The sequence below is a fragment of the Micromonospora sp. NPDC049101 genome (assembly GCF_040648675.1).
Classification (GTDB): Bacteria; Actinomycetota; Actinomycetes; order Mycobacteriales; family Micromonosporaceae; genus Micromonospora.
This window is the reverse complement of sequence record NZ_JBEZED010000006.1, coordinates 165,090-208,393: the sequence shown is the minus strand read 5'-3', so window position 1 is coordinate 208,393 and position 43,304 is coordinate 165,090. Positions and strand designations below refer to the sequence as shown.

The 43,304-nt window shown below is 72.1% G+C and carries 42 protein-coding genes and 1 tRNA gene (1 of these 43 only partly in view); 28 read left to right on the top strand and 15 right to left on the bottom strand.

All coding sequences use genetic code 11. From position 1 onward, the window contains the following. Positions 1–329 precede the first annotated feature (329 nt). The gene (locus AB0B57_RS10780; RefSeq protein WP_357067636.1) at positions 330–1,583 is read left to right on the top strand and encodes a phosphatidylserine decarboxylase; all 1,254 of its coding nucleotides are present in this window, start codon (positions 330–332) and stop codon (positions 1,581–1,583) included. Positions 1,584–1,639: 56 nt separating this feature from the next. Here the strand turns inward: AB0B57_RS10780 and AB0B57_RS10775 are convergent, their stop codons facing one another. The 3 genes from AB0B57_RS10775 to AB0B57_RS10765 all read right to left on the bottom strand — a co-directional run bounded on the left by AB0B57_RS10775 (position 1,640) and on the right by AB0B57_RS10765 (position 5,398). Further along, on the bottom strand, positions 1,640–2,578 hold the full coding sequence (locus tag AB0B57_RS10775; RefSeq protein ID WP_357067634.1) for a CDP-alcohol phosphatidyltransferase family protein: 939 nt from the start codon (positions 2,576–2,578) through the stop codon (positions 1,640–1,642). Positions 2,579–2,925: 347 nt separating this feature from the next. After that, positions 2,926–3,909, bottom strand: coding sequence for an NUDIX domain-containing protein (locus AB0B57_RS10770; protein WP_357067632.1), 984 nt, complete (start codon positions 3,907–3,909; stop codon positions 2,926–2,928). 538 nt (positions 3,910–4,447) lie between these two features. Further along, positions 4,448–5,398 (bottom strand): NUDIX domain-containing protein, encoded by a 951-nt coding sequence (locus AB0B57_RS10765; protein WP_355032446.1) that lies wholly within the window; start codon positions 5,396–5,398, stop codon positions 4,448–4,450. Between the two features lie 143 nt (positions 5,399–5,541). Here AB0B57_RS10765 and AB0B57_RS10760 point away from each other — a divergent pair, with 143 nt between their 5' ends. Further along, positions 5,542–5,949: a PspC domain-containing protein gene (locus AB0B57_RS10760; RefSeq protein WP_357067629.1), complete on the top strand. Its 408-nt coding sequence runs from the start codon at positions 5,542–5,544 to the stop codon at positions 5,947–5,949. A gap of 7 nt (positions 5,950–5,956) precedes the next feature. Here AB0B57_RS10760 and guaA read toward each other — a convergent pair whose 3' ends face one another. The 3 genes from guaA to AB0B57_RS10745 all read right to left on the bottom strand — a co-directional run bounded on the left by guaA (position 5,957) and on the right by AB0B57_RS10745 (position 10,050). Further along, positions 5,957–7,513 (bottom strand): glutamine-hydrolyzing GMP synthase, encoded by a 1,557-nt coding sequence (gene guaA, locus AB0B57_RS10755; RefSeq protein ID WP_357067627.1) that lies wholly within the window; start codon positions 7,511–7,513, stop codon positions 5,957–5,959. A gap of 168 nt (positions 7,514–7,681) precedes the next feature. After that, positions 7,682–8,215 (bottom strand): hypothetical protein, encoded by a 534-nt coding sequence (locus AB0B57_RS10750; protein WP_357067625.1) that lies wholly within the window; start codon positions 8,213–8,215, stop codon positions 7,682–7,684. A 137-nt stretch (positions 8,216–8,352) separates the two neighbouring features. Continuing rightward, a complete protein-coding gene (locus AB0B57_RS10745) occupies positions 8,353–10,050 on the bottom strand; it encodes a GMC family oxidoreductase (RefSeq protein WP_357067623.1) in 1,698 nt (565 codons plus the stop codon). Positions 10,051–10,196: 146 nt separating this feature from the next. On the opposite strand from AB0B57_RS10745, the gene AB0B57_RS10740 reads away from it, so the two are divergent. Beyond that, the gene (locus tag AB0B57_RS10740) at positions 10,197–11,312 is read left to right on the top strand and encodes an LCP family protein (protein WP_357067621.1); all 1,116 of its coding nucleotides are present in this window, start codon (positions 10,197–10,199) and stop codon (positions 11,310–11,312) included. Between the two features lie 6 nt (positions 11,313–11,318). Here the strand turns inward: AB0B57_RS10740 and AB0B57_RS10735 are convergent, their stop codons facing one another. The 4 genes from AB0B57_RS10735 to guaB all read right to left on the bottom strand — a co-directional run bounded on the left by AB0B57_RS10735 (position 11,319) and on the right by guaB (position 17,148). Beyond that, positions 11,319–12,773, bottom strand: a complete 1,455-nt coding sequence (locus AB0B57_RS10735; protein WP_357067619.1) for a M1 family metallopeptidase — start codon at positions 12,771–12,773, stop codon at positions 11,319–11,321. 98 nt (positions 12,774–12,871) lie between these two features. Further along, positions 12,872–14,287 carry a M1 family metallopeptidase gene (locus tag AB0B57_RS10730; protein ID WP_357067617.1) on the bottom strand — a complete coding sequence of 472 codons (1,416 nt, stop codon included), beginning with the start codon at positions 14,285–14,287 and terminating at the stop codon, positions 12,872–12,874. Between the two features lie 149 nt (positions 14,288–14,436). Next, the gene (locus AB0B57_RS10725; RefSeq protein WP_357067615.1) at positions 14,437–15,555 is read right to left on the bottom strand and encodes a GuaB3 family IMP dehydrogenase-related protein; all 1,119 of its coding nucleotides are present in this window, start codon (positions 15,553–15,555) and stop codon (positions 14,437–14,439) included. A 30-nt stretch (positions 15,556–15,585) separates the two neighbouring features. Next, positions 15,586–17,148 carry an IMP dehydrogenase gene (gene guaB / locus AB0B57_RS10720; RefSeq protein WP_357067613.1) on the bottom strand — a complete coding sequence of 521 codons (1,563 nt, stop codon included), beginning with the start codon at positions 17,146–17,148 and terminating at the stop codon, positions 15,586–15,588. Positions 17,149–17,334: 186 nt separating this feature from the next. Here guaB and AB0B57_RS10715 point away from each other — a divergent pair, with 186 nt between their 5' ends. Beyond that, positions 17,335–17,754, top strand: coding sequence for a DUF5319 domain-containing protein (locus tag AB0B57_RS10715; RefSeq protein WP_357067611.1), 420 nt, complete (start codon positions 17,335–17,337; stop codon positions 17,752–17,754). 12 nt (positions 17,755–17,766) lie between these two features. Here AB0B57_RS10715 and AB0B57_RS10710 read toward each other — a convergent pair whose 3' ends face one another. Next, complete coding sequence (locus AB0B57_RS10710; protein ID WP_357067608.1) at positions 17,767–18,585, bottom strand: response regulator transcription factor; 819 nt, start codon at positions 18,583–18,585, stop codon at positions 17,767–17,769. A gap of 253 nt (positions 18,586–18,838) precedes the next feature. Here AB0B57_RS10710 and AB0B57_RS10705 point away from each other — a divergent pair, with 253 nt between their 5' ends. The 12 genes from AB0B57_RS10705 to AB0B57_RS10650 all read left to right on the top strand — a co-directional run bounded on the left by AB0B57_RS10705 (position 18,839) and on the right by AB0B57_RS10650 (position 32,298). Continuing rightward, a complete protein-coding gene (locus AB0B57_RS10705) occupies positions 18,839–19,222 on the top strand; it encodes a WhiB family transcriptional regulator (protein ID WP_357067606.1) in 384 nt (127 codons plus the stop codon). A gap of 785 nt (positions 19,223–20,007) precedes the next feature. Next, positions 20,008–20,568: a hypothetical protein gene (locus AB0B57_RS10700; protein ID WP_357067604.1), complete on the top strand. Its 561-nt coding sequence runs from the start codon at positions 20,008–20,010 to the stop codon at positions 20,566–20,568. A gap of 500 nt (positions 20,569–21,068) precedes the next feature. Next, positions 21,069–24,341 carry a formate dehydrogenase gene (gene fdh / locus AB0B57_RS10695; protein WP_357067602.1) on the top strand — a complete coding sequence of 1,091 codons (3,273 nt, stop codon included), beginning with the start codon at positions 21,069–21,071 and terminating at the stop codon, positions 24,339–24,341. Then, positions 24,331–25,293, top strand: a complete 963-nt coding sequence (locus tag AB0B57_RS10690; protein ID WP_357067600.1) for a 4Fe-4S dicluster domain-containing protein — start codon at positions 24,331–24,333, stop codon at positions 25,291–25,293. The genes fdh and AB0B57_RS10690 overlap by 11 nt, the downstream gene beginning before the upstream one ends. Then, positions 25,290–26,435 (top strand): NrfD/PsrC family molybdoenzyme membrane anchor subunit, encoded by a 1,146-nt coding sequence (gene nrfD / locus AB0B57_RS10685; RefSeq protein WP_357067598.1) that lies wholly within the window; start codon positions 25,290–25,292, stop codon positions 26,433–26,435. The genes AB0B57_RS10690 and nrfD overlap by 4 nt, the downstream gene beginning before the upstream one ends. Positions 26,436–26,448: 13 nt before the next feature. Continuing rightward, positions 26,449–26,544 (top strand) — tRNA-Sec (locus AB0B57_RS10680). A gap of 22 nt (positions 26,545–26,566) precedes the next feature. Next, positions 26,567–27,871 carry an L-seryl-tRNA(Sec) selenium transferase gene (gene selA, locus AB0B57_RS10675; RefSeq protein WP_357067596.1) on the top strand — a complete coding sequence of 435 codons (1,305 nt, stop codon included), beginning with the start codon at positions 26,567–26,569 and terminating at the stop codon, positions 27,869–27,871. Between the two features lie 2 nt (positions 27,872–27,873). Beyond that, positions 27,874–29,631, top strand: a complete 1,758-nt coding sequence (gene selB / locus AB0B57_RS10670) for a selenocysteine-specific translation elongation factor (protein WP_357067594.1) — start codon at positions 27,874–27,876, stop codon at positions 29,629–29,631. Between the two features lie 52 nt (positions 29,632–29,683). Further along, a complete protein-coding gene (locus tag AB0B57_RS10665; protein WP_357067592.1) occupies positions 29,684–30,424 on the top strand; it encodes a hypothetical protein in 741 nt (246 codons plus the stop codon). A 58-nt stretch (positions 30,425–30,482) separates the two neighbouring features. After that, positions 30,483–30,680, top strand: a complete 198-nt coding sequence (locus tag AB0B57_RS10660; RefSeq protein WP_030327722.1) for a hypothetical protein — start codon at positions 30,483–30,485, stop codon at positions 30,678–30,680. A gap of 80 nt (positions 30,681–30,760) precedes the next feature. Continuing rightward, complete coding sequence (locus tag AB0B57_RS10655) at positions 30,761–32,038, top strand: hemolysin family protein (protein ID WP_357067590.1); 1,278 nt, start codon at positions 30,761–30,763, stop codon at positions 32,036–32,038. A 74-nt stretch (positions 32,039–32,112) separates the two neighbouring features. After that, complete coding sequence (locus AB0B57_RS10650) at positions 32,113–32,298, top strand: hypothetical protein (protein WP_357067901.1); 186 nt, start codon at positions 32,113–32,115, stop codon at positions 32,296–32,298. Between the two features lie 6 nt (positions 32,299–32,304). On the opposite strand, the gene AB0B57_RS10645 is transcribed toward AB0B57_RS10650, so the two are convergent. Beyond that, on the bottom strand, positions 32,305–32,955 hold the full coding sequence (locus tag AB0B57_RS10645) for a hypothetical protein (protein WP_357067588.1): 651 nt from the start codon (positions 32,953–32,955) through the stop codon (positions 32,305–32,307). Positions 32,956–33,087: 132 nt separating this feature from the next. Between AB0B57_RS10645 and AB0B57_RS10640 the strand changes: the two genes are divergently transcribed. Then, on the top strand, positions 33,088–33,291 hold the full coding sequence (locus AB0B57_RS10640; RefSeq protein ID WP_357067586.1) for a hypothetical protein: 204 nt from the start codon (positions 33,088–33,090) through the stop codon (positions 33,289–33,291). Here AB0B57_RS10640 and AB0B57_RS10635 read toward each other — a convergent pair whose 3' ends face one another. From AB0B57_RS10635 to AB0B57_RS10625, 3 genes are all read right to left on the bottom strand, one after another. Continuing rightward, the gene (locus AB0B57_RS10635; RefSeq protein ID WP_357067584.1) at positions 33,292–33,768 is read right to left on the bottom strand and encodes a hypothetical protein; all 477 of its coding nucleotides are present in this window, start codon (positions 33,766–33,768) and stop codon (positions 33,292–33,294) included. After that, on the bottom strand, positions 33,765–33,977 hold the full coding sequence (locus AB0B57_RS10630; RefSeq protein ID WP_088989541.1) for a phosphatidylethanolamine-binding protein: 213 nt from the start codon (positions 33,975–33,977) through the stop codon (positions 33,765–33,767). Before AB0B57_RS10630 ends, AB0B57_RS10635 begins: the two co-directional genes overlap by 4 nt. A gap of 96 nt (positions 33,978–34,073) precedes the next feature. Then, positions 34,074–34,955, bottom strand: a complete 882-nt coding sequence (locus tag AB0B57_RS10625) for a universal stress protein (protein ID WP_357067581.1) — start codon at positions 34,953–34,955, stop codon at positions 34,074–34,076. Between the two features lie 116 nt (positions 34,956–35,071). Between AB0B57_RS10625 and AB0B57_RS10620 the strand changes: the two genes are divergently transcribed. From AB0B57_RS10620 to AB0B57_RS10570, 11 genes are all read left to right on the top strand, one after another. Next, complete coding sequence (locus AB0B57_RS10620) at positions 35,072–35,818, top strand: SAM-dependent methyltransferase (RefSeq protein ID WP_357067579.1); 747 nt, start codon at positions 35,072–35,074, stop codon at positions 35,816–35,818. 71 nt (positions 35,819–35,889) lie between these two features. Next, positions 35,890–37,068: a PP2C family protein-serine/threonine phosphatase gene (locus AB0B57_RS10615; protein ID WP_357067577.1), complete on the top strand. Its 1,179-nt coding sequence runs from the start codon at positions 35,890–35,892 to the stop codon at positions 37,066–37,068. Positions 37,069–37,124: 56 nt separating this feature from the next. Beyond that, positions 37,125–37,589, top strand: coding sequence for a MarR family transcriptional regulator (locus tag AB0B57_RS10610; RefSeq protein ID WP_357067575.1), 465 nt, complete (start codon positions 37,125–37,127; stop codon positions 37,587–37,589). 327 nt (positions 37,590–37,916) lie between these two features. Then, a complete protein-coding gene (locus tag AB0B57_RS10605; RefSeq protein WP_357067573.1) occupies positions 37,917–38,546 on the top strand; it encodes a CDP-alcohol phosphatidyltransferase family protein in 630 nt (209 codons plus the stop codon). After that, entirely contained in the window at positions 38,543–39,487 is a 945-nt protein-coding gene (locus tag AB0B57_RS10600) for a DUF881 domain-containing protein (protein WP_357067571.1), read from the top strand. Before AB0B57_RS10605 ends, AB0B57_RS10600 begins: the two co-directional genes overlap by 4 nt. Continuing rightward, positions 39,484–39,816: a small basic family protein gene (locus AB0B57_RS10595; RefSeq protein WP_030327710.1), complete on the top strand. Its 333-nt coding sequence runs from the start codon at positions 39,484–39,486 to the stop codon at positions 39,814–39,816. The genes AB0B57_RS10600 and AB0B57_RS10595 overlap by 4 nt, the downstream gene beginning before the upstream one ends. Positions 39,817–39,827: 11 nt before the next feature. Beyond that, entirely contained in the window at positions 39,828–40,847 is a 1,020-nt protein-coding gene (locus tag AB0B57_RS10590; protein WP_357067569.1) for a DUF881 domain-containing protein, read from the top strand. Positions 40,848–40,906: 59 nt separating this feature from the next. Next, on the top strand, positions 40,907–41,287 hold the full coding sequence (gene gcvH, locus AB0B57_RS10585) for a glycine cleavage system protein GcvH (protein WP_357067567.1): 381 nt from the start codon (positions 40,907–40,909) through the stop codon (positions 41,285–41,287). Positions 41,288–41,502: 215 nt separating this feature from the next. After that, the gene (locus AB0B57_RS10580) at positions 41,503–41,955 is read left to right on the top strand and encodes an FHA domain-containing protein (protein WP_007071101.1); all 453 of its coding nucleotides are present in this window, start codon (positions 41,503–41,505) and stop codon (positions 41,953–41,955) included. Positions 41,956–42,005: 50 nt separating this feature from the next. Next, positions 42,006–42,707: a MerR family transcriptional regulator gene (locus tag AB0B57_RS10575; RefSeq protein ID WP_357067565.1), complete on the top strand. Its 702-nt coding sequence runs from the start codon at positions 42,006–42,008 to the stop codon at positions 42,705–42,707. Positions 42,708–42,893: 186 nt separating this feature from the next. Continuing rightward, positions 42,894–43,304, top strand: partial view of a bifunctional nuclease family protein gene (locus AB0B57_RS10570; RefSeq protein ID WP_357067563.1) — the 5' portion only. It continues 54 nt past the right edge of the window; the window shows 411 of its 465 coding nt (coding positions 1–411); it begins with the start codon at positions 42,894–42,896; its stop codon lies off the right edge, out of view.

Below are 43,304 nucleotides of genomic sequence, written 5' to 3'. Positions count from 1 at the left end.
TGTCGGCGACCAGCCGACAGCCAGCGCGGTCGGCGACCAGCCGACAGCCAGCGCGGTCGGCGACCAGCCGACAGCCAGCGCGGTCGGCGACCAGCCGACAGCCAGCGCGGTCGGCGACCAGCCGGGTGACGAGCGGGAGGGTCGACGCGGAGAGGTCTGACCCTCGGGCGCCGGCCGGCCTCGGCTACTCCAGCACCGCGGCGGTGCCGCTGCCGCGGACGGGCGCATATGCTGGCCGGTGGAGATCTCGCCTCCGCCGGCCGGCCCGTCCCCGCCATGGCGGTCCCGCCGCGATTCCCGTCTCTACCCCCGTCAGGAGCCCGCCCGACATGACCCAGTCCCCCGCCGTGCGCACGACCGGCCGGTCCGGTCCGGTCCGCATCGGCGAGCGAGCCGCCCGTACCCTCGTCGCCGAACTGGCCCGGATCAACGACCCCAAGGCCGCCCTGCTGGTCGGGGTGGGCCCGGAGTCCGCGGTGCTGGCCGCGGCGATCGAGGCGCTGCTCCCCGGTGACCGGCTCACCGTGGTGCCCGCCGAGTCGCTCGGCGCTGCCGCGCTCCGCGAGCACGTCAACGCCCAGGGCCGCTGGGTCGCCGACCGGGTGGGCGTCGTCGACTCCCTGGCCGAGGCCGAAGCCGCCGAGGTCGTCATCGCCGGCGAGGTCTTCGGCGGCACCGCCGAGGAGACCCGCAGCGGCATCGAGGGCCTGGCCAAATACCTGTCCGACGGTGCGGTGCTGAGCGTGGCGACCACCGCCACGCCCGGCCGGACCAGCGGCGCCGCCACGGAGCTGGCCCGGCAGGACGCCCTCTACGGTGTCGGCGCCGACCTGGTGCTGCGCAACTCACCACCGGTCCGGGTCTACCGACTGCGATTCACCCCGGCCAGTCCCGCCACGGCCGACAGGTTGGCCCCCGCGTACCGGCCGTCGAGTGTGCCGCTGACCCGCGGCATGCACATCGACTCCAACGGCGTGGCCGCTGCCGGCATCACGCTGGGCCTCGCCGCGCTGGCCCGGGTGGCGCGTCCGTCGTCCAAGCTCTGGCTGCTGCCGGCGCTGGCCGCCGGGCCGGTCGCCGCGTTCTTCCGGGACCCGGAACGCGACGTACCGGAAGACCCGACCGCCGTGGTCGCCAGCGCGGACGGCAAGGTCCTGTCGGTGCAGCGGCTGCACGACGAGCGTTTCGGTGACGGCGAGTGGCTGCGGGTCGCCGTTTTCCTGTCCGTGCTGGACGTGCACGTCAACCGCTCCCCGGTCGCGGGCAAGGTGGTGGACTACTTCGTCGCCGATGGCGGCTTCGTCAACGCCATGAAACCGGACGCCGAGCACAACGTCGCGGCGTACACGGTGCTGGACACCGCCCGCGGGACGGTGGTGGTCGCGCAGCGCACCGGGCTGATCGCCCGCCGGATCGTGCAGCGCGCGCCGATCGGCGCACTGCTGGCCAAGGGCGAGCGCTTCGGGCTGATCCGTTTCGGCTCGCGGACCGACGTCTACCTCCCGGCCGACGCTGCGGACCCGCTGGTCGGGCCGGGCGACAAGGTGGTGGGCGGGTCCACGGTGATCGCCCGCTGGCGCTGACCCACAACCGAAGAACGGGGCGCCGCTGTCCGCGGCGCCCCGTTCGCTATGCCGAATCAGGCGGTACGACGCTGTCGCAGCCAGAGCACCGGCCCGCTGACCAGGTAACCCACCACGATCAGCGCGAACGTGAGCCGGATGTCGATAAGCGCGCCGATCACCGGGGCCAGCCACAGCCACGGCGGCAGCTTCACCAGGCGGGCGAGCTTGGCGTACGGGAAGCTGGAAACCATTGCGAAGGCGAGCAGCGCGACCCCGGCGACCAGCACGGCACCGGGCACCGGCAGGCCGATCGCCACCGTCACGGCGAGCACCGCAGCCGCCATCGTGGTGGGTACGCCGCAGAAGAAACGGCCGTCCTTCGGCGAGACGTTGAAGCGGGCCAGTCGAATCGCGGCACACGCCGCGACCAGGGCGCACGCCACCGCCGCCGCGGCCGTGGAGACGGAGCCGGCGAGCGAGGCGTAGACCACCACCGGTGCGGCAAGGCCGAACGAGCACATGTCGGCAAGGGAGTCCATCTGCGCGCCGAACGGGCTGGCCACGCCCAGTCGACGGGCCAGCGCGCCGTCCAGACCATCGAAGCCGACGCAGGCGATCAGGCAGAGCGCGGCGAGACGAACCTCGCCCTGCATGGCCAGGAAGATGGCCAGCATGCCCAGCATCAGACTGGCCAGCGTGCAGGCGTTGACCAGACCGAACTTCACCCGGCGGGCGATGGTGCGCTCGCCGGGAAGCAGCGGGATCGACCGCGACGAAGCCTCGTCTACGGGCGTCATGGGCGGCATCGCCGGGCTGACCGGCATGATCGCCTCGATCTCGGCTCGACCGACACCCAGAGCCGGACGGCTCAGCCGGTCCAGGCCGTAGCGGCGACGCTGCCGGTCGGCGTACCGATGCTCGGTCGGGGTCATGTTGGTCGCGTGCAGGTCGCCGTCACGGCGACCGACGCGGACCAACAGCACCTGGCGGGCGAATGTGCTGCTGCGGCGCAACGGGCCCGCCCAGCGACGCCCTGCGGGGCGCGGACTGTCAGTAGTACGACGCCGGCGCCATGGGGCTCTCGGCACGTTTCCTCCATCACCGGATCGGCTGGCCGCCGCGGGGCGGGTGTCCGGCTGTCTCGTGCCGGACCGTGCGTGGCCCGGCAGCCGTTTTGCGCGGAGTACACCATCGCATAGGGGGACATGGCTTGGCGATAGCTGCCGGCGGTGCTTACAACTGGTCTAAACCGCGCGAACCGCTCGCTTATTCCCATCCCGGGCTTCATCGCCCGTTTCCTCCATCATTCCCGCCTTTGACTGTACCGGAGGGTCACCAACTCGGCTCATCGAGCGGAGTGCTATCGGCCACCCTGTCCGATTGCCGAGGCAGCGATATCGCTCAACGGCAGGTCGAGAGCCTGCTCCCGGGTGAACCATCCGGCCCGAGCCGTCGAACCTCCGGCAGACTCGGTGACCACCGCATCAGTGGGTACGTCCACCAGCACCCGATAGATCACCCGTACGCCATGCCAGTCCAGAGGACGACCCTCCGGGCCCAGCGCGGCAGGATTGTGCAGGTTGTCCACCCCGAGGATCTCCCCCACCCGGCCCCGCTGACCACCCTCCTCGACCAACTCCCGCAGCAGACCGGTGGCCGGCTGCTCGCCATGATCGGTCCCACCGCCGGGCAGGTGCCACAGGCCAGCCCCGGGATAACCGGCCGCGATCTCGGTCAGCAGGATCCGCCCGGCCGGATCGGTGACCAGCCCGTACGCCCCGAACCGCAGCCTGCGGTCGGGATGCGCCGGCGGAAACAACCCAGCCGACCGACGCACCCGGGGCGGCAGCGGGGTGACCGGCAGGCCGAGCACCCCGGCGGTGAACGGCGTCAGCGGCACTCGGGCCGCCTCCTCCAGAGTGCGCCAGCGCACCTCCTCGACCACGCCACCCCCGGCACCGTCGCGCGGTGCACCGTCGCCCGGAACGCCGCCGTGCGGTGCGCGGTCGCCCGGTGCGCCGTCACGCCGAACGGCGTCGTGCGGTGCGCCGTCGTGCGCGGCAAGCTCGAACAGCAGCCGGTCGGTGTGCAGCGCGACGGCCTCCTCCGGGTAGGTGACCACGTCAGCGACCACCGCCCGGAGCCGGCCGACCGCCACGGTCAACCCGGCCTGCTCGGCGAACTCACGGGCCACGGCATGCTCCGGGTGCTCGGCGTGCGCCACAGCACCACCGGGCAGCCGCCACATCCCCGGGAACTCACCCTCGACCCCGTCCCGAACCAGCAGGACCCGGCCCGAATCCCACAAAATGCCATAAACGCCAACCCGCCGCAGAAGGTCCATCCCCACCAACTCCGCTCCCCCACCCCGCCCGCCCAGCCGCCCAGCCGCCCAGCCGCCCGTCGATCATGAGGTTATTGCCGTTCAGCTCGGCGTGTCCTGACAATAACTTCATGATCGACGCTGGGAGCGCGGAGATCCGCGCAACGGACGTCCGGTTTGGCCGATAGGGCTGCTCTGTGCTCAGGCTGCCGTGGCGCGGGAGACTGGTCTCGCGGTGATCGACTCGGGTTCATGAATGTCGGGGGCATCCTGGCGCGCTGGGACACCCCGAATTCAGCAAAAACGGAGTCGATCATCCGGCCCGTACCGGCTGTTTGGGACTTCTCGGCGATTCGCGCCCCCCGGAGGTCCGGAGAGCCGCCGGACCACCCGACCCCGATGCCCATCACCCGACGCCCCGACGCCCGGCACCCTGACACCCCGACCCCCGGCACCCGGCCCGATGCGCTGCCCGCAGCGAGCACCAGCGCCGAGACTTCCCGCCAGCACGCACCGCCACCGACCACCGGCCGTGCGACCCGCTCCGCGGCGGAACGGGTCAGGTGAGCTGCGCGGCCTGGACCGCTTCGGCGGTTACCTCGGTGAGGTGGTGGGTGGGGAGAGCGCCGAGCTCCTCGCGGGCGAACCAGCGGGCTTCGCAGGTGGAGCCGCCGACGTCGGCCACGGTCAGCGGGTTGGGCTGGTCGACCACGACCCGGTAGAAGGCACGCACCCCGTGCCAGTCGATCGGGTAGCCCTCGGGGCCGAGCGACGCGGCGTCCCGGTGGCTGGCCACGCCGAGCAGCTCGACCAGGCGGCCGGTCTGCCCGGTCTCCTCGACCAACTCGCGGATGAGCGCCGCGCCGGGCTGCTCGCCGTAGTCGGTGCCGCCGCCGGGAAGGTGCCAGCAGCCGGCGCCCGGGTAGCCGTCGGAAACCCTGGTGAGCAGCACTCGGCCGGCCGGGTCGGTGCACACCGCGTACGCGGCGAAGCGCTGCGCCCGGTGCAGCCCGTCGGGGCCGGGCACCGCGTAGAAGGAGGGGAATTCGGGTGCCTCGTCGGGGACCACGTCGGCGGAGGACGCGGGCAGCCCGAGGGCACGTGCGGTGAACGAGCGCAGCGGCAGCTCGCGCGCCTCGTCGAGGGTGTACCAGCGGGCCAGGTCGGTGGGGCGCTCGCCGACCCGGTCGGCGAGCGTGCCGCCGCGGACCGCCACCCGGTAGATCAGCCGGTCAGTGTGGATGGTGATGCCGCGCTCCGGCAGCGCCCGCATGTCGGCGAGGACGTCGGCCAGGCCCGAGACGGCGACCGAGAGGCCGGTCTCGGCGGCGGTTTCGCGGACCACCGTGTGGTTGGGGTCCTCGCCGTGGTCGACCGCCCCGCCGGGCAGGGACCACGTGCCGGGGGTGCCGGAGCGCTCGGAGGCGCGAACCAGCAGGACTCGGCCTGTCGAATCAGCACAGACTGCGTATGCCGCGATCCTGCGGAGCGGCTCCAGCAAGGTGGTCACGAAAGCAAATTCTCCCCGGGCCGGGTTACCGGGACGGAAAAGAGTCGGATTCCTGACTGTCTGGTCCCGATCAGGGATTGGTCAGGGTAAGGATCCGGGCGGTCACCGAGGGCGGGGCGGGCACCGGCGCGGACCGTGGAGTCATGACATCCGCCACCGCTCCCCGCGCCCCGTACAAGCAGCTCCGTCGACCCACCACCGACCGCATGGTGGCCGGGGTCGCGAGCGGCGTCGGCCGCTACTTCGCCGTCGACCCCACTCTGGTCCGGGTGGCCTTCGCGGTCACCGGCCTGCTCACCGGCGGGCTCGCGCTGCTCGCGTACCCGATCATGTGGTTCCTGATGCCCGAGGAGCCCACCGGCGCGCCGGCCTGGCCGCACTCGGCGGGCGCCGCGCCGCAGGCGGGTCCGCCGCCGACCGCCGGGCCCGCGCCGGGCGGGCCGATGCCGGGGTACGCCCCGACGCCGCCCTACCCGCCGACGACCCCGTTCCCCGCGCCGCCGAGCCCGCCGCACAACCCGCACGACAGCAGCCCACCGCCGGCCGCGTGAGCGGCGGTCACTCCCACTCGATGGTGCCCGGTGGCTTGCTCGTCACGTCCAGCACCACCCGGTTGACCTCGGCCACCTCGTTGGTGATCCGGGTGGAGATCCGGGCCACCACCTCATAGGGCAGTCGTGACCAGTCGGCGGTCATGGCGTCCTCGCTGGAGACGGGGCGCAGCACCACGGGGTGCCCGTAGCTGCGCCCGTCTCCCTGCACGCCGACGCTGCGTACGTCGGCGAGCAGCACCACCGGGAACTGCCAGACGCCCCGGTCCAGGCCGGCGGCGGTCAGCTCCTCGCGGGCGATCAGGTCGGCCTCGCGCAGCAGGTCGAGGCGCTGCTGGTCGACTGCGCCGATGATCCGGATGGCCAGGCCGGGGCCCGGGAACGGGTGCCGCCAGACCATCGCCTCGGGCAGGCCCAACTCCAGGCCGAGCGCGCGGACCTCGTCCTTGAACAGGGTGCGCAGCGGCTCGACGAGCGCGAACTTCAGATCTTCCGGCAGGCCGCCGACGTTGTGGTGGCTCTTGATGTTGGCGGTGCCGGTGCCGCCGCCGGACTCGACGACGTCGGGGTAGAGCGTGCCCTGGACCAGGAACTCCACGTCGCCATGCGAGGCGATCTCGCGGGCCGCGGCCTCGAAGACCCGGATGAACTCCCGACCGATGATCTTGCGCTTCTGCTCCGGGTCGGTCACCCCGGCCAGCGCGCCGAGGAACCGGTCGGCCGCGTCGACCACCTTCAGCTTGATGCCGGTGGCGGCGACGTAGTCCTTCTCCACCTGCTCGGCCTCGCCGGCTCGCAGCAGGCCGTGGTCGACGAAGACGCAGGTGAGCTGGTCGCCGACGGCCTTGTGCACGAGCGCGGCGGCGACCGCGGAGTCCACCCCGCCGGACAGGCCGCAGATGACCTCCTTGTCGCCGACCTGGGCGCGGATTCGGGCCACCTGCTCGTCGATGATGTTCTCGGGCGTCCAGGTCGGCTCGATGCCGGCGATGTCGTACAGGAAGCGGGTCAGCATCTCCTGGCCGTGCGAGGTGTGGCCGACCTCCGGGTGGAACTGCACACCGGCGCGACGCCCGGCCAGGTCCTCGAAGGCGGCCACCGGAGCGCCCGCCGACTCGGCGGTCACCGTGAAGCCCTCCGGGGCCGCGGTGACGGCGTCGCCGTGGCTCATCCAGACCGGCAGGTCCGCCGGCAGGTCGCGCAGCAGCACACCGGGGTCGAGCAGGCGGGGGCGCAGCGGCGTGCCACCGTACTCCCGGTTGCCGGTCCGCGCGACCGTGCCGCCGAGCGCCTGGGCCATCGCCTGGAAGCCGTAGCAGATGCCGAAGACTGGCACGTCGGCGGTGAACACGCCCGCGTCGATCTGCGGCGCGTCCGGCGCGTAGACGCTGGACGGGCCACCGGAGAGGATGATCGCGGCGGGGTTCTTCGCCAGCATCTCGGCGATCGGCATCGAGTGCGGCACGATCTCGGAGTAGACCTTCGCCTCGCGGACCCGGCGCGCGATGAGCTGGGCGTACTGGGCTCCGAAGTCCACCACGAGGACGGGGCGAGGCAGGCTCATGTGCGCAAAGCCTACCGACAGTCACGCCCACGTCGGGCACGGGCCGGCCCCTCCGGCGCGCCGCGGCGGCGGCTGCGGGCACGGCGGCCGGCCGGGAGGCCCCTTGACATCGACGTACGGCGATGACAGGTGGGGCGGGAGGACAGGTGTGACCGAGGCGGCGATCCCCTAGGGCGCGTTGTGTCCGGTTTGAGCCGGCTGCCAGTGTGGCGGGCGGCCGTCTGCTCCGCCCAACCACGTCGACAGCGGCCCCTGACGCTGGCCGACCGATCGGCGCATGGCATTGACCAGGGCCAGTTGCGCCCGGGCCGGTGCCACCATCGCCTGCTCGAACTGGTCCCGCGACAGTGGTGCGGTAGTCGTGTCCACCGACGTGGTCACGTCCAGGAGTCGCTGCACCGCCTGGCCGAACGTGTCGATCTCGGCGGTGACCGCGCTCGGGGCGACGAGGCTGGCCGACATCAGTGCGGCGCTCCACGCCCCCCAGTCGTAGTCCCAGGCCGTGCGTCCCAGGTGCGCGCGCCGCAGGATCATCGAGAACGTGGCGTACTCCCGCAGCAGGTCCTGGTAGGCGACGAGTTGCCGGTCCCGGAGCCAGTGTTGGTCCGTCGCACGCCGGGTGAGCATCCCGCCGACGAGGACCCCGACGGTCGCCGAGAGCGCGCCGCCAACTGTCGTGACAGCGATATCCAGCAACGCCATGCAGCCTCCCCGTGACCGTCGGGCACGAGCATCGATGATCACGGCCCTCGTCGTCAACGCAGGACGGGTCGCAGCGCGACCCGAGCCGCACTGTCGCAGCGCGACCCGAGCCGCACTGTCGCAGCGCGACCCGAGCCTCAGGGTCGGAGCGCCCCCGGGGCGTCCGTCGGCACCGCCGGGTGGTGCGGGGGTACGGGCGCCAGCCGGCGGTACGGGGAGCCGAGGGGCGGTCGGGGGTCCTCGTCGCCACGGTTGGGCCAGAAGGACATCGCCCGTTCCGCCTGGGCGGTGATCGTCAACGAGGGGTTCACGCCGAGGTTGGCCGAGACCGCCGCGCCGTCGACCACGTGCAGCCCCGGGTGCCCGTAGACCCGGTGCCAGGGGTCGATCACCCCGTCGGCCGGGGTCGCCCCGATCACCGCCCCGCCCAGGATGTGTGCGGTCATCGGGATGTCGAACGGCTCGGTGAGCGGGCCGCCGGGAGTGCCGCCGATCTCGTCGGCGAGCAGTCGGGCGGCGGTGTTGCCGGCCGGGATCCAGGTCGGGCTCGGCGTTCCGTGCCCCGGGGCGGTGACCAGCCTGCGGCCGAGCGCGCCGCGCCGCCACCGGGTGGTCAGCGAGTTGTCCACCGACTGCATCACCAGGGCGATCACGGTCCGTTCCGACCAGCCGCGCACGGACAGCATCCGGGCGATGAGCAGCGGTTGCCGCACCATGCTGCCCAGCCAGCGCCGCACCCGGTGCGGACCGCCGTCGACGAGCAGCGACTGGAGCAGCCCCATCGCGTTGGAGCCCCGCCCGTAGCGGACCGGCTCGACGTGGGTCTGCGGGTCGGGGTGGAACGAGCTGGTGATGGCCACCCCCTCGGTGTAGTCGAGGCGCTCGGACCGGGCCCGGTGGCGGGACACCGAGGCGGCCAGGATCGCCTCCGAGTTGGTCCGGGTCAGCTCGCCGAGGCGCGGCGAGAGCCCGGTCAGCACGTCGTCGGCCCGCATCCGGTGCAGCAGCCGCTGGGTGCCGAGCGCACCGGCGGCGAAGACCACCTGATCGGCGTGGATCACCTGCCGCCGCCTGCGCAGCCAGGCGCCGGTGCGCTCGGTGCGCACCTCGTACCCGCCGTCGACGGCCGGCCGGACGGCGGTCACCGTGGTCAGCGGGTGCACCGTGACCCCGAGCCGTTCCGCCAGCCAGAGGTAGTTCTTGACAAGCGTGTTCTTCGCCCCGTGCCGGCAGCCGGTCATGCACGAGCCGCAGTGCAGGCAGCCGGTGCGGTCCGGGCCGGCACCACCGAAGTACGGGTCGGCGACCCGCTGGCCGGGACGGCCGATGTGGACACCGACAGGCGTGGCGTGGAAGGTGTGCCCCACCCCCATCCGCTCGGCCACCGCGCGCATGGCGCGGTCCGCGGCGGTGTCCAGCGGGTACGTGGTGACGCCGAGCATCCGTTTCGCCTGGTCGAAGTGCCGGGCCAGCTCGGCACGCCAGTCGGTGATGTCCCGCCACTGCGGGTCGGTGTAGAAGGCCGGCAGTGGCTCGTAGAGGGTGTTCGCGTAGACCAGCGAACCGCCACCCACCCCCGCGCCGGACAGCACCAGCACCCCACCGCCGGACCGTCGGTCGGCCGGGCGGAGCAGGGTGAGCCGCTGAATGCCGTAGCAGCCCAGCCTCGGCGCCCAGAGGAAACGGCGGGCCCGCCACGACGTCTGCGGGAACTCGTCGTCGGCGAAGCGTCGGCCGGCTTCCAGCACGGCGACGGAGTAGCCCTTCTCGGCCAGTCGGAGCGCGGTGACACTGCCGCCGAAGCCGGACCCGATGACGACCACGTCGTACCGCATGGAGGCATCATTACCCGCCAGTAGCGGTCGCGCCAGCGGCAGTTTTGCGCGATCATGCACCGGCCAACCCGACCCGACACCTCCTGGGCCGCAACCCGGAGTACCTGTCGGAGCGTTGTTCCCCCGACGGGTGGAAGGAATCCAAGATGATCCTCGGGTCGATGGCACCGCGCCGGCGGTGGTTGCTGCTGGGCCTGGCGGCTCTCGCCGCCGTCGCGTTGATCGCGGGCGGCGCGGTGGTGATCACCCGACTGACCGGCGACAGCAAACCCGACGCTCCGGTGGCCGGCTCGCCGACCCCGTCGCCACTCGGCACGCCCACCCCCAGTCCGAGCGGCCCACCGCCGGGCGCGGGCATCACCGGCCCGCTCAACCTGCTGCTGGTCGGGGTGGACACCCGGGTCAGCGTGCCCGGTTGGGAGCCGCACGGGGACGCCGTGCTGGTGCTGCACGTACCCAAGGGTCTGGGTCAGGCGTACCTCTTCTCGCTCCCCCGCGACCTGCTGGTGGACATCCCGGCGTTTCCGAAGGCTGGCTACAAGGGCGGCAAGACCAAGCTCACGCACGCCATGAGCTTCGGCAGCCGGGTGCCGGGCAAACCCAAACAACCAAGCACCGCCCAGGGGTACGAGCTGCTGCGCAGCACGGTCAGCGGCTACACCGGGCTGCGCATCGACGCGGGCGCGGTGCTCACGTTCAACGGGTTCGACCGGCTGGTCAACGCACTGGGCGGGGTGGACATCTACGTGGACCAGCGGGTCGCCTCACTGCACCGCCGACCGGACGGCAAGTACCGGGAGAGCGCACCCGGCGGATACAAGGGGCCGCAGCAGGTCTACGAGAAGGGCAACCAGCACCTCAACGGCTGGCAGGCGCTCGACTACGCGCGGCAGCGCTACATCACCGGCGGCGACTACGCCCGGCAGCGCCACCAGCAGCAGCTGATCCGGGCACTGACCCGCAAGATCCTGGACGAGGGCCTGGCCCGGCAACCGGAGCGGGTCGACCAGGTGGTCGCCGCGCTCGGCGACACCCTCGTGTACGCGGGTGGGCCTCGGATCGTCGACTTCGCGTACGCCCTGGGTGGGGTGCCGCAGGACCGCTTCACGCTCGTCGGCCTGCCCGGTTCCGGTGTCGGCAAGGGCAGCGCCTACCGCGGTGAACAGCTCACCAGCGAGGGCCGCACCTTCCTCACCGAACTCCGCGCCGGACGCGCCGACGCCTACCTGGCGGCCCACCCCGCCCTGGTCGTCAAGAACTGACCCCGGTCAGAGCCGCCTGGGCAGGGCGGGCCGCTGAGTGCCGTAGAGCCAGGCGTCGAAGAGCGCGTCGAGCTGCTTGCCGGCGACGCGCTCGGCGAGGGCCACGAACTCGGCGGTGGTGGCGGTGCCGTTGTGCTTCTCCGCCGCCCAGGCCCTGACGATCTGGAAGAACGCCTTGTCACCGACGGACATTCGCAGGGCGTGCAGTGTCATGCCGCCGCGCTGGTAGACCGACTCGCTGAACAGCTCCTTCGCCCCCGGCTTGCCCGGCGGCGTCTTCCACAGCTTCGCGGACGCCCCGGCGTACCGGCTGTCGAACGCCGCCTTGGCTGTCGACTTCCTGGTGTGCTCGGCCCAGAGCCACTCCGCGTACGTCGCGAAGCCCTCGTTCAGCCAGATGTCCTCCCACCTGCCCAGGGAGACGCTGTCCCCGAACCACTGGTGCGCCAGCTCGTGGGCGACCACCTCGGTGTTCACGCCCTGCCGGAAGAAACCCGCGGAGTAGACCGGGCGGCTCTGCGTCTCCAGGGCGTAGGAGATCCGGTTGTCGGAGACCACCACACCGCCGTACGCGTCGAACGGGTACGGCCCGAACACCGTCTCCAGGTAGTCGGCGACCTCCGTGGTCTCGGCGATCGACGAATCCGCGGAACCGTTGGCCGCGATCGCGACAGCACTGTAGACCGGCTTGCCCCGGTGCGTGGCCGTGGTGATCCGGAACTGGCCGATCACCAGCGTGCTCAGATAGCTGGCCATCGGCGACTTCTCCGACCACTTCCAGGTGGTCCAACCGTCCTTGCTGGCCTTACCGCCGGGTACGCCGTTGCTGACCGCGGTGAGACCGTCGGGGACGGTGACCTCGAAGTCGTACGTCGCCTTGTCGGACGGGTGGTCGTTGACCGGGTACCAGGTGCTCGCCGACTCGGGCTGCCCCAGGGCGATGGCACCGTCGGGGGTGTGCAGGAACCCACCCTCGCCGAGGGTCTCGTTCCGCAGCGGCTTCGGCACGCCCTCGTAGGTGATCTCGGCGACGAACCCGTTGCCGTTGACCAGGCCGGAGGCCGGCTTGATCACCAGCTCGTTGCGCTCCCGGCGGTGGGTTGCCGGTGCGCCGTCCACGGTGACCGCGGTGACGGTCAGGCCGGCCAGGTCGAGGTTGAACGTCGACAGGTCGGCAGTCGCGGTGGCCTGCACGGTGGTCGTACCGGTGAGATGGTCCTTCGCGGGGTCGTAGCGCACCTTGACCGCGTACCGTGCGACGTCGTAGCCGCCGTTGCCGTAGCTCGGGAAGTAGGCGTCGCCGGCCCCGGGCGCGCCAGCGGTGAACGTCCGCGACGGCGTGGGGGACGCGCTCGGCGACGGCGCCGCCTCGGTGCCCGTCGAGTCACATCCGGACAGGACGAGTGCCCCGGTCACCAGCAGAGCCGCGCCCACCCGCAGTCTGCGCCGCGTCACCCGCATCCCACACCCTCCCCGTGCCGGCCTACGCCGCTCGCCGCGAGCGGGGCTGTCCCCGCCGTCCCCGGGCGGCAGCATATCGACAGGCCATCACGGCTCCGTCACGGCAGTGTGGGCGCCGACCCGCCCACCAACCAGGCGTCGAAGAGCGGTCGGAGCTGCCGACCCGCCACCCGCTCGGCCAGTGCGACCAGGTCCGCGGTGGTCGCGTTGGCCGCCGCCCGCTCGGTGGTCCAGGTACGCAGGATGCGGAAGAACGTGTCGTCACCGACGGTCCGTCGCAACGCGTGCACGGCGAGCGCGCCGCGCTTGTAGACGGCCGCGCCGAACATCCGTTCCCGCCCCGGCTCGACCGACGGCTGCGACCAGTCGGTGGCCGCGTACTGAAGCTCGAAGGTGCGCTGGGCGGTGCGACCGCCGTCGTGTTCCTCCCACAGCCACTCGGCGTAGCTGGCGAAGCCCTCGTTCAGCCAGATGTCGCTCCACCTGCCCACCGACACGCTGTCACCGAACCACTGGTGCGCCAACTCGTGCGCGACGACGCCCAGGTTGGGGCGGTCGTCGGTAAAGAACGCGGGCCCGTAGACCGGGCGGGACTGGGTTTCCAGCGCGTACCCGATCCGGTCGTCGGCGACGGCGATCCCGCCGTACGAGTCGAACGGGTACGGGCCGAAGCGGCTGGCCAGGAAGTCGGCGATCGCACCGGTGCGGGCCAGGGAGCTGGCCGCGCCGCCGGCCGGGGGCAGGCTCGCCGCCACCGCCGTGACCATCGGCCGGCCGGCGTGCGTGGCCGTCTCCACCCGGTAGTCACCGATCACCAGCGTGCTCAGGTAACTGGCCATCGGGGTGCGTTCCGACCAGCGCCAGGTGGTCCAACCGTCGGCGCTGCTCTTCGGCCCGGGCACTCCGTTGCCCAGCGCGGCCAGCCCGTCCGGGACGGCCACCGCCAGGTCGTAGCTGGCCTTGTCGGACGGGTGGTCGTTGACCGGGAACCAGGTGGCGGCCGAGTCGGGTTGGCCGAGCGCGATCGCGCCGTCGGCGGTGTGCAGGAAGCCGCCACTGCCCAACGGCCCGTCGACGACGGCGGTGGGCACGCCCGCGTACTCGACGGTCACGGTGAACTGCTGGCCGTGTGGGAGCCCGTCGCGCGGGGTCACCACCAGCTCGCCGTCGTCGCGGCGGTAATCGGCCCGCGCGTCGCCCACCCGGACGGCGCTGACGGCCAGGCCGGCCAGGTCCAGATTGAACCGGGACAGGTTCTGGGTGGCCGTGGCGGTGATGACGGCCCGGCCGGTCAGCCGGTCGGTCGACGGGTCGTAGCGGACGTCCAGGCCGTAGTGCGAGACGTCGTAGCCACCGTTGCCGCGACCCGGCACGTACGGGTCACCGGCGTCGACCGCGCCCGGTCGGAAACCGTCGGGCTGTGCACCCGTACAACCGGCCAACGTCAGCCCGAGGACGCAGGCCAGCACGGCGGCGAGCCGGGTGCCGGCGGGTGTCCGTCCGGTCCGGACCATGCAGACTCCTCCCGCGCGGGGTCCCGGTCAGGACGAGCGTAGCCAGCGGCACCGGCCCCACGAGTTGCCTTTGTCGGATTCCCGGGGCAACGCACCGAAGGCCGGCCCCGCACCGCGCGGGGCCGGCCTTCCGGCGTCTGACGGATCGGTCAGCGGTCGAGGACCAGGCCGACCTTCTGGAACTCCTTCAGGTCGCGGTAGCCGCACTTGGCCATCGCCCGACGCAGCCCACCGAACAGGTTGAGCTGACCGTCGGCCTCGTCCGCCGGGCCGAAGAGCAACTCCTCCATCGACCCGAGCGGCTCACCGGCCACCTCGAACGCGCCCCGGGGCAGCGACGGGTGGCTCGCCGCCGAGTGCCACCAGGCACCACCGGCGGGCGCCTCGTCGCACAGCGACAGCGGCTCACCGAGCATCACCGCGTCCGCACCGCAGCCGAGCGCCTTGGCGATGTCACCCGACGTCTGGATGTCACCGTCGGCGATCAGGTGCACGTACCGGCCGCCGGTCTCGTCGAGGTAGTCCCGGCGGGCCGCCGCGGCGTCGGCGATCGCGGTGGCCATCGGCACCCGGATGCCCAGCACCGACTCGGTGGTCGACCACTCGTCGCCACCGATGCCCACGATCACGCCGGCCGCGCCGGTACGCATCAGGTGCAGCGCCGTCTTGTAGTCCGTGCAGCCGCCGACGATCACCGGCAGGTCGAGGTCGGCGATGAACTCCTTGAGGTTCAGCGGCTCGTCGGTGGTCGACACGTGCTCGGCCGACACGATGGTGCCCTGGATGACCAGGATGTCCACCCCGGCGTCCAGGATCACCGGGGCCAGCGCCAGCGTGTGTTGCGGGGAGACCCGCACCGCCACCGTGCTGCCACCGGCGCGCAGCTCGCGCACCCGCTCGGCGATCAGGTCCGGACGGATCGGCTCCGCGTACACCTCCTGGAGCCGCTTGGTGGCGCGAGCCTCCTCGTCGAGGCCGGCCAGCTCGTCCAGCACCTTCGTCGGGTTCTCGTAGCGGGTCCAGAGGCCCTCGACGTTGAGCACGCCGAGACCGCCGAGCTGACCGAGCCGCACCGCCGAGGCCGGGCTCATGGTGGCGTCGGAGGGGTGGCCGACGCACGGAATGCCGAACGGGTACGCGTCGAGCTGCCAGGAGGTCGACACGTCGTCGACGTCGCGGGTGCGGCGGCTCGGCACGATGGCGATGTCGTCCAGGTGGTAGCCGCGCTGCGCGGTCTTGCCCAGCCCGATCTCGACCACGTCACGCATGGGGGACTCCAGGTGGTTGGGGGTGTTGGGTCAGCGGGTGTGGTAGTTGGGCGCCTCGACGGTCATCTGGATGTCGTGCGGGTGGCTCTCCTTCAGCCCGGCCGCGGTGATCCGGATGAGCTGGCCCCGGCGGTGCAGATCGGGGATGTTCTCCGCACCGGCGTACCCCATGGCCAGCCGCAGCCCGCCGACCAGCTGGTGGGCGACCCGGGACAGCGGCCCCCGGTAGGGCACCTGGCCCTCCACGCCCTCCGGGACCAGCTTGTCGTCGCTGAGCACGTCCTGCTGGAAGTAGCGGTCCTTGCTGTACGACTTGGCCTGGCCCCGGGACTGCATCGCGCCGAGCGACCCCATCCCGCGGTAGGTCTTGAACTGCTTGCCGTTGACGAAGATCAGCTCGCCGGGGCTCTCCTCACAGCCGGCCAGCAGGCTGCCGAGCATTACCGTGTCGGCGCCGGCCACCAGGGCCTTGGCGATGTCGCCGGAATACTGGATGCCGCCGTCGCCGATCACCGGCACGCCGGCCGGGCGGGCGGCCCGAGCCGCCTCCATGATCGCGGTCACCTGCGGCACGCCGACCCCGGCGACGATCCGGGTGGTGCAGATCGCGCCCGGCCCCACACCCACCTTGACGCCGTCGGCGCCGGCGTCGACGAGTGCCTTCGCGCCGGCGTACGTGGCCACGTTGCCGCCCATGATGTCGACCGCGACGTCGGCCTTGAGCCGGCGGACCATGTCCAGCACGGCCCGCTGGTGACCGTGCGCGGTGTCCACGATCAGCACGTCCACGCCCGCGTCGACGAGGGCGCGGGCCCGCTTGTACGCGTCCTCACCCACGCCGATGGCGGCGGCGACCCGGAGGCGGCCGGCGTCGTCCTTGCTGGCGTCCGGGTACTGCTCGCTCTTGGTGAAGTCCTTCACGGTGATCAGGCCGCGCAGCCGGCCCGAGTCGTCCACGATCGGCAGCTTCTCGACCTTGTGCTGGCGCAGCAGCGCCAGGGCGTCGTCCTTGCTCACACCGACCCGGGCGGTGATCAGCGGGGTGTGGGTCATGATCTCGCGGACCGGCGTGTCCGGCTCGGAGACGAACCGCATGTCCCGGTTGGTGACGATGCCGACCAGTTGGCCGTCGCCGTCCACCACCGGCACGCCGGAGATGCGGTAACGCCCACACAGCTCGTCGACCTCGCGCAGCGTGTCGTTCGGGCTGGCGGTCACCGGGTTGGTGATCATGCCGGACTCGGAGCGCTTGACCAGGTCGACCTGGAGCGCCTGGTCCTCCAGCGAGAGGTTGCGGTGCAACACGCCGATGCCGCCCTGGCGGGCCATGGCGATCGCCATCCGCGCCTCGGTCACCGTGTCCATCGCGCTGGACAGCAGCGGAATGGACAACTCGACGTTGCGGGTGAGCTTCGTCCGGGTGTTGACCCGGCTGGGAACCACGTCCGACTCGCCCGGCTGCAACAGCACGTCGTCGAAGGTGAGCCCGAGCGGAACCACGCGGGCAGAGCCGGCCGGCAGCTCGGGCAGGTGGCCGCCCAGGTCGGCGTGCTCCACGCCGGCCGGAAGATCGTTGCTGGGCGAATTTTCCACGATTGCTCCCCTGAGCTGCTCGGATGGGCTTCAGCGAGGTGGCGCGGGCGGGCACCGGAGCGCACCACGGTGCCGGCACGTCGCCTCATCGTACCCAGTGAGCTGGGCGACTCGTCCGTGGCGGGCCGGGCCGGCGCAAGGCCCGGGGGGCGGACGTCCCCGCCGCCTTGGGTCTACGGTGAGGGGGTGCACGACGAGCCCATCGACCCGTTCAACGGCGACCCGGCCGATCCGACCGCGGGTCTGGATGACCCGGGCGACGACGCGACGCCGGATCCGCTGACCGACGTCGAGCGGCAGGATGTGCTGGAAGACCTCGCTGACCTGGAGATCTACCAGGCTCTGCTGGCCCCGATCGGGGTCCGCGGGCTGGTGATCGAATGTGAGGACTGCCGGGAGCCGCACTACTTCGACTGGGACCTGCTCCGCGGCAACCTGCGACACCTGCTCAACTCGGGTCGCCCCCGGGTGCACGAGCCCGCGTACGACCCCGACCCGGATCACTACGTGACCTGGGACTACGCCCGGGGTTACGCGGACGGGGTGCACGACACCCTGAGCGAAGGCACCGAGGACGAGCCGGGCACCCCGACCGCCGCCGAGTGACGGCGGCGCGCCTCAGGCGACCAGGCCGGCCCGGAAGCCCGCGGCCACCGCGTGCGCCCGGTCGCGAGCGCCAAGCTTGCGGAACAACCTGCGGGCGTGTGTCTTGACGGTGTCCTCCGACACGAACAACTCCCGGCCGATCTCCGCGTTGCTCTTGCCCTCGGCCATGCCGAGCAGCACCTGAAGCTCTCGCTCGGTGAGCCCGATCGACGCCCGGGTGGGCCGGGTGTTCGGGCCGGGCCGGGCCGGGTCGGCCTGCTCGGCCGCCGATTCGCCGGTCGCGGCCTCGGCCTCGTCGTCACCCCGCTGCACCGGCACCGACGGCACACCCGCCTGCCCCTCGCCGGGCGGGCCCGTCCAGCCGGGCTCGGCCGAGCCACGCGGCGACGGCCCGGAGCGACCCGAACCACCCACCGCCGCGGCGTCCCGGGCCGGATCGGTGATCCGCTGCCGCGAGGCCCGCCCGGGGGCCGTGAGCAGCAGCAGCGCCTTCGCCACCGCGCTGGTCAGGTCATGGTCGACATTCTGGATGAGACCGCGCGCCCCAGCGCTGATGGTGGCCGCCGCCGCCTCGGACTCCTCGGTGCCGAGCAGCAGCACCGCGGCCTGCGGCGCACGGGCCAGCACCCGACGGACGAAGCCGGCGCTGTCCGGCCGGGTGAGGGCCGTGTCAGCCAGCACAACGTCGGCCGGTCGCTCGGCGAGCCGCAGCATCACCTCGGGATCGGAGACGGCGGTACGAACGATCGCGGACAACCCCAGTCGCGCGGCAGCAGAAGTAAGGTGCTGGGCCGCGAGTGGTGTCCGAACGCACACAAGAACGGTACGCACTGTGGTCTCCTCTCCGCCAACGAGCAGACCATGACGGGGTCGGCTGGGGAGGAGGTTCCCGGCAATCCTTCGAACTTTTCCGACAGTTGGGGCAAAAGCCGCAATTTCTAGGACGTTTTCGATCACAGAAGTGTGAGGCGACGACGGCCCGGGTACCGGGGGGTCCAGGCCGGGAACGGTGCGCCTGCGCGGCCCGCCGCCCGGATGCCGGCCACATGGATTCTCGCGGAGCCGCGCGGGAGGAGGGGTGCTGATGTCGAACGTACGTAGACTGCCCGGACCCATCGTCGATCTCTGGGACTGGCAGCGACTCGGTGCCTGCCGAGGCCGGGACAGCGCCCAGTTCTTCCACCCCGACGGCGAGCGAGGCTCTTCCCGACTGCGTCGGGAGTCCTCCGCCAAGTCGGTCTGCCGCGCCTGCCCGGTCCGGGCCGAGTGCGCCGCGCACGCCCTGTCCGTCCGCGAGCCGTACGGCGTATGGGGCGGCTTCAGCGAGTCGGAGCGGCTTCGGCTGCTCGCCGTCGGCTGGGAAGATCTGGCCGACCGCCGGCACGCCCGGGTCGACGTCGCACGCCTGGAAGCCCGACTGGGCCGCCCACACAAGTCGACAGTCCCGGCCCAACGCAACGTCGCCTGACCCCACACGTCCCCGAACCGCGCCTCCGCCCCGGAGGCGCGGTTTCGTGTCGCATGGTCAAATCCCACACGCCACCGCCGACACGGTCGCGATCGACCCCCGACACGGCCGTGATCGACCCCCGACACGGCTTGTCCGCGCGCCGACACAGTCGACAGGCCCGCCGACACCGTCGCGACCGACCGTGTGCACCTTATCGATTCGGGTTCCTTGAAATCGGGGCATCCCGCCCACCTGGACACCCCGATTTCCAGAACCCGAGAGGATCAAGCCGAGTGCGCGGCCCGACAGGCGAGCGGCGATGAGAGATTTGGGTCTTTTGTCGAACCCTGGGGTGTTCGGACTCCACGCAGAGCTTAGGCTCTGCACGGTATGCACGATTTGTCCAGTGACCGGTCGCACCCGTGGGCCGGAATCGTGGCCGGGCCGGGGTCGTTACACACCCTGACGATCGCAGCACCACCCGCCGCCCGCCCGGCCCGCAGGGGTCAGGATGCGGTTCCCGCAGGTCGGAATGCCCCCGGCCCGCCGGTCGTTACAGTCCCCACGAACGACCGTAGGCACCGCCCCGACCAGGGTGCCGCGCGACGGGCCAACCCGGAATGACCCCGGCCCCCCGGTCGTTACACCTGGACCCCGGCGCCACGAGCCCCCCGCTCGCAGGTCGCCGACCCCGAAGACTTTCCCCCCTTGTATGTGCAGCGCCGGACGAGGTGCTCACACCCGCTCACCGTTCCCCTCGATCGGTGCGGCCGGGTGTTCTACCCCCGAAGGAGCTAACCCCCATGAACACGATCATGCGTAAGAGTGTGCTGTCCGTTGCTGGTCTCGCGTTCGCCGGTGGTGTGTTCGCCGGTCCGATCGCCGCGCACGCCAACCCCGTCGACGCCAAGCCCGTCGCCGCCGCTGTGCAGAGCACCGCGCCGAAGCCGCAGGGTGAGCAGTCCCGGATCACCCTCAACGATGAGCAGACCGCGAACGTCAAGGCGATCATCGCCGCGACGAAGAAGGCGGGCCTGCCCGAGCGGGCCGCGGTCATCTCGATCGCGACGAGCCTGCAGGAGTCGAAGTTGGAGAACCTGGGCCACCTGGGCGATATGAACGACCACGACTCGCTGGGCCTGTTCCAGCAGCGCCCGAGCTCGGGTTGGGGTACCCCGGAGCAGATCACCGACCCGGCCTACTCCACGACGGCGTTCCTGAAGGGCCTCAAGCAGGTCGACGGCTGGCAGGACATGCCCCTGACCGAGGCCGCGCAGACCGTGCAGGTCTCCGCCTACCCGGATGCGTACGCCCAGTGGGAGCAGCAGGCCACCGACCTGGTCGGCCAGTACTGGAACAGCTGACCCACCGCACGGCACTACCGCAGGACATCGACCGTTGGCCGGCACCCCGTGACTCGGGTGCCGGCCAACGGTGTTTCCGTTGGCCGGTGTCGCTAGTCCGTCGGGGTGCGCGAGGCGTTGTCCGGTGTTCCGGGGAGGTGGCTGGTCCGGCCTGGTGGACGGTTGTTCGGAGATCTTGGACAGTTTCCGTTCAGGCGACACGGAAACTGTCCAAGATCTGGTGCGCGGCCCCGTGATGGGGAACAACGTGGGTGCCGGGCCGGTTGTGGAGGTGTCGGTGTGACTCAGTGTCCCCGGGCCTCACCTAATATCGCCTTCGCGGAACACCGTTCGGCTGGAGCCGCGTCGTGCCACTCGCCGAGAGGCGACCTGCACACCGACACCAGCGCCGCCCCCGGCCCACACAGCCGGGGGCGGCGCTGTCTGCTGTCCCGGTTCGCGAAGACGTCTCGGTTGACCTATCTTCAGGGGGTCGCTCGCGTGGGAGGGGGTGTCGGGGCATGGGTCTGCGGACCTTTATCGAGGGTTGGCCGGTCTACCGGCAGCTCACCGGCACGGACCCACTGGGTCGGGGCGCGGCGGCGCAGTCCACCCGGTCGGCACAGCTCACCGCCCGCACCGAAGACGCCGACAGCGTCGCCCGTTCGGTCTGTCCGTACTGCGCCGTCGGTTGCGGGCAGCGGGTGTTCGTGAAGGACGGCCAGGTCAGCCAGATCGAGGGCGATCCGGACAGCCCGATCTCGCGGGGTCGGCTCTGCCCGAAGGGCTCGGCGAGCAAGAGTCTGGTGACCAGTCCGTTGCGGCAGACCACGGTCCGTTACCGGCGTCCGTATTCGACGCAGTGGGAGGATCTGGAGCTCGACACCGCGCTCGACATGATCGCCGACCGGATGCTCGCGGCTCGTGAGCAGACCTGGGAGGACGTCGACACGCAGGGTCGACCGCTCAACCGGACGCTGGGTTTCTCCAGTCTGGGTGGGGCGACGCTGGACAACGAGGAGAACTACCTCATCAAGAAGTTGTTCACCGCGATGGGGGCGCTCCAGATCGAGAACCAGGCCCGTATTTGACACTCCGCCACCGTCCCCGGTCTGGGGGCCAGCTTCGGTCGTGGCGGTGCGACGGATTTCCAGCAGGACATCGCCAACGCTGACGTGATCGTCATCCAGGGTTCCAACATGGCTGAGGCGCACCCGGTGGGCTTCCAGTGGGTGATGGAGGCCAAGCGCAAGGGCGCGAAGGTCTTCCACGTCGACCCGCGGTTCACCCGCACCAGCGCGGTTGCCGACTCGTACCTGCCGATCCGGGCGGGCACCGACATCGCGCTGCTCGGCGGCGTGGTGCGCTACATCCTGGACAACGAGTTGGACTTCCGGGAGTACGTGCTGTCGTACACGAACGCGGCGACGATCGTCAGCGAGGAGTTCGTCGACACCGAGGACGGGGACGGGTTCTTCTCCGGGTTCGATCCGGAGACTGGCAGCTACGTGCAGGACAGCTGGCAGTACGCGGGGCACGAGGGTTCGTCCGGCAGTGGGCACACCGCTCAGGAGCGCGACAGCGCCGCGGGGCTGGCGCACGAGTCGCACGGCGCGCAGGTGGGCGGGCAGACCGAGCGGGACGAGACGTTGCGGCACCCGCGCTGCGTCTACCAGATCCTCAAGCGACACTTCTCCCGCTACACCCCGGAGATGGTGGAGCAGGTCTGCGGGATCCCGCGGGAGCAGTTCCTGGAGTTGGCGCAGGCGTGGACCCGCAACTCCGGCCGGGACCGCACCGGCATGCTGATCTATTCGGTGGGGTGGACGCAGCACAGCGTGGGTGTGCAGTACATCCGCACCGGCGCGATCATCCAACTGCTGCTGGGCAACATGGGCCGTCCCGGCGGTGGGGTGATGGCTCTGCGCGGGCACGCCAGCATCCAGGGCTCCACCGACATTCCGACGTTGTTCAACCTGCTGCCGGGCTACCTGCCGATGCCGCACCACGCCGAGCACCCGAGCTTCGACGAGTGGGTGGACAGCATCCGGCATCCCGGGCAGAAGGGCTTCTGGGGCAACGCCCGGTCGTTCGCGGCCAGTCTGCTCAAGGCGTACTGGGGTGACGCGGCGACACCGGAGAACGACTTCTGCTACGGCTACCTGCCCCGGCTGACCGGTGACCACGGCACGTACCAGCAGGTGCTCAACATGATCGACGGGAAGATCAAGGGGTACTTCCTGCTGGGTCAGAACCCGGCGGTCGGCTCGGCGCACGGCCGCGCGCAGCGGCTCGGCATGGCCAACCTGGACTGGCTGGTGGTCCGCGACCTGTTCATGATCGAGAGTGCCACGTTCTGGCAGAACGGCCCCGAGGTGGCCACCGGCGAGATCGTGCCCGAGGAGTGCCGCACCGAGGTGTTCTTCCTGCCGGCCGCCTCGCACGTGGAGAAGGAGGGCACGTTCACCCAGACGCAGCGGCTGTTGCAGTGGCGGGAGAAGGCCGTCGAGCCGCCCGGCGACGCCCGCTCAGAGTTGTGGTTCTTCTACCACCTGGGCCGCAGACTGCGGGAGAAGCTGGCCGCCTCGACGCTGCCGCGCGACCGGGCACTGCTCGACCTCACCTGGGACTACCCCACGCACGGTCCGCACGAGGAGCCGAGCGCCGAGTCGGTGCTGCGCGAGATCAACGGGTACGACGTGGCGACCGGCCGCCCGCTGTCCAGCTTCGCCGAGGCCCGCGCGGACGGTTCCACCGCGATCGGCTGCTGGATCTACAGCGGGGTGTACGCCGACGGTGTCAACCAGGCGGCCCGGCGCAAGTCCCGACACGAGCAGGACTGGGTGGCCGCCGAGTGGGGTTGGGCGTGGCCGGCGAACCGGCGGATCCTCTACAACCGTGCCTCCGCCGACCCGGACGGCAACCCGTGGAGTGAGCGCAAGCGCTACGTGTGGTGGGACGCGGAGAAGTCCGAGTGGACCGGCTACGACGTGCCGGACTTCGAGAAGACCAAACCGCCGTCGTACCGGCCGCCACCCGGTGCGTCCGGGACGGAGGGCATCGCCGGTGACGACCCGTTCGTCATGCAGGGCGACGGCAAGGGCTGGCTGTACGCGCCCAGCGGCGTGCTGGACGGGCCGTTGCCGACGCACTACGAGCCGGTGGAGTCGCCGGTGCGCAACCCGCTCTACCGGCAGCAGGCCAACCCGACCCGCAAGATGTACGCGCACCCGGTGAACTCGGTGAACCCGAGCCCGCCGCAGGAGCACAGTCAGGTGTTCCCGTACGTGTTCACGGTCAGCCGGCTCACCGAGCACCACACCGCCGGCGCGATGAGCCGGACCGTGTCGCCGCTTGCCGAGTTGCAGCCGGAGATGTTCGTCGAGGTGTCTCCGGCCCTGGCCGGCGAGGTGGGGCTGACGCATCTGGGCTGGGCGCACCTGGTCAGCGGCCGGGCGGTGATCGAGGCGAGGGTGCTGGTGACCGACCGGCTCACGCCGCTGCGGGTGGACGGTCGGATCATCCACCAGGTGTGGTTGCCGTACCACTTCGGTTTCGAGGGTCTGGTGACCGGCGACTCGGCCAACGACCTGTTCGGCATCAGCCTGGACCCGAACGTGCTGATCCAGGAGAGCAAGGTCGGCACCTGCGACGTGCGACCGGGTCGGCGGCCCACCGGGCCGGCGCTGCTCGACCTGGTGGCCGACTACCAGCGGCGTGCCGGGATCACCCCGGGTCAGCACGCCCCGGCCGTCACCACCGACAACGAGGGGAAGGAACGCGGTGCTTCCTGACCCGCACAGCCTGTACGGCCCGCTGGACCCGGCGCCCGAGGCCGGTTACGAGAACGCGCCACCCCGGATGGGGTTCTTCACCGACACCAGCGTGTGCATCGGCTGCAAGGCCTGCGAGGTCGCCTGCAAGGAGTGGAACCTCGTCCCGGAGAACGGGCTCGACCTGCTCGGCATGTCCTACGACAACACCGGCGCGTTGACCGCCAACTCGTGGCGGCACGTCGCGTTCATCGAGCAGCCCCGCCCGGCCGGGCAGCGCGCGGCGGACGTCCTGGGCGCCGCGGTCGACGCCGGCCCGGACCGGCCGGTCGAGGCGGGCCCGCAGTTCTTGGGGATGCCGGGTGCGCAGCCGCCGGGTCGGGGCACGGGCGTCGAGGAGCGCACCGACTTCCGGTGGTTGATGATGTCGGACGTCTGCAAGCACTGCACGCATGCGGCGTGTCTGGATGTGTGTCCGACGGGTTCGTTGTTCCGTACCGAGTTCGGCACGGTGGTGGTGCAGGAGGACATCTGCAACGGGTGCGGTTACTGCATTTCGGCGTGTCCGTACGGGGTGATCGACCAGCGTAAGGATGACGGTCGGGCGTGGAAGTGCACGTTGTGCTATGACCGGTTGGGTGCGGGGATGACGCCGGCGTGTGCGCAGGCGTGTCCGACCGAGTCGATCCAGTACGGGCCCCTCGACGAGCTGCGGGAGCGGGCCGCCGCCCGGGTCGAGACGCTGCACAATCGGGGGGTCCCCGAGGCCCGGTTGTACGGGCATGATCCGCATGATGGCGTGGGCGGTGACGGGGCGTTCTTCCTGCTGTTGGACGAGCCCGAGGTGTACGGGCTGCCACCCGACCCGGTGGTGACGACCCGCGACCTGCCGGCCATGTGGAAACGCGCCGGCCTCGCCGCGCTCGCCATGGCGGCGGCGACCGTCGCCGCGTTCGTCGGAGGCTCCTCATGACCCCACCGCGCCCCGTGGGCGACCGGTTCCGTCGCTTCCGGGAGCGGCTCGCCGCCGAGGGCAGCGACCAACCACAGGCGAGCGACGAACGCCCCAGCGTCGGCAGCAGCGCCGGGCCCCCGACCGGCCGGCGGGGCGGGCGGCGCAAAGGCGGTGGCGAGGAACTGCGGGTGCCGGAGGCCGAGTTCACGTCGTACTACGGTCGGCCCATCCTCAAGGCGCCGGTCTGGAAGTGGGACATCGCGGCGTACCTGTTCACCGGTGGGTTGGCCGCCGGCTCGTCGCTGCTCGCCGCGGGTGGGCAGCTCACCGGGCGGCCGGCGTTGCGACGTGCCGGTCGGGTCACCGCGCTGGCCGCCGTCAGCGCCAGCGCCGTCTTCCTGATCAGAGACCTGGGCCGGCCGGCGCGGTTCCACCACATGCTGCGGGTGGCCAAGCCAACGTCACCGATGTCGATGGGCACCTGGATCCTCACCGCGTACGGGCCGGCGGCGGGTCTCGCCGCGATCGCCGAGGCGGCCGGTGCGCTGCCCGGCCACGGTCCGCTCGGGCTGGCCGCTCGGGTGTTGCCGCCGATCGGGCACGCCGCCGGGCTGCTCGCCGCCGGCACCGCGCCCGCGCTGGCCACGTACACCGGGGTGTTGCTGGCCGACACGGCGGTGCCGTCGTGGCATGAGGCGTACCCCGAGTTGCCTGTCATCTTCGCGGGCAGCGCCCTGGCCAGCGGCGCGGGCGTGGGTCTGCTCGCCGCGCCGCCGGCGCAGGCGGGGCCGGCCCGGCGGATGGCGGTGGCCGGCGCGGCCCTGGAGTTGTATGGCGCGCATCGGGTGGAGACCCGCCTCGGCCTGCTCAGCGAGCCCTACCGGTTGGGTCGGCCCGGTCGGCTGCTGCGCGCCGGTCGGCTGCTCACCGCCACCGGGGTCGCCGGCGCGTTGCTGGGCCGGCGCAGTCGGTTGGTCGGGGCGCTCTCCGGGACCGCGCTGCTGGCCGCGTCGGTGCTGACCCGGTTCGGGATCTTCTCCGGCGGTGTCGCCTCCGCCCGGGACCCGCGGTACACGGTGGTGCCGCAGCGTGCGCGGGTCGACGCCCGGCGGGCCGGCATGGATCTTCCAGCTGGTCGGGCGGACCCGCCGGCGGTGTGATCGAATGTCCGGTGGAGGCGTTCAGGAGGCTGGTGCCCCTCCCGGTCTTCAAAACCGGAGTGGTCCGGGACCCGGGCCAGGCGGGTTCGATTCCCGTCCGTCTCCGCCAAACCGCTGCAGGAGATGACGCGATGGGCGACGGGCCGGTGGACCCGCGACGTCGGGTGCCGCGCACCGACACGCTGCTCGCCGACCCGCTGTTGGCCGCGGCCACCGCGACGTTGGGCCGCGACCAGGTCAAGGCGGTGGTCGCGCGCGCGCAGGACCGGGCCCGTCGCGGCGAGATCAACCCCGACGAGGTACGCGACGCGGCGGTCGCCGCGTTGCCCGCGCCCGGCCCCCGCGTGGTGCTCAACGCCACGGGCGTCGTGCTGCACACCAACCTGGGTCGGGCGCCACTGTCGCCGGCCGCCCTCGCCGCGGTGGTGGCCGCCGCCGGGCACACCGACGTCGAGTTGGACCTGAACACCGGCCGGCGGGCCCGCCGGGGCCGCGACGCGCTCGACGCCCTGGCCGCCGCCGTGCCCGACGCAGGCGCGGTGCACGTGGTCAACAACGGCGCCGCCGCGCTGGTGCTGGCCGCCACCGCACTGGCCGCCGGCCGGGAGATCGTGGTCAGCCGGGGTGAGCTGGTCGAGATCGGCGACGGCTTCCGCCTGCCCGACCTGCTGGAGAGCACCGGGGCGCGGCTGCGGGAGGTGGGCACCACCAACCGCACCACGCTCGCGGACTACGCCGCCGCGCTCGGCCCGCAGACCGGCTTCGTGCTCAAGGTGCACCCGTCGAACTTTCGGATCACCGGCTTCACCTCGGCCACCGGTGTGCGTGACCTGGCCACCCTCGGCGTGCCAGTGGTCGCCGACATCGGCTCCGGTTTGCTCACCGCGGATCCGCTGCTGCCCGACGAACCGGACGCGACGAGCACGCTGCGCGCCGGCGCCACGCTTGTCACCGCCAGCGGCGACAAGCTGCTCGGCGGCCCGCAGGCGGGGCTGCTGCTCGGCGACCTCGCGCTGGTCGACCGACTGCGCCGCCACCCGCTGGCCCGGGCGTTGCGAGTGGACAAGCTCACCCTGGCCGCGCTGGCCGCCACCCTGCACCAACCGGACACCCCCACCCGGGCGGCCCTGCACGCCGACCCGGGTGCGCTGCGTCGACGGGTGGAGCGGCTGCGCGACCGGCTCGGCGCGGACGGCCGCAAGGCGGAGGTGGTGCCGGCCGTCGCGGTGGTCGGCGGGGGCGGGGCCCCCGGTGTCGAGTTGGACTCGTGGGCGCTGAGCCTGCCCGAGCGGTACGCGGGGCCGCTGCGCACCGGAGACCAGCCGGTCCTCGGCCGGGTGGTGCGCGGCCGGCTCCTGCTCGACCTGCGCTGTGTGCCGGCCGACGCCGACGAGGCGGTCCGCGCGGCGGTGCTGCGCGTACCCGGGGACGACTGAGCGTGTTCGTCGTCGCGACCGCTGGGCACGTCGACCACGGCAAGTCGACACTGGTCCGGGCGTTGACCGGGATGGAACCCGACAGGTGGGCCGAGGAACGCCGCCGGGGCATGACCATCGACCTGGGCTTCGCCTGGACGACGCTGCCGTCCGGCGGCACCGTCGCCTTCGTCGACGTACCCGGGCACGAACGGTTCGTGCCGAACATGCTCGCCGGGGTCGGCCCGGTGCCGGCGGCGCTGATCGTGGTCGCCGCCGACGAGGGCTGGATGCCGCAGTCGGCCGAGCACCTGGCCGCGCTCGACGCGCTCGGTGTCGCGTACGGCCTGCTGGTGGTGACCCGGGCGGACCTGGCCGATCCGGGGCCGGCGACGGCCCGCGCCCGCGCCGAGATCGGCGCGACGAGTCTCGGCGCGGTGCAGGCGGTCGCGGTCAGCGGTCGGACCGGCGCGGGTCTGCCGGAGCTGCGGGCTGCCCTGGACCGGCTCGCCGCCCGCCTGCCGCCGCCCATGCTGGACGACCCGGTCCGGCTCTGGGTCGACCGCAGCTTCACCGTGCGGGGCAGCGGCACCGTCGTCACCGGCACGCTCGGGGCCGGTCGGCTGCGGGTGGGCGACACGCTGGAGCTGGCCGGTGCCGACGAACCGGTCCGGGTCCGTGGCCTGCACTCGCTCGGCGAGGCCCGCCCGGAGGCCGCCGCGGTGGCCCGGGTGGCGGTCAACCTGCGCGGTACGCCCCGCGACCAGCTCGGCCGCGGTGACGCGCTGCTCACCCCGGGCCGGTTCCAGCACACCGACCTGGTCGACGTCCGCCTCACCGGCGACCCGGCCGCCGACCTGCCGGCCACCCTCACCCTGCACGTCGGGTCGGCGGCGGTGCCGGTGCGGGTCCGACCGCTCGGTGCGGACACCGTACGGCTGCGCCTGTCCCGCCCGCTGCCGCTGCTGGTGGGCGACCGGGCGCTGCTGCGCGACCCGGGCCGGCACCACGTGGCCGGCGGGGTGCGGGTGCTGGACGTGGCGCCGCCGCCGCTGGCCCGCCGAGGGGCCGCGGTGGCCCGCGCGCAGGTCCTCGCCGCGGTGGACGGTCGACCCGACCTGGTCGGTGAGCTGCGCCGCCGCCGACTGGTCCGGGCCGGCGCGCTGCTCCGGATGGGCGTGCCGGTGCACGTCGCACCGGTGGCCGGTGACTGGCTGGCCGACCCCGAGCACTGGCGGCGGCTCGGCGACCAGGTCACCGAGGAGGTCGCCCGCTACGTGCGGGAGCACCCGTTGGAGCCGGGGATGCCGGTGGAGGCACTGCGCCAGCGCCTCGCCCTGCCCGACCGGGTGCTGGTCGAGGCGCTGGTCCGGCCGCCGCTGCGCGTACACGCCGGTCGGGTCGGGGCGGCCGGCGCCGCGGACGGGTTGCCCGAGCCGGTGGCGCGGGCCGTGCGGCGGGTCCGCGAAGAGTACGGTGACCGCCCGTTCCGGGCTCCGGAGGCGGACCACCTCGTCGACCTGGGCCTGGGCCCCCGGGAGATCGGCGCCGCGGTGCGGGCCGGTGCCCTGCTGCGGTTGGCCGACAACGTGGTGTTGCTGCCCGACGCGCTCGACGACGCGGTCCGGGTGCTGGCCGGGCTGCCGCAGCCGTTCACCCTCTCCGCGGCGCGGCAGGCGTTGGACACCACCCGGCGGGTCGCGGTGCCGCTGCTGGAGTTGCTGGACCGGCGCGGCGCGACCCGCCGACTGCCCGACGACGCGCGGATCGTCGTCACCTGAGCGCTCGCCCTGCGGGGCTGACAGGGGCGCGCGCGGATGCGATCGTGGGCTGGTGGTCGAGCCGTCCCCGCCCCGGTCGCGACCCGCCGGTGGCAGGTGGCGTGTCGTCGTCCCGGTGGCGCTGCGGTGGGGGCTGGCGGTGCTGTGGGTGCTGTGGGCCGCTCTGGCCTGGTGGGTGCAGCCCCGGGAGTCGACGGAGGCCCAGCTCGACCTGGATCTGGCCGGTGGCCGGGTGGTGACCTTCCAGCGCGCCGATGGCTGGGCCGACGACGGCGCGTACTGGGGCAATCGGCCGGACCCACGGTTCTCGGCTCAGGGCTGGATGCTCGTCTGGACCGTGCCGAACGGGCAGACCCGCTATGCCATGGTCGACCCGCCCGCCGCCCAGTCGTATCCGTCCGGGCCGGATACGTCGGTCGACGGCGGGCGCGACGCGCGGCTCGCCGCTGTTGCGGGCCCGTGGGGCACGTCCGGTGCCCCCGCGCACCGGATCGCGGGCGCCGTCGACCTGCTCGCCGTCGTGCTGCCGCTGCTGTGGCTGGGTCGGCTGATCGGTGGCGCGCCGCCGCTGGTCGGCACCCGGTGGTTCTGGTTCTGGATCGGGCTGCTGCCGTTCGGGCTGGGAGTGCTGGCCTGGTCGTACCGCGAGCTGTGGAGACCACCACCAGCGCCGGCCGCCGACCGTGGCTCGGGCTGGCGTGGCCTCGGTTGGCTGGTGTTCGCTGGCATCGGCCTCACCATGCTGGTGTTCACCGCCCGCACGCTGCTCGGGCCGGCGGTGGTGCCGGGCTGAGCCGGTGGTGCCGGGCTAACCGGCCCCCGGGGCCGCGGTGGTCACCTACGGTGACGCCATGGACCCTTCGGCGGTCTGGCGGGACCGGCAGCACCGGTGGCGGATCGAGGCGTACCGTGCGCCGGATCTGCGGTTCGCCATCTACGCCACCAACGGCCCCACCGAATCCGTGCCGCTGTGGCTGTTCGGTATGTCGGCGCTGGCCCGCTGGTTGATGACCCATGCCATCTCGCTGGACGACCTGGAGGTCGACTGAGTGGTGGCGCGGGCGTAAACCGGACCCGGAGCCGGCCCCGCTGCGGTTGAGTGACCTGAGGCGGCGGACGGGGGTGCGCGATGGGCGGCCAGCTCGTGCAGTTGGCACTGGTGGCGGTGCTGGTGCTGGTCAACGCCGCGCTCTCCGGCAGCGAGATGGCGTTGGTGACGCTGCGCGAGGGGCAGTTGCGGCGGCTGGGTCGACGTGGCGGCGCCGGTGACCGGCTGGTGCGCCTGTCCCGCGATCCCAACCGCTACCTGGCGACCATCCAACTCGGCATCACCCTGGCCGGTTTCCTCGCCTCGGCGGCGGCCGCGGTGTCGCTGGCCGGGCCGTTGGTCGGGCCGTTGGGCTTCCTCGGCGGCGTGGCCCGTCCCGCCGCGGTGCTGCTGGTGACCGTGCTGCTGACGTTCGTCACGCTGGTGTTCGGCGAGTTGGCCCCGAAACGACTGGCGATGCAGCGGGCGGAGCGGTGGGCGCTGCTCAGCGCCGGACCGCTGGACCTGCTCGCCCGGGTGTCCCGGCCGGCGGTGTGGCTGCTCAGTCGGGCCACCGACGCGGTGGTACGGCTGGCCGGCGGCGACCCGGGGGCCAACCGCGCGGAGATGACCGAGGACGAGCTGCGGGAGATGTTGGCCAGCCAGCGCGGCCTGTCGGCGCAACAGCGGGAGATCCTGACCGGCGCGTTCGACATCGCCGGCCGGACGTTGCGGGAGATCCTGGTGGCCCGCCGGGAGGTGACGACGCTGCCGGCCACCCTGACCGCCGACGAGGGCGTCCGGCGCCTCGCCGCCGCCGGACGGTCCCGTGCTCCGGTCACCGGCCCCGGTGGCCTGGACGAGGTGCTCGGGGTGGTGCACATCCGCGACCTGGTGCGGGCCGGCACGGCACCGGTGGGGGATCGGGTGCGCTCGCCGGTGCTGCTGCCGGTGACCCTGCCGGTCGCCGACGCGATGCGGCAGCTTCGCCAGGAGCATCAGCAACTGGCCCTGGTGGTCGACGAGCACGGCGGGATCGACGGCATGGTCACCATGGAGGATCTGCTGGCCGAGGTGGTCGGCGAGTTGTACGACGAGACCGACCGGGACGTGCACGGGGTGATCTGGGAGGAGGACGGGTCGCTGCTGGTGCCCGGTGACTTCCCCCTGCACGACCTGCCCGACCTGGGGGTGCGGTTGAGCTTCCCGTTGTCCCGGGAGTACACCACCGTGGCCGGGCTGGTACTGGCCCGACTGCGGCACCTGCCCGGCCGGCCGGGGGAGACGGTCCGACTACCCGGGCTGACCCTGGAGGTGGTGGAGGTCGCCGACCGGGCGGTGCGGCGCGTGCGGTTGCGCGGGTTCACCGCCGAGCGTTGACCGCGTCGCCCGGACGGGGGACACCGGTGCCGAACATTCCCCGCGGCGGATGCGGTCCGCCTACGGTGCGATTCGTGAAGGACCGAGGTTTGCGGACGTTCGTCGCGGTGCTGGCCGGCCTCGCGGTGATCTACTTCGGCAGCGCCGGGCGCAGCCCCGAGGAGGGGCGTGGGATCTCCGGCGGGGTGGTGGTCCTGGCGTTGCTCGCCGCGTTGCTGGTGTGGCACCTGACCCGGCCGGGGGACAAGACGGTGAAGTGAGCCGCCTCAGCGGGCGGCGACCCGACTGACCTCGCCGGCGGACTCCTCGCCGAGCGCCACCCGCACCAGCGCCGAGGCGAGCCGGCCGAAGTCCGGTTCGTCGACCAGACCGGCCAACCCGTCCGGAGACCCCGGCAGACCCAGCCGCTTCGCCCCGGCGAGGGCCCGACGGTCGGCGTACGGGCGCACATCCGACCAGACCGCCTGCGCTTCGCGGAGGTAGATGTCCGCGCCGGTGGGGCCGATGCCGGGAAACTCGGTGAGGCGTCGACGCAGCCCGGCCGGGTCGCCCTGGGCCTCCCGGTGCAGTCGGCGCAGGTCACCGTGCCAACGGTCCAGGCACAGTCGGGCGCCGGTGCCGAGCATGGTGGCCGTCCGCTCGTCGTAGCGGCGGTAGTGGCCCCGGCCCAACGCGTCGACGCGGTCCTGCCAACTGGCCGCCTCCATGGCCTGCGGCGTGCGGTAGCCCGCGGCGAACAGCTCCCGCGCGGCGTCCACCGCCAGGCACGCCCGGACCCGGGTGCTCAGCAGGGTGGCCAGCACCAGCAGCTGGTAGAGCGGCCGGGGGCGGTCGGCGAGCTGGATGCCGGCCTCCTCGGCGTACGTGCGGCCACGCCGGTCCAACAGGACCCGCGCCACCGTTCGATCGTTGCCCACACCGCAGGGGTACCCACTGCGTGGCCCGCTAGCCGTCGCACCGTCGAGTGGGGTCGGAATGCCGCCGGGGCGGGCGGGTATGCCGGCGGTGGAGGCGGTCGATGCCGCCTGCGTACCGGAGGGAGACGCACCGTGGTCAACCCGCAGCAGGAGGAGTTCCGGCGTAACGCCAAGGGAGCTACCAGCCAGGACAGCAAGGGGCCCACGCCGACCGGGCATCCACTCAACCGCGGTTCGTCGCGCGGTGACGAGGGTCGGCCGGTGCCCAAGGGGCAGGTGTCGCCGTACGGCCCGGCCGGTGAGCCGGTGGCCGACGACGACAGCGGCACCCGCTAACTAACGAGTGCGCCCGGACGGCCGCCGCAACCTGTTCCAGGTGGCGGCGGCCGTCAGCCCGTACGCGAGGTGCGGAATGATGTCCGAGATCCAGTCGGAGCGCCGCCACGTGCGGGGATCGCTGATCCCGAGCGCGGTGATCGACCCGTCGGTCATGGTCATTACGCCGGCGCCGAGCAGGCCGGTGGCCAGCGGCAGTGGCTGGCGCCGACCACCGGCGTAGAGCGCGAACGCGACGCCCGCGGCGATGCCCAGCCCGTAGCCGACAAGCGGCCCGAGGCCCGCGCGGCGGTTCGCCGCCCGGCCGTCGGAGCCCAGGCTCACGTGCGCGATCCCGGCCAGCCGGTCGACGGTCTCCCCGGGGACGTCGCTCTCCGGCCGTCCCCGCAGGGCCATGTCGAGGAAGCTGACCACGTTCAGCGCGGTGCTGCCGACGGCACCAGCGATGGCACCGTCGGCAAGGTCGACCCTGCTCACTTCGGGTCGCCCGGTTCGCGCTCGCTCTTGGGGCCGTACGTGCGGTCACCGCGCACCACGCCTCGTTGACCGCGATCCTCCTGGAGGATCCGGTTCGCGACCTGGTTGGCCTTACCGTCGGGCACCCGGCGTCCGGAGTCGTCGATCGCGTTGCGCAACCGCGCCCGCTGCTTGTCATAGGCGTTACTGCCCGGCCGTGGTCCTGGCATCTGGTGCCTCCTTCGTCGGGTCTGGGCTCTCCTCTACCGCCTTCGGCGGTCGGGGCTCCTGCGTCTACCCGTCTGGCGGCCGGCCAACCTCGGGGGCTAGCGGGGGGCGTGGACCACGGCGACCGGGCACCGCGCGTGGTGCAGCATCGACTGGCTCACCGACCCCAGCAGCAACCCGGTCACCTCGCCACGCCCCTGCCCACCCACCACCGCCAGTTGCGCGGCGTCGGACGCCTCGGCCAGCACGGCGCCGGTCCGGCCGCGGACCGCCCGACAGGTCAACCGCAGCTCCCGGTGCTGCTCGGTCAGCCCGGTCAGCCACTCGGCGAGCATCCGCTCCTGCTCGCCGTGCAGCGCCGTCTCGTCGTACACCAGGGGTTGCATGTCGCCGGGGCCGCTGCTGCCCGGATGCCGGTAGGCGTGCACCGCCACCAGCGGCACGCCGCGCGACACGGCCGTCTCGGCCGCGAAGTCGGCCGCCAGCCGGGAGGCCGGCGAGCCGTCCACCGCGACCAACACCGGCTCGTCGGGCCGTTGCGCGCCGCGGGCCACCAGCACCGGGCAGTCGGCGTACGCGGCGACCTGCACCGCGACCGAGCCGACCACGAGCGCCGAGAAGCCGCCCAGCCCCCGGTCGCCGAGCACGATCAGCGCGGCGGTCGGTGACTCGCCCACCAGTACCGCGGCGGCCTCACCGTCGATGATCTCACCGGAGATCGACAGCCCCGGTACGGTCGCCTCGGCCTCGGCCACGGCGGCCTGGACCAGCTCCTCGGCCCGGTGGCGCAGCCCACCGCCGGGCGGCGCGTCCGGGGCGGGGGAGACCGGCACGTGCAGCAGCGGCCAGATGAACCCGTGCACGACCCGCAGGGGCCGATGTCGGCGCGCCGCCTCCGTGGCGGCGAGGCGTACGGCGCGTAGGGCCGGCTGCGAGCCGTCCACGCCGACCACCACCGCCGCGCTGTTCGCCGAGTTCACCGCCCACCTCCCGCTCGGGGCCAGTATCGCGGGCGGGACCGTCTCCGCGTCGTGATACCGCCGAGCGCGCCGGGGTCGGTACGCTGGCGACCACCGGTCCGGGAGGGGGATTGTCGATGGGTGAACCGGACCAGCCGAGCACCGCCCGCATGATCGACTTCTGGCTCGGTGGGGCGCACCACTTCCCGGTCGACGTGGCCGCCGCGAGCGCGTTCGAGCAGGCGTACGGGCCGTGCGCGCCGGTGTTCCGGGAGCTGCGGGCGTTCCTGGGGCGGGCGGTGCGGGTCATGGTCGCCCACGGCGTGGACGGTTTCCTGGTGTTCGGCGCCGGGGTGCCCACGATGGGCAACGTGCACGAGGTCGCCACCGACGCGACGGTGCTCTACACCGACGTCGACCCGGTGACCATCCGGTTGGGGCAGAGCATCCTCACCGGCAGTGACCGGGCCGGCTACGGCTTCGGTGACGCGACCGACATCGGCACGGTCGACCCGGCGCAGCTGCACCGTTTCGTGCCGGGCTGGGGCCGTCGGCCGGTCGGGGTGGTCTTTCTCGGGCTGGCCGCGTTCCTCGACGACGCGACGCTGACGCACACCCTCGACGAGCTGTACGTCGGCGCGGCGCCGGGCAGCCTGCTCGTCGTGGACTTCGACACCGAGGAGCTGGCGGGTCACCCGCAGGCGCTGGCGATGATGGGGCCACAGTTCCGGATGCGCCCGCCGTCGGCGTTCGCGCCGCTGCTGGGCCGCTGGGCGCCGACGGCGGACGGGATCGTGCCGGTCGCCCGGTGGCGGCCGACGGGTCCGCCGGCGCAGGTGCCCGACGCGTTCCACGGTGTGCTCGCGACCCGTAACGCCGACTGACCGCGGGGATTCGCCGCCTCGGGGTGTCCGTATGATGCTTGCCCTATAGCAAGCTTCTGGAGAGGACGACCATGGTGGACCCGCCGGAGGTGGTGTCGCGCGTGCTGCGCGAGGCCCCGCCCGACCAGTTGGCCGAGGCGGCGGACCAGGCCATCCGGTCGACGCTGGGCGCGCTGCGCACCGACGTGTTCGTGGCCGACTATCGGATCAGCGGCCTGTGGCCGCTGCTGGACCCGGATCTGCCGGCGGCCGGCTTCCTGGCCTGCCACACCGTGGCGCAGCGGTGCTTCAGCAGCCAGCAACCGGTCCGCGACGCCGCCGGCGAGGGCCCCTGCCGGCTCTACCTGCCGTTGACGGTGTGGGGGGAGCGGTTGGGCGTGCTGTTGGTCGAGCTTCCCGCCGTACCGAATTCGACGGTCACCGGGCAGGCGACCGACATCGCCGCCGCGCTCGCGGTCGCGATGCGTGCCGCGGACCGGGGGACCGACCGGTACCGGCGGGCCCGCCGCCGGGAGCGACTGACGATGGCCGCCGAGATGCAGTGGGATCTGCTGCCCGGTCGCAGCGTCGCCAACCAGGCGTTCCAGCTGGCCGGCCAGCTGGAACCGGCGTACACCGTGGGTGGGGACCACTTCGACTGGTCTCTCGACGGCGACCGTCTCACCGTGACGGCGCTCAACGGCGAGGGCAGTGGTCTGACCGCGTCGATGCTGACCGCCGTGACGGTGAACGCGATGCGCAACGCGCGTCGCTCCGGTGGCGGCCTGGTGGAACAGGCCGAGCTCGCCTCGGACACGGTCTTCTACCAGCACCGGGGCCGCCGGTACGTGGCCACCCTGCTGCTGGAGCTGGACACGCGCACCGGCCGGGTGCGGGCGGTCGACGCGGGCTCCCCGCACCTGCTGCGGATGCGCGGGGCCACGGTGGAGCCGATCAAGCTGGACCAGCAGTTGCCGTTGGGGATGTTCGCCGAGACCCGATACGAGGTGCAGGGGTTGCAACTCGCGCCGGGTGACCGCCTGGTCGTGGTCAGCGACGGGGTGTGGGCGGCCGAGCCACCGGGCCAGGAACCGTACGGGGAGCGGATGATGGCCCGTTCGCTGCGCGCCACACGGTTGCAGCCGGCGGCCGAGGCGGTTGGTACGGTAATGCGCGAGCTGCACGCTTACCACGCGGACTCCGACCTGCGCGACGACGCCGTCGTGGTGTGTCTGGACTGGCACGGTCCGCGTGGGCGGGGCAGCGGGTGAGGGTCCCTGCCAACCCGTCTGGCGGGCACCAGCGCGACAACGGCAGGGGACATCACGTGGAGCGACCTGCGGATCTCGCCTCTGCTATCGACGCGGCGGCCGGGACGCTGATCGCCGTGCTCGACTCGGCCGCGTCGCGGCACCAGGTGCCGCCCACCCAGTTGCGGGTGTTGACGCTGCTCAGCAGTCGACCGGAGACCAATGTCAACGCGTTGGCGGAGCTGCTGGACGTGGTGCCGTCGTCGGCGAGCCGCCTCTGCGACCGGCTGGAGGCGACCGGGCTGCTGCGTCGGATGGCCGATCCCCGGGACCGGCGCGAGGTGCGGTTGGTGCCGACGCCGGCGGCGCTGACGCTGCTGGGGGAGCTGGCCGAGCGTCGGCAGCGGGCGGTGCAGGCGGTGCTGGATCGGATGCCGGTGCGGATGCAGCACGATCTGTTGCTGTCGTTGGTGGCGTTCGGCCGCGCGGCGACCCAGTCGGTGCCCGAGCAGCCGACCGACTCGGCGGTCCAGACGGCCTGAGCGCGTGATCCACTCGCGTTCAAGAAAGTCGGGGTGTCCAGGGCTCGTGAACGCCCCGACAACAACGCACCTCTAGTATCCTAGGACGCTTTAGCGGTGGTGATCCACACCACAGTGCGGCAACAGCCACACCGGGCACGAGCCGCGGCGCCGGGAAAGCCGAGACGAGCCCGATATAGTGACAGCGCACTCGCCCGGCCCGTGATCTTCGAGATCGCGGGCCGGATCAGGGAAGAGACCCCACCCGGGGCCGCGGGGGAGCCGGCGCTGGCCGGCCCGACAGCGCGTACGACGTCGGCCGGGGGTCCGTGCCGTGGAGGAGGATCGGTGTCGCGTCCGGCTCGGGCAGAGCAACCGCGGGACACCGGTGACGAGGCCCCCGGCAACCAGGTGCTCACCCTGCCCAACCTGATCAGCTTCGTGCGGCTGCTGGGCGTCCCACTGTTCCTGTATCTGTTCCTGGTCGAGCGGGCCGACGTGGCGGCGATCGTCGTCCTGGCCATCGGCGGCACCACCGACTGGGTCGACGGCTGGATCGCGCGTCGCCTGCACCAGGTCAGTCGACTCGGGGAGTTGCTCGACCCGTTCGCCGACCGGCTCTACATCCTCGCCACCCTCGTCGCGTTCACCGCCCGGGAGGTGGTGCCGTGGCAGTTCACCGCGGCGCTGCTGGCCCGCGAGCTGCTGCTGCTCGGCTCGCTGGCGGTGCTGCGCCGCCACGGGTACGGGCCGCCGCCGGTGCACTACGTGGGTAAGACCGCCACGTTCCTGCTGCTGGCGGCGTTCCCGGTGCTGTTGTTGGCCAGCGAGTGGGCCGCGGCGGCGACAGCGACGGCCGCGATCGGCTGGGCGTTGGCGTGGTGGGGGCTGGTGCTCTACTGGGTGGCCGGCGGGATGTACGTGGTGCAGGCCGCGCGGCTGGTGCGCGCCGTGCGCGGCCCGGGAGCGGCGGCATGAGCGCGCCGCAGCCGGGCAAACCCCGCCCGGATCGGGTGTACGCGCCGGACTTCCTCACCGAGTTGTTTCGCAATCCACTGGATCCGGGGTATGCGGATGCGGCGGCTGCCCGCCGGCGTTCGGCGTCCACCGAGCCGGTCCGGGGGTGGCGTGCCTGGCCGGCGCGGTCGGTCAGTGTGGTCGTGGTGGTGTTGCTCGGTTTCCTGTTCGCGGTGGCGTACCGGCAGACGGTGGCGGACGAGCCGGGGCGCAGTCAGGCTCGCTCCGGTCTGGTGGCGCAGATCAAGGAGCGGGAGGGCCAGACGGACCGGTTGTCCACGCGAGCGGACCAGCTGCGCGAGGAGGTCGGTCGGCAGCGGGACGCGGCGTTGAGTGGGTCGACCGCCGCGCGGCTTCGGGACCTGGAGGCGAGCACCGGGCTGGGTCGGGTGCGCGGCGACGGTGTGGTGGTGCGGTTGGCGGACGGGCCGGGTAAGGCGGACGCGGTGACGGGTGCTGGCGCGGGGCCGTCGCGGGTGCTGTACAGCGATCTGCAGGGGGTGGCGAACGCGTTGTGGAGTGCCGGTGCGGAGGCGGTTTCCATCAACGGGCAGCGGTTGACCTCGACGTCGACGATCCGGACGGCGGGTGACGCGATCCTGGTGGATTTCCGGCCGGTGATGGGGCCGTACGAGGTGTCGGCGATCGGGCCGGGGTCGATGCGGCGCAAGTTCGAGAACAGTCGGAACGCGGATCTGATGCGGGAGGTCGCGCAGAAGACCGGGTTGTCGTTCGGTGTGCGGGAGGCGGATGACCTCACCCTGCCGGCGGCTCCGGAGCCGCAGCTACGCTACGCGAAGCCGTCGGTCAGTCCGAGCCCTTCCGCGTCGGGTGTCCGGTCCGGTAGTCCCGGGTCGTCTGGTTCGACGACGACCGCTAGCCCCTCCGGAGGTGGCCGATGATCGCGGTGCTGGCGTTGCTTGCCGGTGTGGTGCTGGGTGTGTGGCTTGATCCCACGGTGCCGGCGGCGTTGCAGCCGTACCTGCCGATCGCGGTGGTGGCCGCGTTGGACGCGGTGTTTGGTGGGGTGCGGGCCAGGTTGGACCGCATCTTCGACGACAAGCAGTTCGTGGTGTCGTTCATCTCGAACGTGTTGGTCGCTGGTCTGATCGTGTATCTGGGTGACCAGCTCGGGGTGGGCGGGCAGTTGTCCACCGGTGTGGTGGTCGTGTTGGGTGTGCGCATCTTCGGCAATGTGGCGGCGATCCGTCGGCACCTGTTCCGGGCGTAGGTTTGACGGCGATGAGTGACGAGCAGAGCGACACGGGGACCGGGTGGCCGCAGCCGGGTGGGCCGACGCGCCCGGGTGGGCCGGCGGGTGAGCCGGATCCGCGTCCGGACGCGCCGGATCCGGATGAGCTGAGTCCGTTGGCCCCGCAGGAGCCGCCCGAGCGGCCGGTGGAGCCCGCGGAGCGGCCGGACGAGGAGCCCGCGGGGGAGCCGGTCGACGGCGACGGTGCGACGGTGGACCTGAGCGCGGTGTCGCGGTCGGGGGAGCCGGTGGTGGGTGCTGACGGGTTGGCCGAGCCGGCCGGGGTGGCGGCGGTGCCGGTGGCGGCGGGTCGGTTCCGGTGGAGTACGGCCGGTGTGATGATCGTGGCGCTGTTGGTGTTGCTGGGTTTCACGTTGGTGGTGCAGTTGAAGACGACGTCGACGGATCCGACGTTGGGGGCGACGCGTCAGGAGGACCTGGTGCGGATCCTGTCGGATCTGGATGCCCGGGAGAGTCGTCTGCAGCAGGACATTCGGGCTCTGGAGGACAGTCAGCGGCAGTTGCACTCGGGTGAGCAGGGTCGTCAGGCGGCGTTGGACGAGGCGACGCGGCGGGCGAACGAGTTGGGCATCCTGGCGGGTACGTTGCCGGCGGTGGGGCCGGGGTTGACGGTGCAGTTCGATGCTGGTGTCAAGCCGATCACGGCGACCCGGGTGTTGGACGCGGTGCAGGAGTTGCGGGGTGCGGGCGCGGAGGCGATGCAGATCGCCGGTGGTGACCGGGCGACGGTGCGGATCATCGCGTCGACGTACTTCCTCGATGGGGACAACGGGTCGTTGGTGGTGGAGGGGCGTCGGTTGACGGGGCCGTTCACGATCACGGTGATCGGTGATCCGGCGACGATGCGTACGGCGTTGAACATTCCTGGTGGGGTGGTGGCGTCGGTCCGGGGTGTCGGCGGTAACGTGACGTTTGGGGAGCGTGAGGTTGCCGAGGTTTCGGCGCTGCACGCTCCGATCAAGTTGGAACACGCCCGTCCGGTCTCCTGACCGGCGCGGCCGCGCCGGACCCGGGTGGTTCGGGGCACCGATGGATGAGGACGCGTCTGGTGATTCCTGAGGATCTGCGATACACCGCCGAGCATGAGTGGGTGGCGGGTGACGGCACGGGTTCGATCCGGGTCGGTATCACGCACTTCGCGCAGGACGCGCTGGGTGACATCGTGTACGTGCAGTTGCCCGAGGCGGGTGCGGTGGTCGCGGCCGGTGATTCGTTGGGTGAGATCGAGTCGACCAAGAGCGTGTCGGAGATCTACGCGCCGGTGGCCGGTACGGTTGCGGCGCGCAACGAGGCGTTGGGTGACACACCGGAGTTGATCAACACTGATCCGTACGGTGAGGGTTGGTTGGTGGAGATCACGCCGAACGATCCGACGGCGACGGACGGGTTGCTGACGGCGGCTGCTTATCAGAAGATCACCGAAGGCTGAGTGTGCGTGATCCGGTGCGTTAGCTGTCTGCGCGCGTCCGGTTGCCCTGCATTTCGGCGCTGGCTAGGCTCGCCCAGTCGACCGAGAACCCAAATAGTTGAGCGTTGCGGAATTGCCTTCCCGGGCACGGGGAGCCAGCCGCCGGGTGGACAAGCGCCCGGCGGCCAGACCCGCCATTACCCGACGCCGACCGAACAGATCCGTGAGGTGGTCCCATGACGCGGCCAGACGACGAGTTCCCCCCGCTCGACGTCACTTCGACGCTCAATCTCGGTTCGCTCGACGAAGTGCTGGAAGGGCCGGATACCGATGTGGTGCCGAGCCGGATGTCCGGTTCGTTGCCGCCGGGTATGGCGCTGCTGGTGGTTCGTCGAGGTCCGAATGCGGGTGCCCGGTTCCTGTTGGACCACGATGTGACGACCAGTGGCCGGCATCCGGACAGTGACATCTTCCTTGATGACGTGACGGTGTCGCGTCGGCACGCGGAGTTCCACCGTGATGGTGGGACGTTCACGGTGCGGGACGTGGGTAGCCTGAATGGCACGTACGTGAATCGTGAGCGGGTTGAGGCGGCCACGTTGAGCAATGGTGATGAGGTTCAGATCGGTAAGTTCCGGGTGGTGTTCATCGCCGGTCCGCGCCCGGAGGAGGAGGCCGGCCGGGGGTGAACGAGCCTGCGGCCTCCACGTCACCCGGGGCGGCTCGGTCTCAGCCGCTGATGAGCATCGGTGAGGTGCTTGGGCAGTTGCGGGTGGATTTTCCGGACACCACGATTTCGAAGCTGCGGTTTCTTGAGGCCGAGGGTTTGGTCGAGCCGCAGCGGACGGCGGCGGGTTACCGGAAGTACAGCTGGGACGATGTGGCGCGGTTGCGGTTCGTGTTGACCGCGCAGCGGGACAAGTACCTGCCGTTGCGGGTGATCCGTGAGCAGTTGGCCCAGTGGGATTCGTCTGGTGAGCAGCCGGGGCGGTCGCGGCCGGCGTTGGTGGCGGTTGGTCCTGATGGTGCGGTGCCGGGTCGTGAGTCGGTGGAGCCGGTCGAGTCGTCGCAGGTGCGGCTCGGCCGGTCGGATCTGGTGGCGCGTAGTGGGATCGACGAGTCGACGTTGGTGGAGTTGGAGCGGCTCGGTGTGGTGGTGTCGGATCCGCCGGGGTGGTATGACGCGGATGCGTTGATCATCGCGTCTGCGGTGGCGGGTTTGGCGTCGTACGGGTTGGAGCCGCGGCACCTGCGGGGTTATCGGACGGCGGCGGACCGTGAGGTTGGTTTGTTCGCGCAGTTGGTGGCGCCGTTGGCGCGGCAGAGTGATCCGGCGGCGCGGGCTCGGGCGGCGGAGACGGCGCGTGAGTTGGTGGCGTTGTCGGAGCAGTTGCACGCGGCATTGGTGCGGGTGGGGCTGCGTTCGACGTTGGGTCGGTGAGGGTGCCCGGTGAGTGGTGGCTGAGCGGAAAGATCTCTTCCGGGAAGCGTGCCGTAGGCTTGCCGGGGTAACCCCTTTCTGGCGCGGGCGTGGTGCTGTAGCGGACGGGACGGCCGTGTCGCGGTCCGTGTACCGTGCAGGGAAAGGGCGCGGTGCGGCGTAGGTGACAACGACACGGAGGCGGCGGTGCGCGAGCTGAGCGTGGTCGGAGTTCGGGTGGAGTTGCCTAGCAACCAGCCGATCGTCCTGCTCAGGGAGGTCGAGGGGGACCGCTATCTGCCGATCTGGATCGGCGCGGTCGAGGCCACGGCTATCGCTTATGAGCAGCAGGGGGTCAAGCCGGCCCGGCCGTTGACGCATGATCTTTTGCGTGACGTGTTGGCGGCGTTGAAGGCGCCCCTGCAGGCGGTGGAGATCACTGAGCTCAAGGAGAACGTCTTCTACGCGGATCTGTTGCTCGGCGATGGGGTGCGGGTGTCGGCGCGTCCGAGCGATTCGATCGCGTTGGCGTTGCGTGTCGGTGCGCCGATTCGTTGTGCTGAGCAGGTCCTCACTGAGGCGGGGATCGTCATTCCTGATGAGCAGGAGGACGAGGTG

Coding starts and splice junctions, on each gene's coding strand:
- AB0B57_RS10725 (WP_357067615.1), bottom strand. CDS start 15,555: ATGCGTGACGTGGTCGAGATCGGGCTGGGCAAGACCGCGCAGCGCGGC.
- AB0B57_RS10620 (WP_357067579.1), top strand. CDS start 35,072: ATGGGTGAACCGGACCAGCCGAGCACCGCCCGCATGATCGACTTCTGG.
- AB0B57_RS10595 (WP_030327710.1), top strand. CDS start 39,484: ATGATCGCGGTGCTGGCGTTGCTTGCCGGTGTGGTGCTGGGTGTGTGG.
- AB0B57_RS10575 (WP_357067565.1), top strand. CDS start 42,006: ATGAGCATCGGTGAGGTGCTTGGGCAGTTGCGGGTGGATTTTCCGGAC.
- AB0B57_RS10770 (WP_357067632.1), bottom strand. CDS start 3,909: ATGGACCTTCTGCGGCGGGTTGGCGTTTATGGCATTTTGTGGGATTCG.
- AB0B57_RS10730 (WP_357067617.1), bottom strand. CDS start 14,287: ATGGTCCGGACCGGACGGACACCCGCCGGCACCCGGCTCGCCGCCGTG.
- AB0B57_RS10750 (WP_357067625.1), bottom strand. CDS start 8,215: ATGGCGTTGCTGGATATCGCTGTCACGACAGTTGGCGGCGCGCTCTCG.
- AB0B57_RS10655 (WP_357067590.1), top strand. CDS start 30,761: ATGGGCGGCCAGCTCGTGCAGTTGGCACTGGTGGCGGTGCTGGTGCTG.
- AB0B57_RS10740 (WP_357067621.1), top strand. CDS start 10,197: ATGATCCTCGGGTCGATGGCACCGCGCCGGCGGTGGTTGCTGCTGGGC.
- AB0B57_RS10780 (WP_357067636.1), top strand. CDS start 330: ATGACCCAGTCCCCCGCCGTGCGCACGACCGGCCGGTCCGGTCCGGTC.
- AB0B57_RS10600 (WP_357067571.1), top strand. CDS start 38,543: ATGAGCGCGCCGCAGCCGGGCAAACCCCGCCCGGATCGGGTGTACGCG.
- guaA (WP_357067627.1), bottom strand. CDS start 7,513: ATGAGCCTGCCTCGCCCCGTCCTCGTGGTGGACTTCGGAGCCCAGTAC.
- selA (WP_357067596.1), top strand. CDS start 26,567: ATGGGCGACGGGCCGGTGGACCCGCGACGTCGGGTGCCGCGCACCGAC.
- AB0B57_RS10590 (WP_357067569.1), top strand. CDS start 39,828: ATGAGTGACGAGCAGAGCGACACGGGGACCGGGTGGCCGCAGCCGGGT.
- AB0B57_RS10745 (WP_357067623.1), bottom strand. CDS start 10,050: ATGCGGTACGACGTGGTCGTCATCGGGTCCGGCTTCGGCGGCAGTGTC.
- AB0B57_RS10660 (WP_030327722.1), top strand. CDS start 30,483: ATGGACCCTTCGGCGGTCTGGCGGGACCGGCAGCACCGGTGGCGGATC.
- nrfD (WP_357067598.1), top strand. CDS start 25,290: ATGACCCCACCGCGCCCCGTGGGCGACCGGTTCCGTCGCTTCCGGGAG.
- AB0B57_RS10700 (WP_357067604.1), top strand. CDS start 20,008: ATGAACACGATCATGCGTAAGAGTGTGCTGTCCGTTGCTGGTCTCGCG.
- AB0B57_RS10735 (WP_357067619.1), bottom strand. CDS start 12,773: ATGCGGGTGACGCGGCGCAGACTGCGGGTGGGCGCGGCTCTGCTGGTG.
- AB0B57_RS10580 (WP_007071101.1), top strand. CDS start 41,503: ATGACGCGGCCAGACGACGAGTTCCCCCCGCTCGACGTCACTTCGACG.
- AB0B57_RS10760 (WP_357067629.1), top strand. CDS start 5,542: ATGACATCCGCCACCGCTCCCCGCGCCCCGTACAAGCAGCTCCGTCGA.
- AB0B57_RS10630 (WP_088989541.1), bottom strand. CDS start 33,977: ATGCCAGGACCACGGCCGGGCAGTAACGCCTATGACAAGCAGCGGGCG.
- AB0B57_RS10705 (WP_357067606.1), top strand. CDS start 18,839: ATGTCGAACGTACGTAGACTGCCCGGACCCATCGTCGATCTCTGGGAC.
- AB0B57_RS10615 (WP_357067577.1), top strand. CDS start 35,890: ATGGTGGACCCGCCGGAGGTGGTGTCGCGCGTGCTGCGCGAGGCCCCG.